This is a genomic window from Micromonospora thermarum (genome assembly GCF_012034245.1).
Taxonomy (GTDB): Bacteria; Actinomycetota; Actinomycetes; order Mycobacteriales; family Micromonosporaceae; genus Micromonospora; species Micromonospora thermarum.
On record NZ_JAATEO010000023.1, the window covers coordinates 56,224 to 106,518 of the forward strand.

At 72.9% G+C, this 50,295-nt stretch carries 46 protein-coding genes and 2 pseudogenes (1 of these 48 only partly in view); 22 read left to right on the forward strand and 26 right to left on the reverse strand.

Annotation, left to right across the window (positions count from 1 at the left end; all coding sequences use genetic code 11):
* Positions 1-13: the 5' portion of a DUF6230 family protein gene (locus HCJ94_RS20600; protein ID WP_373684373.1), read on the reverse strand. The gene continues 635 nt to the left of window position 1, outside the view; the window shows 13 of its 648 coding nt (coding positions 1-13); it begins with the start codon at positions 11-13; its stop codon lies beyond the left edge, outside the window.
* Between the two features lie 149 nt (positions 14-162).
* Here HCJ94_RS20600 and HCJ94_RS20605 point away from each other — a divergent pair, with 149 nt between their 5' ends.
* From HCJ94_RS20605 to HCJ94_RS20625, 5 genes are all read left to right on the forward strand, one after another.
* Positions 163-477: a C39 family peptidase gene (locus tag HCJ94_RS20605; RefSeq protein ID WP_168002667.1), complete on the forward strand. Its 315-nt coding sequence runs from the start codon at positions 163-165 to the stop codon at positions 475-477.
* Positions 478-899: 422 nt separating this feature from the next.
* A complete protein-coding gene (locus HCJ94_RS20610) occupies positions 900-3,014 on the forward strand; it encodes a cache domain-containing protein (protein ID WP_309227357.1) in 2,115 nt (704 codons plus the stop codon).
* Between the two features lies 1 nt (position 3,015).
* Positions 3,016-4,254 (forward strand): poly-gamma-glutamate synthase PgsB, encoded by a 1,239-nt coding sequence (pgsB, locus tag HCJ94_RS20615; RefSeq protein WP_168002669.1) that lies wholly within the window; start codon positions 3,016-3,018, stop codon positions 4,252-4,254.
* A complete protein-coding gene (locus tag HCJ94_RS20620; RefSeq protein WP_168002670.1) occupies positions 4,254-4,739 on the forward strand; it encodes a poly-gamma-glutamate biosynthesis protein PgsC/CapC in 486 nt (161 codons plus the stop codon). Before pgsB ends, HCJ94_RS20620 begins: the two co-directional genes overlap by 1 nt.
* 36 nt (positions 4,740-4,775) lie before the next feature.
* Positions 4,776-5,828: an NlpC/P60 family protein gene (locus HCJ94_RS20625; RefSeq protein WP_240944372.1), complete on the forward strand. Its 1,053-nt coding sequence runs from the start codon at positions 4,776-4,778 to the stop codon at positions 5,826-5,828.
* Positions 5,829-5,936: 108 nt separating this feature from the next.
* Here the strand turns inward: HCJ94_RS20625 and HCJ94_RS20630 are convergent, their stop codons facing one another.
* From HCJ94_RS20630 to HCJ94_RS20645, 4 genes are all read right to left on the reverse strand, one after another.
* Positions 5,937-7,796: a gamma-glutamyltransferase family protein gene (locus HCJ94_RS20630; RefSeq protein ID WP_168002671.1), complete on the reverse strand. Its 1,860-nt coding sequence runs from the start codon at positions 7,794-7,796 to the stop codon at positions 5,937-5,939.
* A gap of 276 nt (positions 7,797-8,072) precedes the next feature.
* The gene (locus HCJ94_RS20635; RefSeq protein ID WP_168002672.1) at positions 8,073-8,903 is read right to left on the reverse strand and encodes a M15 family metallopeptidase; all 831 of its coding nucleotides are present in this window, start codon (positions 8,901-8,903) and stop codon (positions 8,073-8,075) included.
* Positions 8,904-8,943: 40 nt separating this feature from the next.
* Positions 8,944-9,405, reverse strand: a complete 462-nt coding sequence (locus tag HCJ94_RS20640; RefSeq protein ID WP_168002673.1) for an LLM class flavin-dependent oxidoreductase — start codon at positions 9,403-9,405, stop codon at positions 8,944-8,946.
* Between the two features lie 138 nt (positions 9,406-9,543).
* Positions 9,544-10,887: a glycoside hydrolase family 18 protein gene (locus tag HCJ94_RS20645; protein WP_168002674.1), complete on the reverse strand. Its 1,344-nt coding sequence runs from the start codon at positions 10,885-10,887 to the stop codon at positions 9,544-9,546.
* Positions 10,888-10,999: 112 nt separating this feature from the next.
* Here HCJ94_RS20645 and HCJ94_RS20650 point away from each other — a divergent pair.
* Positions 11,000-11,349, forward strand: a pseudogene (locus HCJ94_RS20650) (bile acid:sodium symporter family protein); the annotation flags it as partial.
* A 161-nt stretch (positions 11,350-11,510) separates the two neighbouring features.
* On the opposite strand, the gene HCJ94_RS20655 reads toward HCJ94_RS20650, so the two are convergent.
* Complete coding sequence (locus tag HCJ94_RS20655) at positions 11,511-12,269, reverse strand: FadR/GntR family transcriptional regulator (RefSeq protein ID WP_168002675.1); 759 nt, start codon at positions 12,267-12,269, stop codon at positions 11,511-11,513.
* Positions 12,270-12,402: 133 nt separating this feature from the next.
* Between HCJ94_RS20655 and HCJ94_RS20660 the strand changes: the two genes are divergently transcribed.
* The 8 genes from HCJ94_RS20660 to HCJ94_RS20695 all read left to right on the forward strand — a co-directional run bounded on the left by HCJ94_RS20660 (position 12,403) and on the right by HCJ94_RS20695 (position 20,073).
* Positions 12,403-13,692 (forward strand): ABC transporter substrate-binding protein, encoded by a 1,290-nt coding sequence (locus tag HCJ94_RS20660; protein ID WP_309227358.1) that lies wholly within the window; start codon positions 12,403-12,405, stop codon positions 13,690-13,692.
* A 196-nt stretch (positions 13,693-13,888) separates the two neighbouring features.
* On the forward strand, positions 13,889-14,719 hold the full coding sequence (locus HCJ94_RS20665) for a carbohydrate ABC transporter permease (protein WP_168002714.1): 831 nt from the start codon (positions 13,889-13,891) through the stop codon (positions 14,717-14,719).
* The gene (locus HCJ94_RS20670; protein WP_168002676.1) at positions 14,716-15,531 is read left to right on the forward strand and encodes a carbohydrate ABC transporter permease; all 816 of its coding nucleotides are present in this window, start codon (positions 14,716-14,718) and stop codon (positions 15,529-15,531) included. Before HCJ94_RS20665 ends, HCJ94_RS20670 begins: the two co-directional genes overlap by 4 nt.
* Positions 15,532-15,535: 4 nt before the next feature.
* On the forward strand, positions 15,536-16,684 hold the full coding sequence (dgoD, locus tag HCJ94_RS20675; protein WP_168002677.1) for a galactonate dehydratase: 1,149 nt from the start codon (positions 15,536-15,538) through the stop codon (positions 16,682-16,684).
* A gap of 5 nt (positions 16,685-16,689) precedes the next feature.
* Positions 16,690-17,328 (forward strand): bifunctional 4-hydroxy-2-oxoglutarate aldolase/2-dehydro-3-deoxy-phosphogluconate aldolase, encoded by a 639-nt coding sequence (locus HCJ94_RS20680; RefSeq protein ID WP_240944373.1) that lies wholly within the window; start codon positions 16,690-16,692, stop codon positions 17,326-17,328.
* On the forward strand, positions 17,325-18,278 hold the full coding sequence (locus tag HCJ94_RS20685; protein WP_168002679.1) for a sugar kinase: 954 nt from the start codon (positions 17,325-17,327) through the stop codon (positions 18,276-18,278). Before HCJ94_RS20680 ends, HCJ94_RS20685 begins: the two co-directional genes overlap by 4 nt.
* A 33-nt stretch (positions 18,279-18,311) precedes the next feature.
* The gene (manD, locus tag HCJ94_RS20690; RefSeq protein ID WP_168002680.1) at positions 18,312-19,541 is read left to right on the forward strand and encodes a D-mannonate dehydratase ManD; all 1,230 of its coding nucleotides are present in this window, start codon (positions 18,312-18,314) and stop codon (positions 19,539-19,541) included.
* Positions 19,531-20,073, forward strand: a complete 543-nt coding sequence (locus tag HCJ94_RS20695; protein WP_168002681.1) for a gluconokinase — start codon at positions 19,531-19,533, stop codon at positions 20,071-20,073. Before manD ends, HCJ94_RS20695 begins: the two co-directional genes overlap by 11 nt.
* Before the next feature lie 25 nt (positions 20,074-20,098).
* Here HCJ94_RS20695 and HCJ94_RS20700 read toward each other — a convergent pair whose 3' ends face one another.
* Positions 20,099-20,995 (reverse strand): LysR family transcriptional regulator, encoded by an 897-nt coding sequence (locus HCJ94_RS20700; protein WP_309227359.1) that lies wholly within the window; start codon positions 20,993-20,995, stop codon positions 20,099-20,101.
* Between the two features lie 383 nt (positions 20,996-21,378).
* Between HCJ94_RS20700 and HCJ94_RS20705 the strand changes: the two genes are divergently transcribed.
* Positions 21,379-21,774 carry a hypothetical protein gene (locus tag HCJ94_RS20705; protein ID WP_168002683.1) on the forward strand — a complete coding sequence of 132 codons (396 nt, stop codon included), beginning with the start codon at positions 21,379-21,381 and terminating at the stop codon, positions 21,772-21,774.
* Positions 21,775-21,792: 18 nt separating this feature from the next.
* Here the strand turns inward: HCJ94_RS20705 and HCJ94_RS20710 are convergent, their stop codons facing one another.
* Both HCJ94_RS20710 and HCJ94_RS20720 read right to left on the reverse strand, forming a co-directional pair.
* Positions 21,793-22,680 (reverse strand): helix-turn-helix domain-containing GNAT family N-acetyltransferase, encoded by an 888-nt coding sequence (locus HCJ94_RS20710; protein ID WP_168002684.1) that lies wholly within the window; start codon positions 22,678-22,680, stop codon positions 21,793-21,795.
* Between the two features lie 1,024 nt (positions 22,681-23,704).
* Positions 23,705-25,144 carry a nitroreductase family protein gene (locus HCJ94_RS20720; RefSeq protein ID WP_309227360.1) on the reverse strand — a complete coding sequence of 480 codons (1,440 nt, stop codon included), beginning with the start codon at positions 25,142-25,144 and terminating at the stop codon, positions 23,705-23,707.
* Between the two features lie 142 nt (positions 25,145-25,286).
* Here HCJ94_RS20720 and HCJ94_RS20725 point away from each other — a divergent pair, with 142 nt between their 5' ends.
* Positions 25,287-25,913: a CG0192-related protein gene (locus tag HCJ94_RS20725; RefSeq protein ID WP_168002685.1), complete on the forward strand. Its 627-nt coding sequence runs from the start codon at positions 25,287-25,289 to the stop codon at positions 25,911-25,913.
* Between the two features lie 124 nt (positions 25,914-26,037).
* Here the strand turns inward: HCJ94_RS20725 and HCJ94_RS20730 are convergent, their stop codons facing one another.
* The gene (locus HCJ94_RS20730; RefSeq protein ID WP_168002686.1) at positions 26,038-27,900 is read right to left on the reverse strand and encodes a pectate lyase-like domain-containing protein; all 1,863 of its coding nucleotides are present in this window, start codon (positions 27,898-27,900) and stop codon (positions 26,038-26,040) included.
* Positions 27,901-28,094: 194 nt separating this feature from the next.
* Here HCJ94_RS20730 and HCJ94_RS20735 point away from each other — a divergent pair, with 194 nt between their 5' ends.
* Entirely contained in the window at positions 28,095-28,577 is a 483-nt protein-coding gene (locus HCJ94_RS20735; protein WP_168002687.1) for a hypothetical protein, read from the forward strand.
* Between the two features lie 114 nt (positions 28,578-28,691).
* Here HCJ94_RS20735 and HCJ94_RS20740 read toward each other — a convergent pair whose 3' ends face one another.
* Positions 28,692-29,756 (reverse strand): Gfo/Idh/MocA family protein, encoded by a 1,065-nt coding sequence (locus HCJ94_RS20740; protein ID WP_168002688.1) that lies wholly within the window; start codon positions 29,754-29,756, stop codon positions 28,692-28,694.
* Between the two features lie 148 nt (positions 29,757-29,904).
* On the opposite strand from HCJ94_RS20740, the pseudogene HCJ94_RS20745 reads away from it, so the two are divergent.
* Positions 29,905-30,294: pseudogene (locus HCJ94_RS20745) on the forward strand (cation:proton antiporter domain-containing protein); the annotation flags it as partial.
* Between the two features lie 114 nt (positions 30,295-30,408).
* Here HCJ94_RS20745 and HCJ94_RS31240 read toward each other — a convergent pair.
* Together HCJ94_RS31240 and HCJ94_RS20755 are read right to left on the reverse strand one after the other, a co-directional pair.
* Complete coding sequence (locus HCJ94_RS31240; protein WP_168002689.1) at positions 30,409-33,840, reverse strand: 3-keto-alpha-glucoside-1,2-lyase-like domain-containing protein; 3,432 nt, start codon at positions 33,838-33,840, stop codon at positions 30,409-30,411.
* Positions 33,841-34,123: 283 nt separating this feature from the next.
* Positions 34,124-34,639 (reverse strand): 2'-5' RNA ligase family protein, encoded by a 516-nt coding sequence (locus HCJ94_RS20755; protein WP_168002690.1) that lies wholly within the window; start codon positions 34,637-34,639, stop codon positions 34,124-34,126.
* A gap of 148 nt (positions 34,640-34,787) precedes the next feature.
* On the opposite strand from HCJ94_RS20755, the gene HCJ94_RS20760 reads away from it, so the two are divergent.
* Positions 34,788-35,168 carry an SCP2 sterol-binding domain-containing protein gene (locus HCJ94_RS20760; RefSeq protein ID WP_168002691.1) on the forward strand — a complete coding sequence of 127 codons (381 nt, stop codon included), beginning with the start codon at positions 34,788-34,790 and terminating at the stop codon, positions 35,166-35,168.
* The gene (locus HCJ94_RS20765; RefSeq protein ID WP_168002692.1) at positions 35,165-37,231 is read left to right on the forward strand and encodes an amylo-alpha-1,6-glucosidase; all 2,067 of its coding nucleotides are present in this window, start codon (positions 35,165-35,167) and stop codon (positions 37,229-37,231) included. The genes HCJ94_RS20760 and HCJ94_RS20765 overlap by 4 nt, the downstream gene beginning before the upstream one ends.
* Here the strand turns inward: HCJ94_RS20765 and HCJ94_RS20770 are convergent.
* From HCJ94_RS20770 to HCJ94_RS20780, 3 genes are all read right to left on the reverse strand, one after another.
* Positions 37,112-37,924, reverse strand: coding sequence for a Pr6Pr family membrane protein (locus HCJ94_RS20770; RefSeq protein WP_168002693.1), 813 nt, complete (start codon positions 37,922-37,924; stop codon positions 37,112-37,114). The genes HCJ94_RS20765 and HCJ94_RS20770 overlap by 120 nt on opposite strands.
* A 58-nt stretch (positions 37,925-37,982) precedes the next feature.
* Positions 37,983-38,729 carry a hypothetical protein gene (locus tag HCJ94_RS20775; RefSeq protein WP_168002694.1) on the reverse strand — a complete coding sequence of 249 codons (747 nt, stop codon included), beginning with the start codon at positions 38,727-38,729 and terminating at the stop codon, positions 37,983-37,985.
* A gap of 129 nt (positions 38,730-38,858) precedes the next feature.
* Positions 38,859-39,365, reverse strand: a complete 507-nt coding sequence (locus HCJ94_RS20780; RefSeq protein WP_168002695.1) for a DinB family protein — start codon at positions 39,363-39,365, stop codon at positions 38,859-38,861.
* 129 nt (positions 39,366-39,494) lie between these two features.
* On the opposite strand from HCJ94_RS20780, the gene HCJ94_RS20785 reads away from it, so the two are divergent.
* Entirely contained in the window at positions 39,495-40,400 is a 906-nt protein-coding gene (locus HCJ94_RS20785) for a DUF72 domain-containing protein (RefSeq protein WP_168002696.1), read from the forward strand.
* Between the two features lie 62 nt (positions 40,401-40,462).
* A complete protein-coding gene (locus tag HCJ94_RS30390; protein ID WP_168002626.1) occupies positions 40,463-40,645 on the forward strand; it encodes a hypothetical protein in 183 nt (60 codons plus the stop codon).
* A 38-nt stretch (positions 40,646-40,683) separates the two neighbouring features.
* Here HCJ94_RS30390 and HCJ94_RS20795 read toward each other — a convergent pair whose 3' ends face one another.
* The 10 genes from HCJ94_RS20795 to HCJ94_RS20840 form a co-directional block, all read right to left on the reverse strand.
* Entirely contained in the window at positions 40,684-41,046 is a 363-nt protein-coding gene (locus HCJ94_RS20795; RefSeq protein ID WP_168002697.1) for a hypothetical protein, read from the reverse strand.
* A 180-nt stretch (positions 41,047-41,226) separates the two neighbouring features.
* Entirely contained in the window at positions 41,227-41,853 is a 627-nt protein-coding gene (locus tag HCJ94_RS20800; protein WP_168002698.1) for a hypothetical protein, read from the reverse strand.
* Between the two features lie 119 nt (positions 41,854-41,972).
* Positions 41,973-42,827: an alpha/beta hydrolase family protein gene (locus HCJ94_RS20805; protein ID WP_168002699.1), complete on the reverse strand. Its 855-nt coding sequence runs from the start codon at positions 42,825-42,827 to the stop codon at positions 41,973-41,975.
* Positions 42,828-42,880: 53 nt separating this feature from the next.
* The gene (locus tag HCJ94_RS20810) at positions 42,881-43,852 is read right to left on the reverse strand and encodes a glycosyltransferase family 9 protein (RefSeq protein ID WP_168002700.1); all 972 of its coding nucleotides are present in this window, start codon (positions 43,850-43,852) and stop codon (positions 42,881-42,883) included.
* Positions 43,849-44,544 carry an SDR family oxidoreductase gene (locus HCJ94_RS20815; protein ID WP_168002701.1) on the reverse strand — a complete coding sequence of 232 codons (696 nt, stop codon included), beginning with the start codon at positions 44,542-44,544 and terminating at the stop codon, positions 43,849-43,851. Before HCJ94_RS20815 ends, HCJ94_RS20810 begins: the two co-directional genes overlap by 4 nt.
* A gap of 64 nt (positions 44,545-44,608) precedes the next feature.
* The gene (locus HCJ94_RS20820) at positions 44,609-46,018 is read right to left on the reverse strand and encodes a PfkB family carbohydrate kinase (protein ID WP_168002702.1); all 1,410 of its coding nucleotides are present in this window, start codon (positions 46,016-46,018) and stop codon (positions 44,609-44,611) included.
* On the reverse strand, positions 46,015-46,824 hold the full coding sequence (locus HCJ94_RS20825) for a D-sedoheptulose-7-phosphate isomerase (protein WP_168002703.1): 810 nt from the start codon (positions 46,822-46,824) through the stop codon (positions 46,015-46,017). The genes HCJ94_RS20820 and HCJ94_RS20825 overlap by 4 nt, the downstream gene beginning before the upstream one ends.
* Positions 46,824-48,041 carry a glycosyltransferase gene (locus HCJ94_RS20830; protein ID WP_168002704.1) on the reverse strand — a complete coding sequence of 406 codons (1,218 nt, stop codon included), beginning with the start codon at positions 48,039-48,041 and terminating at the stop codon, positions 46,824-46,826. Before HCJ94_RS20830 ends, HCJ94_RS20825 begins: the two co-directional genes overlap by 1 nt.
* Positions 48,026-49,009, reverse strand: a complete 984-nt coding sequence (locus tag HCJ94_RS20835) for a glycosyltransferase (protein WP_168002705.1) — start codon at positions 49,007-49,009, stop codon at positions 48,026-48,028. Before HCJ94_RS20835 ends, HCJ94_RS20830 begins: the two co-directional genes overlap by 16 nt.
* 27 nt (positions 49,010-49,036) lie before the next feature.
* The coding region (locus tag HCJ94_RS20840) for a glycosyltransferase family 9 protein (protein WP_168002706.1) at positions 49,037-50,295 on the reverse strand (1,259 nt) is incomplete at its 5' end.

The following is a 50,295-nucleotide window of genomic DNA, read 5'->3' on the forward strand; positions in this document are numbered from 1 at the left end:
CTCGGGCGACCAATGGACGCGATAGTCCCGCGTCCGGCCGCGCCGCCGGTTACCGGCGAATGACGTGCGCTCGTGACGGCGCACGGGTCGGGCGCAGGTGATGAAACCCTGGCTGCCTCACGCTAACACGGGCGGAAACCGTGAGTGACTGCCATGTCACGGATGGTTGCGGTGATGTGGGCCCGGACGGAGAGCGGCAGCGCGACCGCCAATCCCCAGCAGACCGACAAGCTTCGGACCGACGTCGTCGAGGCGATCGACACCCAGCGCGGCGTCGTAGCGAACACCCTGGGCACGGCGGTCGACACCGAGGGTGAACGGCACTCGTTCCCGGGTGGGCACTACGTGAGCATCGTCGGGTACCGGGACGGTGGACAGACCCTGAAGATCGCCGACCCGTACGACCCGGAGAAGCACTACTGGATGCACGGCGAGAAGGTGGCCGACTGGATCGCACAGCGCGGCTACTCCAGCTGACGCTGACCGACGACAGGCCGCTGGCTGGCTCCGGAGACGGGGCCGGCCAGCGGTATCTCCGGCCCGGGGCGACCGAGCCCCGGTCCGAGCAGCCGGCGGGTGGACGCCCGCGAGAACCGCTGCGCCGGATTCATCCGGGCGGGGTGAAGTCGGATCACCCAGCCGCGTTCCAAGATCGAGATAACCGTGCACACTCCCATGCGCTCGGAAGGGATTGGGTGGCCATGACGCGAGAAGGCCGAGGGGACCATGCTGCCCCCAACCGTCCCAGCGACCGGAAGGGGTTCCAGGGACGCGCTCCGGTGGGAGCGCGGGAACCGGGCGCGGTACGCCAGGACCATGTCGTCGAATGGCGGCGACGCGCACTGACGCAACAGCTGCCGGCCGCCGGTTTTCCGGCCGGGTCCGGTGTGCCGTCGCTCGTGTATCTGTGGGCGAGCATGTTCCTGGCGGCTGCCATCATCCTCGGATTCGCGATCAACCACGAGCGGGGCGTCCCGCCGGCGATCGTCGACTCGCAGCGGGACAACGTGTCGAAGGTCGCCACGAGTACACGCATGACCATTCAGCACTCGGTGGAGGACCTCGACCAGCGGGTCGCCGGGCGGGCACCCGGGACGCCGGACGCCGAACTGCTCAAACAGGTCGTCGGCGACGGGGCGACCTGGAACGGTGCGGTGATCATGGAGAACGCCACCCGCCGCCCGCTGGCGAAGCAGGGCCCCGAGCTGCCCATGGAGCTGCTGCCGCCGACGCTGCCCACGAACGTCTTCCCGATCAGCACACCGGAGGGGCCGGTACTGGTCCGCAGCATCGCCCTGGACGGCACGCGGACGCTGCTGGCGATCCAACAGTTGACCGTGGACGAGCTGCGGCTCAATCCGGAAGCGCGACAGGGAGTCTTCGCCCTCACCCCGGACGGCAAGAGCACGCTCGTGCAGGGAGTCAGCGCGGTCGACGCCGCCCACCATCCGACGGTCTTCCAGGGGCTGGCCGGCTCCGACTCCAGCGAGGGCCACCCGATCCGGGTGACCGAGTGGACGGGCCGGCAGCTGGTGGTGTCCTCGGCGCCGGTGGGCAACACCGGGGTGACCCTGGCGACCCTGATCGTCGCCGACGAGACGGGCGGCACGTCCGCCACCCGGGGCATCCTCATCGGCCTGACGCTGCTGGCGGCGGCCGTGCCCAGCTTCCTGCTGATGCGGACCTCGCTGGTCCGCCCCGTGCGATCGCTGCTCAAGCAGGCCAAGGCGAACGCCTGTGGGGAGCCCTGCACCAAGCGCCGCCCGCTGCGGGTCGCGGAGGCACACCGCATCGCCCGGGCATTGGCCTCGACCTCCGCGGACCCCTCGACTCCCATCGCCGCCCGGAGGTGGTGGCGGTGGCGGTGGCGCCCGACCGTCACCCAGGGCCTGGCCCTCGCCACCGTGCTGGCGCTGCTCTGGCCGGCGGCGGCCGTGGCCGCCACGCTCCGCGCGCCCGAGCCGTCGATCCCGGATCAGCTCGTCCGGGACGAGGAGAGCCGGGCCGAGGCGGCGAGCAACCTGATGGGCAAGGCGCTGAACAACGGCCTGCAGACGGTGCTACGCGTCTCTCAGGCTGCCGAGGCGGGCGACCCCGCCCAGATGACTCCTCTGCTCAAGCAGGAACTGGCCGACAAGCAGCGGTTCCGGAGCCTGTACCTGGTCGACCCCAACGGCACGGTGGTGAGCTCGGTCGGACGCGAGCCGCTCCGGAACGAGCCGCTGCGGGGCGAGGCGGGCATCGACCTGGACAACGACACCTCCCGCGTCCCGGTGGTGTACGCCTTCCGGGTGGGCGCCAACGGCGTCGCCGCCGTCGGCGAGTACAGCATCGACTACCTGCTCGACATGCTCCGCGCGGTGGACGGGCAGGCCCGGATCGTCGACGAGAACCTGCGGACGATCTTCGACTCGGAGGGCTTCCGCGCCTTCGAGGAACTGCGGGGGAGTGCCCGTGGAGCCGCGGCCGAGGCTCTCAAGGGTGGCACGGTCGGACGGGCGACGGCGCCGGACGGCAGGCCGACCCTGATCGCGGCCGCCGGTCTCAGCAAGCCGCACACCGTCACCCCCCTGAAGTGGTCCCTGGTGGTGGAGCAGGACCTCAACGGACTCCGCCTGCCGGCGAGCGACGGTCGACGGTGGACGGTGCTCGTCGCCAGCCTGACGGCGGGTGCGGTGCTGCTCACCGCGGTGTGGCAGTACTACGTCTTCGCGCGGCCGCTGCGGCGGCTGGCCGGGGAGGCGGACAAGATCAGCAGCGGCGCGGTCGACGTGCCGATTCCGCCCCAGCGGCACGACGACGTCGGTGCCCTGGCGATGTGCCTGGAGGTCTGCCGTCAGGCCCGCCACGCGGGGTCCAGCCGACTCGGTGGCGCGAGTCGACTGCGCGGCAGCGAGGAGAACCCGACCGCCGTGCTGCCCGCGGCAACCGGCGGAGCCGCCACCGATCAGGCCGCGGCGAAGCGCGGCGGCCGGATCTACCGCTCCGGCGCCGACCGAGAGGAAAGGGGTTGACGTGGGATACCTCTACATCGTCTACGTCCTCTGCTGCGCCGCTCTGCTGGTCGCCGGCGTGCGTGAACAGCGCAACCACTTTCGCAACCTGCGCAAGATCCCGGACCGGGTGCTCGTCAACGGCATCCGGGGGAAGAGCTCCATCACGCGGCTCTGCGCCGGGGCGCTGCGGGGAGGTGGTCGAGTGGTGGTCGCCAAGACCACCGGCACGGCGGCCCGGTTCATCTTCCCCGACGCCAGCGAGGAGCCGGTCTACCGCAAGTTCGGCATCCCGAACGTGGTGGAACAGATCGGCATCGTGCGGCGAGGTGCGACGTACCACCCGGACGCGCTGGTCATCGAGTGCATGGCCGTGATGCCGGCACTGCAGGAGTGCAACCAGAGCAAGCTGATCCAGTCGAACATCGGGGTGCTCTGCAACGTACGCGAGGACCACCTCGCCGAGATGGGTCCCACCCTGGACGACGTCGCCCGCTCCCTGAGCCGGTCGATGCCCGAGGGCGGCGTCTGCATCACCGCGGAGCGGGACCGGCTGGCGATTCTGCGGGAAGAGGCGGAACGGCGTAACTGCCGGCTCATCCCGGTCGACCCGGATTCGGTCACCGACAAGGAGATGGACGGCTTCGGCTGGATCACGTTCAAGGAGAACGTGGCCATCGCGCTCGCGGTGGCCGAGCAGTTGGGTGTCGACCGGCACAGCGCGCTCAAGGGCATGTGGGAGGCGCCGCCCGACCCTGGTGCGTTGTCGGTGGCGCGAGTGCTGCAGGGCGACAAGCGGCTCCGGTTCGCCAACATCTTCGCCGCGAACGACCCGGAGTCCACGCTGATGAACATCAAGCAGCTGGAGGAGCAGCGCCTGATCACCCGTCCGCTGACCATGGTGATCAACTGTCGGCCGGACCGGATCGAGCGGAACGGCCAGATGGGCGAGCTGACCGCACGGGTGCAACCGGAGAGTCTCGTCCTGATCGGCGAGCCGACCAAGAGCGCACGGTCGACCGTGCCGGCGGATCTTCAGGACCGGGTCGTCGACCTGGGGGGCAAGCTTCCCTCCGAACAACTACTGGAAGGCGTGACGGCGGCGGCACCCGACGACTCGTCGATCGTCGCGGTCGGGAACATCCACGGGCAGGGCGAGGTGCTGCTCCACGAGCTGGCGACACTGCCCAGTTGGACCTGCGAGGACGGGTCCGAGGGCGGCTCGATGCTCCGTACGCCGACCGGAGAAAGGATCCGATGATGAATTTCGGCGGGGAACTCAGCGCACAGCTGGCCACGGCGAGCCTCGGCATCGGGCTGGTGTTCGCGCTGCTGTGCTATCTGACCACCAACCTCTCACCCGGCGGGATGATCACACCCGGGTGGATCGCGCTGACGTTGATCGAGGACCAGCTCCAGGCGCTGATCATCGCGGGGATGACCGTGTTGACGTACGTGCTCACCCGGCTGATGCAACGGGTGGTCATCCTCTACGGCAAGCGGCTGTTCGCCGCGATCGTGCTGCTCAGCGTGCTGCTGCAGCTGACCCTCTTCGTGATCGTCCAGCGAGACCTTCCGCTGCTGTTCGCCCACCAGACCCTGGGCTTCGTCATCCCCGGTCTGATCGCGTACCAGCTGGTGCGTCAGCCGCCGAAGGCCACGATCCTGGCGACCGTCGTCGTCACCGGGATCACCTTCGGAGTCGCGTACAGCGGCGTCGTCGCCGGTTTCGTGCCGGTCACCTGACCGGCCGGGACCGAGTCGCGAAAGGAGATCACGGGCATGATCAACGGGACGTACCTTCGCAGGCCGACCGTCCTGCTGACCATGGTGGGGTTCGCCATGCTGATCGTGGCGAGCACCGTCGCCTACGTCGTGCTCCGGCCGTCCGCCGGGGACCAGCCGGAGTTGACCCTGGGCGGGGCGCAGGCGGCCGACGACACGGCACTCGGCGCGTCGGGCTACACCTACCAGCGCTCGACCTCGCCGGATCGTACGGAGATCATCGACTCCTCCGGCGAACCGGTCGCGATCATGACCGACGGCGCCCGGACGGTGCAGATGTACGGGCCGTCGCGGACCTTCGAGGAGTCCGGGAACACGCCATCCAAGGTCGAGTCGAAGGTCTGGGTGCGGTTGGCGCCGCGGCCCTACTACGCCGGCGCGGAGAAGGAGCAGTGGTTCAGCGACTGGCTCTCGGCCGCCCGCCACGACCGCTCTCCGGACGTGTTGGCGATCTCGATGGAATACATCGAAGGCGCCCCGGTCAAGAAGGACAATCAGGGACAGCAGTACTCGGGTGACGCCTCGTTCGGGCCGCTGGACCCGCTGGACCCGGATGGTCGGGCGGAGAAGTCCGACTTCTACGACTACCTGGGGATGGCCTGGACGTTCCTGGACGGAAAGGCCGGGGTGCCGGAGCCGGAGCGCCTGCTCGCGCTCGACTGCTCGGGATACCTGCGGATGGTCTACGGGCACCGGCTCGGCTATCCGCTGCGCGGCACGAACACGCCGGGTGATGGTCTGCCGCGGCGCGCGTACGCGATGGCGGAGATCGGCCCCGGGGTGCAACTGATGCCCAACTCCGGGCACCGGGCCCGCGGCCTCGACCGCCTGCTCCCCGGCGACCTGCTGTTCTTCAACGCGGGGCCGGTCGTCGACGGCCACATCGAGCACTCGGGCATCTATCTCGGCATCGACGACAGCGGCCACCACCGGTTCATCTCCAGCCGGGCGGTGGCGGACGGGCCGACCATGGGCGACACCGGTGGCGAGTCGATCCTGGACGGCGCCGGCTACTGGGCGGAGCGCTGGCGCACCGCCCGCCGGATCTGACCGGCGCCCGTCGTCCCCATCCGCGACGGACGGTGCGGGACGTCAGGCACGCACGGAAACGTCGGCTGGGCTCACTGCCCAGCCGACGTTCCGGCTGCGGTGGGACGCTCAGCGCCCCGCGGCGGCGCCGTCCCGGCGGGTGTCCGCCGCGCCGCGCATCCGGTCCCCACGGACCTCGATCGCGGTGAGGCCGCTGTCCAGGGCGATGACCCGCGGACACGGGTGTTCCCGGGCCACCAGGTCGGCCACCTGGGTGGCGATCCGCCGGCCGGCCTCGACCTCGGAGGGTGCGTCCCGCTCCCCGTCGCACCGGCGGGTGATGTCCTGGCCGCTGTAGTGGCCCTGGTCGAGGGACTGGGCCGGGCTCATGCCGTCGACGACGATCCCCACCAGTGCCTGGACGACGTAGTCCGGGATGTGGGAGCCGCCGGCAGCGCCGATCACGAGCCGCAGTTCCCGCGCTTGGGTGTCGAGCACCAGGGTCGGCGCCATCGAGGCCGTGGGCCGCTTCTTCGGTTGCATGACGTTCACCGGCTTGCCCGGGGAGACCGAGTTCGTGTCGGTGAAGTTGTTCATCGCGTTGTTGAGGATGATCCCCCGCGCTTCCAGGTGCGACCCGAAGTGGCTGTTGTTGGTGGTGGTCATGGACACCGCGTTCTTCTCGGCGTCGACGATGCTCACGTTGCTGGTCGGATCGCCGACGTCGACGGTGGCGGGCTCGTCGGAGATCGAGGGCCCGGGCGGGGGAACACCTTGCGGGTCACCCGGCTCGACCGGGTGGATCGCCCGATCAGGCTTGTAGAGCGAGAAGCGCTGGTCGAGGTAGGGGCCCTGGAGCAACCCCTCGACCGGCACACCGTGAAAATCCGGGTCGCCGATGTAGGCGCGGCGGTCGAGGTTCGCCAGGCGGCTGGCTTCGATCGAGAGGTGGGTACGGTCGGTCGAGTTCGGTCTCGTCCTCCCGACCTGGCCACGTTCGAGTATCCCGAGCATCTCCAGGACCGCCACACCGCCGAAGGCCGGCGGCGGCGAGGTGCAGATGTTGACGCTGAACATCCTCCGGCACACCTCGGTGCGTTCGATGGCGCTGTAGTCGGCGAAGTCCTGCGGGGTCATCAGACTCGGGATCACCACCGGGCCGGCGGTGTTGCCCTTCAGCTTGATCGGACCCTTCGCCGCGTGCTGGGTGATCGCCGGGGCGATCGTCCCGTTCGGGTCGTAGAAGGCGTCCGCGCCGCCGTCCCGGACCTCCCGCAACACCTGGGCGATGTCCGGGTTGCGAATCGTCGTCCCTACCGGTTTCGGCTCGTCACCGTTGCAGTACCGGGGGCGCAGATCCGGATAGTTGCAGCGTTTCCGTCCGTTGAAGCGCTCCTCGAAACCCTCGTGCAGATTCGCGGACATCGGAAAGCCGTCGGCGGCGAGCCGGATCGCGTCCTCGAACAGTTCGTCCCAGGGAAGCTCGCCGTACAGTTCGTGCACATCCGCGAGCACCCGCAGTGTCCCCGGTACGCCGAAGGACCGTCCGGTGGCCGAGGCGGCGTTCGGGAAGCGCTCCGTGTTGAGGTCCTTCTTCTCCTGCTCGGTGGGCGTCCGGAGGTTCTCGGTGACGTTCTGCGGAGCCCTGGCCATGCCGTCGAAGAAGCGGACGTCGTTCGAATCGGCATTCCAGTAGTTGATGAGGGTGCCGCCGGCGAGGCCGGAGGCGTGCGGTTCCACGACCGCGAGAACAGCTTGCACCGCTACCGCCGCGTCCGCCGCCCGGCCGCCCCTGGCGAGGATCTTGCAGCCGGCCTCCGTGGCGAGTGGGTGGGCGGACGCGACCATGAAGCTCGTACCGTGCGCGTCCTCCTCCCGGCCGGTCCGGGGATTGATGCAGACATCGTCGTTCTCGGCGGGCGCCACGGCTGCCGAGCAGAGCGTCAGCACCAGTGCGCCGAACACGTAGCGCAGCTTGCGAACGGACATGCGACCAGACCCTTCCGGATGCCCTGCAAACGGAGTATTCGAATCGCCTGTGCGGTAGCGGCCGTCCCGCTGACGGCGGAACGGCGTCGACATCGGCATCATGGTCGCCGATTGAGTGCCCGCGCAGGGCATCGGAGGAAAGTCGTGGCCGGTGTGAAGAAAGCGCAGGTCGGGACGGCCCGGAATTCGTCCTGTGCAGTACAGGGGATTGTTCCCCGCACATTTGGGCCTGGACGTGTCACACCGCCGAGGAGGTGACGGGGCGCGCGGTTGGGGTCAGCCGACCGAGGAGCGGGCGACCGGCGCGTCGAAGTACGTGTCCGGGTGCGGCTCGTCGCGGTAGCTGTAGTGCCACCACTCGTTGTCGTAGCCCACGAACCCCTCGCGCGTCATCAACTCGCTCAGCAGGTCCCGGTTGGCGCGCGCCTCTCGGCCGACCCGGGGGCTGTCCGTGTGGGCGAGCGGGTCGAAGCAGTCGGAACCCGTGCCCATGTCCACGCTGTCGTCGGCGAACCGCTGGCCGGGCGGGGCGGTGCAGGGGACGAGCCGCTGCCCGGGCCGGTACGGGGCCTGGCTCGGCGCGTTCACGTCCACCAGAGTCAGATCCACGGTGCTGCCGCTGCTGTGCGTGGTCGGCGCACCCACATAACCCTTGTCGAACAGGTCCGACTTCGGCACCCGAGGGTAGAACTCGCCCTTCGTCTGCTCCTGACCGGGTTGGCGCGCCCACGCCACGATGTCGTCGACCGCCGGCTGCGGGCGGTAGCAGTCGTACACCTTGAGGGTGCGGCCCTCGGCGAGCGCGGCGTCCTGCACCTTGCGCAGCGCCTCAGCGGCCGGGCGGGTGAGCAGGCAGAGCGGCTCGAGGTAGCCGGCCAGTGGGCGACCGACGAAGTTGTGCGCGGTGGCGTACCGGATGTCGGTGCGGATGCGGTCGTCGACGTCGGAGAGCACCACGAACCCCGGCAGGGGCGGCGCGGCGGCCCGGGAGGGCGCCGGCGGCGAGGGCGACAGCGAGGGCGACGGCGAGGGTGTGCGGCACGCGGCGGTCACCAGCCCGACCGCGAGCAGTACGGCAGAGGCACACGTCGCCCGTCGTCCCCACACCGACCCTGTCTACCACTTACCGGGACCTACCGGACGGTGTTCAGGGCCGGCCCCGTGGGTCAGGCGGGAGGGCCCTGCTGGATGCGCTGCCACGCGGCGTCGACCCCACCCCGCCACCGTCCAGCCGTCTGCCGCGGCTTCGCAGGTCGGGATCCTCGCCGAAGGCGGCGTACTCGCTGTCCATCGAGCCGATGCCCGCCCCGAAGACCAGCCGGCCACCGGAGAGGGTGTCCAGAGTGACCGTCTCCCGAGCCACCGTCTGCACCCGACGTCTGGGAAGAGCCGTCACCAGGACGCCGAGCCTGATCCGCGAGGTCCGGGCCGCGATCGCGGAGGCGACGACGACCGAGTTGGTGACGGGCCAGTCGTCCTGGTAGAGCACGTGGTCCCAGAGGAAGACGGCGTCCCACCCCCGCTCCCCGGCCGCGACGGCCATGTCGACGAGCTGCCGGGCCTCAGCGAAGGGTCCGACATTCGGCAGACCGACGGCGTAGCGGGGCATCCGGTAACCCTAGTCAGCCATCGATCCCACCGACAGGCCGTCGTGGTCCGGTGCAGCGCGCTCTTGATGCTCTCCGGCGGGCCGGCCGGCGCGGCCGGCACCGGGTCACCCCGAGTGCCGGCCGGCTGCCGGGCGCGGCTACCGCGTCGCGAGCCCGAGGCTGATCATCCTGGTCAACGTGGCGTTGTCGTCGTCGCCGTCCAACGACCAGACCATCGCTCCGCCCAGACCCGCCCGTCGGATGTAGAGCGTCTTCTGGAGCACGACCGCCGGGTCGTCGTACGTCCAGAAGGTCGTACCGTCGAACAGCCAGGCGTGCCCGGCCCGGAGATCGCGGTGGACGGCGAAGCCCTTGCCCGGCAGGTTCTTGAGCTGCCGGTAGTCCTCGGACCCGGCGGCGAAGGTGCCCGGCGCCGGCCCGGCCGCCGGCTGGAAGAGCCCGTCCCCACCACCGGTCACGCCGGTCCAGCCCTGACCGTAGTACGGGATGCCGAGGACGAGCTTGTGGCGCGGCGCGCCCCGCGTGATCCAGCCGTCGATCGCGACCTCGACCGAGAAGTCCGGGCTGTCCGGGGCTCCCGCCGGCACGCGCAGCGCCGACTGCTGGTTGGTCACCGCTTCCCAGGTGCCGTGGAAGTCGTACCCCTGCACCGTGGCGAAGTCCAGGTACCGGAAGATCTTGCGGCCCTCGTACCCGGCGTCCATGGCCGCCGGGTTGGCCGGCAGGAACGCGGTCAGCTGGTAGTGCCGGCGGGTCTGCCGACCGTACGCGTCGAGCTGCCGGCGGAACTCGGCGAGCAGCGCGGTGAAGTTCTCCCGGTCCTCCGGCCGGATCACGTTGCCGGGCTCACCCGGCCAGTTCGGCCACTCCCAGTCCAGGTCGATGCCGTCGAAGACGCCGGCGGCGGCACCCGGTCCGCCGCTGCCGCCGTCCAGGACCGGCAGGTTGCCCTTGAGGTAGAGGTCGATGCAGGAGGCGACGAAGGCCTTGCGGGAGGCGTCGGTGCGGGCGGCGTTCGAGAAGTACGTCGACCAGGACCAGCCACCCAGCGAGATCATCACCTTCAAGCCGGGGTGCCGGGCCTTGAGCTCGGCCAGTTGACCGAAGTTGCCGTTGAGCGGCTCGCCCCAGGCGTCGGCGACGCCGTCGACGCTCTCCTCGGCCGGGACCGGGCGCTGGTAGTCGGCCCAGGGGTCACCCTCACCCGGCCCACCGTCCACATAGCAGCGCCCGTCCTCGCTCACGTTGCCGAAGGCGTAGTTGACGTGGGTGAGGCGGCTCGCCGCTCCGGAGGTGTCGAGCTTCTTGACGGGGAAGGCCCGGCCGTAGATGCCCCACTGGGTGAAGTAGCCGACCCGGTGGTAGCCGGAACGGTCTCTCCCGCTGTCACCCGCGCTCGCGGCGGTCGGTGGGGCGGCGGTGACCAGCACGGTCGCCAGGGCGACGAGGGCGGTGAGGCGGCGGTGACGGAATGGTCGCATCGGCACTCCCATCGAGGGATGGAGCGAAAATAGTAAAGACACCTTTCTGATTGATGAAGCTAAGCCGACCACATCCGCCGGTCAAGAGCCGCACCCGGCCGCACGGGGGATTGCGGTGCTCGCCGTGTTCACCCTGCCGATCGTGGTCAACCTGTCGGCGGCGTACTTCCTCGCCGACGGTCGGAGCATCGGCCTGCAGTTCGACAAGGTGCTGCAGGTGTTCGCCAGCGTGCTCGTCCCGGTCGCGACCGGAGCGCCGCGACGGCGGCCGGGTTCGAGATCGGAATCCACAACAGCACCCTGGCCATCACGGTCGCGCTCAGCCCGGCGTTGCTGGACAACACCCGGATGGCGGTCCCGGCGGCCGTCTACGGCATCGTCATGTTCTTCACGGCGGCGGCCTTCGGCTACCTGGTGACCCGCGTCCGCGTCCGGCCCGACAGGATCCCCACCGCCCGGTAGCCCCGCACGCCGTCCGGCCGCATGGCCGGAGCGGGCCACCGATGTACCGGTGGTCAGCCGGGCACGGAGGGGTCTTTCGGCCGGTCGGCGCCGATCATGAGAAAGATCGGGTATTCGATCAACCAGGCGTCACAGACTACGTCGGCCGGGACGGGGCACCGTCAGGGAGCGGGGGTGCCGGCCTGCTCCCAGATCGCCGTCATCTCGTCGAAGGCCTGTTCCATGATCTGCACCATGGCGCTGCGGGCGCGGTCGCCGTCGCGGCGCTGGATCGCCTGGGCCACGTCGGCGTGCAGTTGGAGCGCCTGCTCGTGCGGATGGTGCGGCATCAGGTGGTAGTGGTGCCGACCGCTGAGCACCTCGGCCACCAGGTCCTGGAGCTTGACGAACATCTCGTTGCCGGAGGCGGCCAGCACCCGGCGGTGGAACTCGATGTCGAGGCGGAGGAACCGCTCCTCGTCGCCGGCCTTGCCGGCGGCCCACATCTTGGCGGCGAGGCCGACGAGCTCACTCGCCTCGTCGTGGCCGACCCGGGCGGCGGCGAGCCAGGCGGCGTGGGGCTCCACCGCCGTCCGTAGCTCGGTGATCGAGCGGATCTGGGCGATGCGGCCGGCCGAGGCGAGCCGCCAGCGGATCACCTGCGGGTCGAAGACGTTCCAGGCGTCCGGCGTGCGGATCATGACCCCGACCCGGCGGCGGGTCTCGATGAACCCCATCGAGGCGAGCACCCGCAGCACCTCGCGGACGACGGAGCGGGACACCGCGTACCGCTCGACCAGCTCGTCGATGTTCAGGATCGCCCCGGGCGCCAGCTCACCTCCGCAGATGGCCGTGCCGAGGTCTTCGAGGACGCGTGCGTGCAGCCCGGCCTCAGCAGGGGCGTTCTGGGCGGCTGCGCCCCTCGAGGAGTACCGTTCCACGCCTGGATCGTATCAGTTAGATCAACCTCTTGAATAAGTCTGCTTTTTCGGCCTAGCATCCGGACGTTAAGCGGATGTAAACACCGAGGTAGCGCCCTACCGGGCAGCGACCAGGACAGAAGGAGAGACAAGCGTGCGACGTCGAGCAATGATCGGCACTTCTCTGGCCGTGGTCGCCGCCATGGGCCTGTCCGCCTGCGGCGGTGGCGACGACGGCGGCAGCGGGTCGAACACCCTCCGCGTGACGCTGGTCAACCACGTCTGGACGGAGAACATCAAGAAGGCCCTGCCGGAGTTCGAGAAGCAGAGCGGGCTCAAGGTCGAGGTCACGCAGCTCGGTGAGGACCAGCTGTCGGACCAGTACAACGTCAAGCTGAACGCCGGGTCCCGCGACCTGGACGTGATGATGTACCGGCCGCTGCAGGAGGGGAAGCTGTTCGCCAAGAACAAGTACCTCGCCGACCTGAGCGACAAGGCCAGGTCGGACAGCGCGTTCGAGCTCGGCGACTTCCAGGCCGGACCGGTGCAGGCGACCACGTACGAGGACAAGCTGGTCGGCGTACCGATCATCACCGAGCAGGAGGTCCTCTACTACCGCAAGGACCTGCTGGAGAAGTCCGGCTTCACCGCCCCGCCGAAGACCCTCGACGAGCTCAAGGCGCAGGCGGCGAAGGTCGAGGCGGACAACCCCGGTGTCGCGGGCTTCGTGGCCCGGACCGGCAAGGCCGCCGCGGTCACCCAGTTCTCCAGCTTCCTGTACAGCTTCGGCGGTGACTTCGTCGACGGCAGCGGCAAGGCCTCCGTCAACACCGAGCAGGCCAAGCAGGCGTACGCCTACTACGGCGGCCTGCTGCGCGAGCACGGCCCCGAGAACATCAGCACCGACATGAGCTGGTCCGAGGCGATGGCGATCTTCACCCAGGGCAAGGCCGCCTTCTACACCGAGGCGAACTCGCTCTACAAGAACGCCACCGACCCGGCCAAGTCGAAGGTCTCCGAGACCGTCGGTTTCGCCACCTTCCCGGCCGGCCCGGCCGGCTCGAAGCCGTACAACATCCCGTCCTGGGCGCTCGGCGTGAACGACGCGTCCGAGAACAAGGACAACGCCTGGAAGTTCATCCAGTGGGCGGCCGGCAAGGAGCAGTCGCTGGCGCAGCAGAAGGCCGGTGTCCCCGGCGCCCGCACCTCCGTCTGGGCCAACCCGGAGGGCACCGCGACCTACCCGAAGGACCTCGCCGAGGCCACCAAGGTCAGCACCGCCAACGGCATCGGCCACGACCGCCCGCTGGTCGAGAAGGTCGCCCGGGCCCGGGAGATCGTCGGCCAGCCGATCGTCGACGCGATCACCGGCAAGGACGCGGCCGCCTCGGCGGACGCCGCCAACGAGGCGTTCCAGAAGTTCCTCGACGACGAGGCGAAGTAGTCCGACCGCGGGGTGGCGGGGCCGACCGGCTCCGCCACCCCGCGCCGGGACCCCTGGCCCCCTCGAACCCGGAGACCTCATGTCAGCCGTCACCACACCAGTCACCAGATCGCCTGAGGCCCGTACGGCCCCGGTCGAATCGGCCTGGTCGCGTTGGGCCAACACGCACCGCAAGTGGCTCTTCGCGGCACCCGCCATGGCGTTCGTCGCCGTGCTGATCATCTTTCCGGTGGCCTGGACCGGGTACCTCAGCCTGACCGACGCCGAGGGTTCGGTACGCGCCGAGAGCGAGTTCATCGGCTTCCAGAACTACCTGGACGTGCTCTCCGACACCGACCGCTTCTGGCCGGCGGTGTGGCGCACGGTCCTCTTCACCGGCGTCGTGCTCCTCGTCGAGGTCGTGCTCGGAATGGCGATCGCCCTGCTGCTGTGGCGGCCCTTCCGTGGCGAGAAGTGGGTCCGGGTCGCCATCCTGCTGCCGCTGGTGGCCACTCCGGTGGCGGTCGGCATGATGTGGCGGCTGATCTTCGACCCCAACATCGGCATGGCGAACCAGCTGCTCAGCTGGGTCGGCATCGGCCCGCAGCCGTGGCTGTCCGGGCAGAGTTCGGCCCTGCCGACGACGATGTTCATCGACATCTGGCAGTGGACTCCGATGGTCGTGCTGATCCTGCTCGCCGGCCTGACCTCGCTCTCCGACGAGCCCCAGGAGGCGGCGCTGATCGACGGCGCCAGCACCTGGCAGCGGTTCCGGCACGTCACGCTGCCGCTGCTGATGCCCACCGTGATCGTCGCGATCCTGCTGCGCGGCATCGACGCGCTGAAGACGTTCGACATCCTGTACGCCACGAAGGGGCGCGGCGGCGGGTCGTTCCACGAGGTGGAGACCCTCAACGTCTACGCCTACGGCCTCAGCTTCGACTACAACGACTACGGCGTCTCATCGACGGTCCTCATCATCTTCTTCCTGATCATCATCGGGGTGATGTGGGCCCTGACCTACCGCAAGAAGGGGCTGGAGCGATGAAGCCGAGCAAGCCGTTCAAGGCGTTCCGGGCGGTCGCCCTCGTCCTGGTGGTGTTCTCGCTGATCGCGCCGCTGCTCTGGATGGTGGCCGCGTCGTTCAAGACCAACGTCGACATCTACGACACGGGCAAGGCGTTCGTCTTCACGCCCACCCTGGACAACTACGACACCGTTCTCCAGCGGGCGAACTACGTCCAGTTCATCGGCAACAGCCTCTGGGTGGCGCTCGCCGCCACCGTGTTCTCGCTGATCCTCGGGGTGCCGGCCGCGTACTCGATGAGTCGCTTCAACATGAAGAAGTCCGCGCTCGTCGTGCTGATGGCCCGCGTGATCCCCGGCGTCTCGCTGCTGGTGCCCTGGTACTACGTCTTCTCGAACCTGCAGATGGTCGGCGGCTACACGGTGCTGATCCTCAGCCACATGTTCGTGTCGCTGCCGCTGATCGTCTACATCATGATGGGCTACTTCGACGGCCTGCCCACCGAGCTCGAAGAGGCGGCACTGGTCGACGGCCTGACCCACATCGGCGCGTTCCGGCGGATCACCCTGCCGCTGTCGGTGCCCGGCGTCGCCACGGCCGGCATCCTGTCGTTCATCTTCTCCTGGAACAACTTCATGTTCGCCCTGGTGCTCTCCGGCGCCGACACCAAGACGCTGCCCGTGGCGATCTTCGACTTCGTCGGCTACGCCAGCATCGACTGGGGCGGCCTGATGGCGGCGGCCACCGTGGTCACCCTCCCGATCATGCTGATCGCCCTGTTCGTGCAGAAGTACATCGTCTCCGGCCTCACCGCCGGCGCCACGAAGGGCTGAGGCCATGACGACGATCGCGCGGGTGGAGACCTTCCTCGTCGCACCACGCTGGCTGTTCGTCCGGGTCGAGACCACCTCCGGGATCGTCGGCTGGGGCGAGGCGACCTGCGAGGGCCGCTCGGAGACGGTCCGCACCGCCGTCGAGCAGCTCAGCGAGCTGCTGATCGGGCGGGACGCGCTGCGCATCGAGGACCACTGGCAGGTGATGACGAAGGGCTCGTTCTACCGGGGCGGGCCGATCCTGGCCAGCGCCGTCGCCGGGCTCGACCAGGCGCTGTGGGACATCGCCGGCAAGCACTTCGGCGCGCCGGTGCACCAGCTGCTCGGCGGCCCCGTCCGGGACCGGATCCGGGTCTACGGCTGGGTCGGCGGCGACGAGCCGGCCGAGGTGCGCGACCAGATCAGCGCCGCCGTCGCGTCCGGCCTGACCGCGGTGAAGATGAACGCCTCCGGGAAGATGAGCCCCGTCGCCTCGGTCCGCGAACTCGACGGCGTCGTCGAGCGGGTGGCCGCCGCCCGCGAGGTGCTCGGCGACGAGCGGGACGTCGCGGTCGACTTCCACGGTCGGTTCACCCTCGCCACCGCCCGCCGGGTCGCCCCGCTGCTCGAGGAGTTCCGGCCGTTCTTCCTCGAGGAGCCGGTGGTGCCGGAGAACTCCCACCTGATCGGCGAGTTCGTGCGTTCCACCACGACCCCGGTGTCCACGGGGGAGCGGCTCTACAACCGGCAGGAGTTCCTGCCGGTGCTCCAGGCCGGCATCGCGGTCGCCCAGCCGGACCTCTCGCACGCCGGCGGCATCACCGAGGTACGCAAGATCGCCGCGCTGGCCGAGACGTACGACGTGCAGCTCGCCCCGCACTGCCCGCTCGGGCCGATCGCGCTCGCGGCCTGCCTCCAGGTCGGCTTCGCCACGCCGAACTACCTGATCCAGGAACAGAGCATCGGCATCCACTACAACCTCGGCGCCGAGGTGCTCGACTACTGCCTCGACAAGACCCCGCTGACGTTCGTCGACGGGTACGTCGAGCGGCTCACCGCACCCGGCCTGGGCATCGAGATCGACGAACAGGCGGTGCGGGCGGCGGACAAGCGCGGCCACGCCTGGCGCAGCCCGACCTGGCGGCACCGCGACGGCTCCTACGCGGAATGGTGATCAACATGACCGTCAACCTCACCGCCGAACTCGCCGACGCCCGCATCCTGGCGGTCATCCGCGGCACCGACACGGCCGGCGCGATCGCCGCCGGCACCGCCCTGCTGGAAGAGGGCGTACGCATCGTCGAGGTCGCCCTCACCACGCCGGACGCCCCGCGCGCGGTCGAGGCGCTGCGTGCGGTGGCACCCGCCGGGTCCCTGGTCGGCGCCGGCACGGTGCTCACCACCGCGGACGTGGCCGACGTCGCCGCCGCCGGCGCGCAGTTCGTGGTGACGCCGGCCGTGGTCGAGTCGATCCCCGAGGCGGCGCGCCGCGGCATCCCGGTCGCCGCCGGGGCGTTCACCCCCACCGAGGCGTACACCGCGATGCGGATGGGGGCGTCGGCGATCAAGGTGTTCCCGGTGTCGGTCGGGGGGCCGGCGTACCTGAGGGCGGTGCGCGACCCGTTCCCGGACATCCCGTTCGTCGCGGTCGGCGGCGTGGGCCTGGACGACGTGCCGGGCTACCTCCGGGCCGGCGCGATCGCGGTCGGCGTCGGCGGGCCGCTGGTCGGCGACGCCGCCTCCGGCGGCGACCTGGCCGCCCTGCGGGCCCGGGCCCGCACCTACCTCGCCGCGGTCGGGGAGTGGACGCGCCGATGACCGCACCGGACCTGCTCACCTTCGGCGAGACGATGGTGTCGCTGCGCTCGGCCGGTCCGCTCGCGGCCGGGGGGTCGCTGACCATGCACCTGGCCGGCGCCGAGTCCAACGTGGCCGTGGGAGTGGCCCGGCTGGGCCACCGCGCCGCCTGGGTCGGCCGGGTGAGCGGCGACGAGTTCGGCGAGTACACGCTGCGGCAGCTTCGCGCGGAGGGCATCGGTGTCGACGGCGTGACCCGGGACGCCGAGCGGCCGACCGGCCTGATGTTCCTGGAACAGCGCACCGCCGACCTGACCCGGGTGCAGTACCACCGGGCCGGATCGGCCGGGTCCGCGCTGGACGTCGACGACCTGCGGGCGCCGCTGGCCGCCGGCGCGCGGATGCTGCACCTGACCGGGATCACCCCGGCGCTGTCCGACACCGCCCGGGAGGCCACCCGGTGGGCGGCCCAGGCCGCCGCCGAAGCCGGCATCCCGGTGTGCCTCGACGTCAACTACCGCGCGCGGCTCTGGTCCCGGGACAGCGCCCGCGAGGTGCTCACCCCGCTGGCGGGGTACGCCTCCGTCGTCATCGCCTCCGCCGACGAGCTGGACCTCGTCGGGGACCCGGAAGCCGACGAGTCCACCGTGGTGGCGGACCTGTTCCGGCGGGGCGTACGGACGGTCCTGGTCAAGCTGGGCTCGGACGGCGCCCGGGCGCACACCCCGGACGGGATCCAGCAGGTCGGGGCGCTGACCGTGACCGCCGTCGACCCCGTCGGCGCCGGGGACGCGTTCACCGCGGGCTACCTGTCCGGGTGGTTCGACGGGCTCGACCTGGCCGGTCGCCTGCGCCGCGCGGCCACCCTCGGCGCCTTCGCGGTCTCCAGCCGGGGTGACTGCGAAGGGCTGCCCCGCCGTGCCGAACTGTCCCTTCTCGAGGGCCACGAGACCGGAAGCGTCCTCCGTTAGCCGTCGCCACAACCGTGAAGAAAGGCACCACCCGTGAAGATCACCGCTGCCGACGTCATCGTCACCAGCCCGGACCGCAACTTCGTGACCCTCAAGATCACCACTGACGAGGGGATCATCGGCCTCGGTGACGGCACCCTGAACGGGCGGGAGCTCTCCGTCGCGTCGTACCTGCGCGACCACGTCGTGCCGCTGCTGATCGGGCGGGACCCGCACCGCATCGAGGACACCTGGCAGTTCCTGTACCGCTCGGCGTACTGGCGGCGCGGGCCGGTCACCATGGCCGCCATCGCCGCGGTCGACATCGCCCTGTGGGACATCAAGGCCAAGGCGGCCGGCATGCCCCTCTACCAGCTGCTCGGCGGCGCGTCGCGCACCGGCATCATGGCGTACGGGCACGCCTCCGGCCGTGACCTGCCCGAGCTGTTCGACTCGATCCGCCGGCACCTCGACCTCGGCTTCCGGTCGATCCGCGTGCAGACCTCCGTGCCCGGCATCAACGCCGTCTACGGGGTCGCCGCGCAGCCCAGCGTCGACGGCAAGCGGTACGACTACGAACCGGCCCAGCGCACGCCGCTGCCGGCCGAGGAGGACTGGGACACCCGCTCGTACATGCGGCACCTGCCCGGGGTGTTCGAGGCGGTCCGCAACGAGTTCGGCCCGGAGCTTCCGCTGCTGCACGACGGCCACCACCGGATGACCCCCATCCAGGCCGCCCGGCTCGGCAAGGACCTGGAGCCGTACGACCTGTTCTGGCTGGAGGACTGCACGCCGGCGGAGAACCAGGAGGCGCTGCGGCTGGTCCGCCAGCACACCACCACGCCACTGGCCATCGGCGAGGTCTTCAACACCGTGTGGGACTACCAGACCCTCATCCGGGAACAGCTGATCGACTACGTCCGCTCGGCCGTCACCCACACCGGCGGCATCACCGCGATGCGCAAGCTGCTCGACTTCGCGGCCCAGTACCAGATCAAGTCCGGCATCCACGGACCGACCGACATCTCACCGGTCGGCATGGCCGCCGCACTGCACCTGGACCTGGCCATCCACAACTTCGGCATCCAGGAGTACATGCAGCACGGGCCGCTCACCAACGAGGTGTTCCGGCAGTCGTTCACCTTCACCGAGGGCTACCTGCACCCGGGCGAGCAGCCCGGCATCGGGGTCGAGCTCGACGAGGAGGCCGCCGCGCGGTTCCCGTACCAGCCGGCGTACCTGCCGTTCAACCGCCTCAAGGACGGCACCGTCCATGACTGGTGACCGGCGGCCGCCCCGGCACATCGTCGTGATGGGCGTGTCCGGTTGCGGCAAGACGACGGTGGCGAGGCTCCTCGGCGAGCTGACCGGACTGACCTTCGCGGAGGCCGACGAGTTCCACTCCGAGGCCAACGTGGCGAGGATGCGCTCCGGCGTACCGCTGGACGACGCCGCCCGGTGGCCCTGGCTCCGTGACCTCGCCGGCTGGATGACCGCCCGCCACCGGGAGGGGGTCTCGACGGTGCTGACCTGCTCCGCGCTCAAGCGCTCCTACCGGGACGTCCTCCGGCAGGGACCGCCGAACGTGGAGTTCGTGCACCTGGACGGCCCGACCGAGGTGATCCGCGAGCGGATGGCGACGCGAGATCATCCGTACATGCCCGCGAGCCTGCTCGACTCCCAGGCGGCGATCCTGGAGCCGCTCGGGCCGGACGAGCACGGCGTGGTGCTCGACCTCCGGCTGCCCGCGGACGTCCTCGCCGCCCTGGCGGCGGACCGCCTGGGCCTGCCCGCCGTGGACACGTCCCCGCGCTGAGCGACGGCTGGGGGGCCGGGTGGAGTCAGGCCAGGCCGGCCGCCACCTCGTCGAGGTGGGCGAGGAACCGCTGGACGGCCGGTGGCCGGCTGCGACCGGCGACGGTGGCGGCGAAGACCCGGCGGACGCCGGCGTCGTCGGGGTGCAGGCGCAGCAGGGCGAGGTCGGGCGGCGTCGCCCGCACCGTGAGGGCGGGCACCAGGGCCACCCCCAGCCCGGCCGCCACGCAGCCCAGCTTGCCGGTCCACTCCGCGGCGACGATGTCGATCCGGGGCCGGAAACCCGCCGGCACGGTGGCGCGCAGCAGGGTCTGCTCGGCGGTCGCCGAGCCCGCGATGAACGCGTCGTCGGCGAGGTCGCGGAGCCGGACGGTGCGTCGGCGCGCGAGGCGGTGGGTCCGGGGCACCGCCACCAGCAGGATCTCGTCCAGCAGGTGGTGCAGGTCGAACCGGTCGGCGTCGAGGGGTTGGTCGGGCGCCGCGCTCACCACCACGACGTCGGCGTCCCCGGCGAGCAGGCGGTCCAGCAACCCCGGGGTGAGTCCTTCGACGAGGGACAGGGCGACGTCGGGGTGGGCGGACCGGAACGCGGCCAGGGCACGCGGCACGAGCGCGGCGACCGCCGTGGGGAACGCGCCGACCCGGAGCCGGCCGGCCGTCAGGTCGCGCAGGGCCGCGAGGTCGCGGCGGGCGGCGTCGAGCCGGTCGAGTACGGCCTCGGCGTGACCGAGCAGGCAGCGGCCCGGCTCGGTGAGGGCGACGCCCCGCGGTAGCCGGTCGAACAGGGGCGCCCCGAGGTCGGCCTCCAGCGCGGCGATCTGCCGCGACACCGCCGACTGCGTGTAGCGCAGCGTCCGCGCCGCCGCCGTGATGGAGCCGTGCGCGGCGACGACGCGGAAGACCTCCAGGGCGTGTGGCTGCACGCCGCCATCCTGCCATGCGTCTGCCGCATCGCAGCCATGCGTGACATTCGTTGGTCGCATGGCTGTGCCGCCTCTAGCGTTGCGGACCATGGACGTCGCACTGTTGGCGTACCGCTGGTGGACGCGCCCGTCGCCGGCAGCGCGGCGGCGGCGGTGGGCCGCGCCGGAGGGTATGGCAGCCGTGCCAGTGGGTAGAAGGACGTCACTGGACCCCGAGTGAGCGGCATCGTCGCCCCGACGGCGCCAGTGGCGCGACCCCCGCGCCGCCTCGGGGGCTGATCAACCGGAGGAAGGAGGCCGGTCATGCTGTTCCACAGTGGACCCGATCCCCGATGGACGGCCACCCCTGGGTCGGCCGTCGCGGAACGGGTCGGGTGATCGCCATGTCGCCGATTCCCGCGTCCCGCCCGGCGCCCGCCGCGTCACCGGTCCCCAGCACCTACGTGCGGTACCTGCGCGACCGGCTGCTGGAGGCCGAGGCCGGCCTGACCGCCATGACCGACAAGTACGAGCGGACCAAGGCCCGGTTCGACCGCTGCTACGCGCGACAGGGCATCACGCCCGAGGCTGACATCGTCAACTACATCAACGCCAAGGGGATGAACCCCGAGCTGAAGTTCTGGTACTCCAAGGTGGAGCACTTCCAGCGGGAGGTCACCGCCTACGGTGCCGCGCTGACCGGGCTGGAGGCGGCCGGCCGGATGCTGGCGGCGGAGAGCTACCGCGTCGACAGCCAGCGCGTCCGCACCGGCCGTCGGGGTCTGAACCGCGTCAGCTGAGCGGGGCCGTACGGTCCGTCACGGCACCAGGCGCTTCTCGAACCAGTGGTGGGCGTAGCGCTCGCTGTTGTACGGCTCGATCTCCCGGTACCCGGCGGCGCGGTACATCGCGATCGCCTCGGTGAGGTTCCGGTTGGTGTCCAGCCGTACGGCCGTCCAGCCCCGGTCGGCGGCGTACCGTTCCAGCTCGTCGAGCAGCCGTCGCCCGATCCCGAGGCCCCGTACGCTGTCCGCCACCCACACCCGCTTGATCTCGGCGGGTGCGTCCGGGTGGAGCTTGACGGCGCCGCAGCCGACAGGTTCGGCGTTGAGGGTGGCGAGGAGGAACACGCCGGCGGGCGGAACGAGTTCCTCGTCGTGGACCGGGCTGCTCAGTGCCGGGTCGAAACCGTCGTCGAACCGGCCCGCGACGTCCCGGGCGTACGCCCGCACGCAGGCACGCGCCCGGGGGTCGCCGGGCGGGCACGGCTCGACGACCACCATCGACCCGACGAGCAGTCGTTCCACCTCGGCCATCGCCGCGACGAGCCGCCCGCGCCGGCGCTCACTGAGCGGTTCGAGGATCGACCAGGCCAGGTCGTCGGAGCGCCTGTCCAGCTCGGCCCACTCCGCCCGGCTGGCGTCGGTGAGGGCGGCCATCCGGACCCGTCCGTCGCCGTCCGCCGGGCCGACCGTCACGAGCCCGTCGCTCTCCAGGGTGCGCAGGAGCCGGCTGAGGTATCCCGAATCCAGGCCGAGCCGTGCCCGTAGCGCCGCGACCTCGGCGCCGCCGGGGCCGATCTCCCACAGCAGCCGCGCCTGTGCGAGAGGCCGGCCGCGGGCCATGTACTCGTCGTCGAGCGCGCCGACCCGCTGGGTGACCGTCCGGTTGAACCGCCGCACGGCGGCAACGAGCTCCGATTCCATAAGCCTGACTTTAGTCAGGTATCCCGGCCGTCCGCCAGCCTGGGCGAGACCGGCCGGCGCGCAATAGACGCCGGGTCCGCCTGCCGCCGCGGTCGGATGTGTGCCGCACCGGCGTGCCGGCGCGCCGATGGCATTGACGTACTCCTATGTCGACGGCGGTCATCCGGCAAACCCGGCCGCGCCGGTCACGAGCCGGCGCCGCACCCAGAGGGGTCCGTATGAAGCCACGTTCCTTCCGACTCGCCGCGTCGTCGGTCTGTCTGGCGGCGACCACCCTGATCGCCGCCACGGCGGCACCGGCCCAGGCCGGTCCCGACGACGTACCGCGGCGTGCCCCGCCGGCGCCGTCCACCGGCGGTCCCGTCCTCGCCGCCACCGACCGGCTCGCCCGCGTGGTGGCCGGCGCACTCGCCGACCCCGGCACCCGCGGGCGGCTCGTCCCGGCCGTGGCCGCCGGCCCGGTGGACCTGCTGGCGGTACGGCTCGACGCGCGGACCGAGCGCGCCGCCCGGTCGGCCAACCAGGCGGTGCTGGCGGCCAAGGGCCTGCCGACGACGAGCGGCTCCGTGCTGCGCCTCCGGCTCGGGCACGAGCACATGGCGGCGGCGTTCGGCCCGTCGGCCGGGTTCAGGTCGGTGTCCGTGGGGCCGGGGTTCACCAGGTTGACGGTGATCGCCCGTGGGTCCAGCTCGCGGCGGAGCGCCACGGCGGCGCCGATCCCACGACCGCCACCGGTGACCAGAGCCACTCTGCCGTCAAGTGTGTCGTTCATGCCACCGAGCCTCGTCGTCGGCGGGGCTGCCGTCTGGCGGCGATCGGACGCCGCGTCTGCCCCGCCGCCGGCCCTGTGGGGTGCGGCACGCCCGACCGACGGGCTCGGGTCAGGTGCGCGCGGCCCCGGTATGTGTCATGGCTCCCGCGTCCCGGGCGGCCTCCACGGGGCGACCGCCTTTCGCCGATCAATCGCGGAGACGTGCCGTCCCAGGGACAGCTCAGACCGGGACCTCAGCGGTGAGGAGCGTCCTCAGGCGCCGCCCATGCGGGGCATGACCGGGCGGACCACCACCGGTGCGCCCGGTGCGCCGCCCGGCCGGGACGCGTACTCGGGCACGCCCACGCACGTGAAGAGCAGGGCGGCCAGGTCGTCGGGCTCGCCGAGCAGGCCCGGCACCTCCGAGTCGTTGAAGGTCATGCCGGAGGCACCGGCGCCCAGGGCGTACGCGGCGAGGTGGAGCCGGCCCTCGACGAGCCCGGCGGCCAGCTGCGCGTCGCGGTAGGAGCGGTCGTCCAGGTCGGACGCCCGGGAGGCGGCGACGACGACGTACGCGGCGTCGCCCGCGAGTGCCTGGTCGAGGCAGACACGGAGCAGTTCGTCGCGGAGGTCACCGGTCCGCAGCGGGGTCGACAGGTCCGGCCACCGGTAGAGGCCGGGCACCACCCCGTCGACGCCGTGGACGGCGACCCAGTGCGGCACGGCCACGCCGCGCAGGGCCGCCCGCATCGACCACTCCAGGGTGGGGCGGGGCAGCGTCCCGGACCGGTCCATCCGGCGCTGCGAGCCCCGCCGCCGGACGACCTCGTCCAGGGTGGCCGACGGTGGGGCGTCGGGAAGGGCCTCCCCGGTCGGCCAGGGGTCGCCGAGCACGTCGCGCTCGCCGGCCCGCTGTGCTGCCGTGCACAGCGGCAGCTCGACGGGCGGCAGGTCGCCCGGCGTCGCGGACCCGGTGGGGCCGACGGCCGGATCGCCGTCGCCGAGGGAGAGCAGGGCGAGCGGGTACTCGTGGACGCCGTCCGCGCCGACCAGCTCGCGCACCTGCGCGTCGGGGAAGAGCGACCGCAGGCGCGGCCCGAGACCGGCGCTCGCCGCCGCGGCCGTCAGCTGGGCCAGCAGCGTGCCGGCGTCCCAGTAGAGGTGCCGCCAGCCGCGCTCGGCGTACCGCCAGCCGGTCCGCCACGGCACCCCGGTCACCACGAGCGTGGTGGTCGTGCCAGCGGCGGCGGGCGCGACCTGGACGAGGGCGTGCCGGCGCCCGTCGTACCAGTGCACACCGTCGGGCACCCCGGCGACGCCGCGGGTGCTCGCGTACACCTCCAGGGGGAAGCGGGCACCCGCCGAGCCGGAGGCGCGGAACAGGACCGGGCGCCCGTTGCGCTCGGCGGTGCGCACCACGCCGGCGCCGAGGAACAGCACCCGGCCGAGCTGCGCCGCGTCGAGGGGGAACGCCGGGGCCGCGACACCGGCGAGGACGGCCGTCGCCGCCACGCCGGGGTCGGGCAGGTCGCGCGGCAGGTCCACGACGGGCAGATTCTCGGCGTACGCCTTCATCGGCGGTGGCAGCGTCGCCGGGTCGTTCGGGACGAGGTCCTGGCGGACCCGCGGGTCGTCGGCGGGCACGTCCCACTCGCGGGTCGGCACGTACGAGGTGAGCCGGTGCAGCAGGCCGGCACCCGAGTCGAGATCCACGCGGCCATCCTGCCAGCACCCCGCGCGCGGCGCGGGCCACTCACCCGCCGGCAGCACCTCGACGGCATCGGTGCCGCTGCCCGGCCGGGGACTCCGACCACCACGTCCCGTACGGGTGGGAGCCGCCGCTACGATGCCGATCATGGCGTTGCTGCACCGTGCGGATCTGAGACCCGGCAAGCTCGACCTGCTCGCGGCGTGGCTGCCCGGCCGGCCCTGGTTCGCCGGGGAGGCGGGCGCGGAGGTCACCCGCGTCGCCGCGTACCGCTTCGACGACCCGGCCGGCGAGGTGGGCATCGAGACCCTGCTCGTGCGGGCCGGTGCCGGGCCGGTCCTCCAGGTGCCGCTGACCTACCGCGCGGCCCCGCTCGACGGCGGCGACGAGTGGCTGGTCGGCACGACCGAGCACTCGGTGCTCGGCCGGCGCTGGGTCTACGACGGGTGCGGCGACCGGGTCCACGCCGCCGTGCTGGCGAGCGTCCTGCGTGGCGACGCCGGCCAGGCCGAGGAGTACTTCGAGGTCGACGGCGTCCGCGAGGTCCGCGAGCCGCTCATGACCGTCACCGCACGGCCGGGCACCGACGTTCCGGCCGTCGGCGCGGTCCGCCGGGTCGAGGACGGCGATCCGACCGTCGTCGTCACCGACACCGTCGACCTGGCCGTCGTCCGCCGGCCCGGTGTGGACGTCGCGAGCAGCACCGCCGTCCTGACCGGCACGTGGGCGGGCGGACCGGGCCCGGTGCCGCTCGCGTACGCCGTCGCTGACTGACCCCGACACGACGTGCGGCAGGTCGCGGTGCCCGTTGACCAGGACACGCGACCTGCCGCAGGTGGAGTGGATCATGCCCGGTCGGCGTGGGCGCGACCGTGCGCCGCGCCCACGCCGACCGGGGTCAGGGCAGCGGGTACTCGCTGACGTAGACCGGTGCGCCGACGCGGGTGGTGTCGGCCGCCTCGCCGACCCCGTTGACCACGTGGTCGATCGTGCCCGCGCTGAGGTTCACGGTCATGATGTGGTGCAGCCGCACGCCGGGCCGCTCCGGCACCTCGAAGCCGTTCTCGGTGTGGATCGACGGGTTGTTCTGGTTGAACACGTACACCCCGCCGCCGTGCAGCGTGTGGTTCCGAACCCGGTCACCGACCTTGTAGCCGGCCCAGCCCTCGACGTCGCCGTTCATCCAGTCGGCCTGCGTCGGCGGGTCGTACGGCAGTTCGTTCTGGTAGAGGATCGTCGTCCCGTGCTCGCCGTTCCACACGGTGTTGTACCGCTGGAAGTGCTCGACGAACAGGCCGGTCGCCGTCACGTGGTCGCCGTTGACGACGGCCCCGTAGCGGCCGGTGTTGGTGCGCCAGCGGTCGGTGTCGCCGTTGACGCCCTCGGTGAAGCCCTCGACGCCGTGGTCACCGCGCCACACCCACGTGTGGTCGATGAGGACGTGGTCGCTGTTCACCTCGAGCGCCGTGTGCGTGCGGCCGATGTGCGGCCCGCCGACCCGGAAGTACACGTCGGACAGGGTGATGGGGTTGTGCGGGGTGCTGTGGTCGCGCCCGTGCCGGCTGCCGACCCGCAGCAGTACCGGCGATTCGCGGAGCCCGGCGTCGATCGTCACCCCGGCCACGACCACGCCGGGAACGCCGGCGACGTCGAGCGGAACGGCGCCGTTCACGGCGGTGAGCGTGGCGTGGCCCAGGCCGAGGACGACCGTGTCGGGGCGCCGGACCTCGATGCTGCGGGCGACGTCGTACACGCCGGGGGTGAGCAGCAGGTGCTTGCCGAGCGCCAACTGGCGGTTGATGACGTGCACCGGGTCGCCCGGACGGGCGATGAAGAAGTCACGGATCGGGATGGTCCGGCCCGGGGTCGGACCCGTACCCCAGGAGATGCCGCGGGTGTCGCGGCGCGCGGCCGGCACGCGGACCTGGTAGCGGCCCCGGTCGTCGACGAACAGGTACGGCTTCTCCCGGCTGAGCGGCGTGGTGTCGAGCGTCGTGTACGGCGGGGCGGGGAAGCCCGCGTCGTCCGGTGCGCCGACGACGCCGGCGAAGACCTGGTTCCACACCGCGTTGGACCAGCCGCCGATCTCGCTGTTGCGGGTGAGCCACTGCTGCTGGGAGCCGTTGACGACGTTGGGCAGCCGCGAGTCGGCGATGAAGCCGCCGCTGGCGTACTGGGGGCCGGCGGTGCAGTAGTCCATCAGCGACAGCGTGCCGCCGCTGACGTCGAGGCGGCGCATCGACACGGCCTGGGAGACGGCCCAGAAGTTCGCCGAGGAGCGGCAGCCGTCCTGGCCGGCGGCGTTGATCGCGAGGGAGAGGTTGGACAGCGTACGCCAGAAGTTGACCAGGGCGATGCAGTTGCCGGTCCCGCCGTCGGCCAGGCAGCGGTTGTAGACCTCGATCTTGCCGTTGACCTGGACGTCGGTGGGGGAGGCGCCGAGGCCGGAGACCTCGGTGTAGTAGCCGACCTTCACCTGCAACGGCTGCTCCGCGTTGCCGTAGCTGCCGGGCAGGAAGAGGTACGCGTGCCGGGCGGTGGCCATCTCGGCGTCGACCTGCGCGGCGTGCCGGGCGTCCAGGGTGGCCTGGATCTCGCTGAGCGGCGTGTCCGGCCCGAAGATCGTGACGTTGGGGCCGAAGTCGGGGGTTGGCGGGGGACCGGCGGTGGCGGCCGGGCCGGTGGTGGTGACGGCGGTCGCCAGCACGAGGCCGAGCACCAGGGCCCGGCGCGCGCGCCGTCGTGTGCCGTGGGTGGTCATGCGGTGGTCCTCTCGGGAGGCGTCGGTGGCGGTGGGAGAGCGCTCTCTTGAGTAAGTCGTGATGGTCGTCGGCGGTGACGAAGGGATGGGAATGTTTCTACCGGGTGAACCGGCCCGGTGGAAGAGCCGCCCGGGACGTCCTGGGTGGACGGAGCCGGCGCGCCGCGTCGACCCTGTCAACGTACCGTTGACACATGACGTCCGAGCTGGACCAGCTCGCCGAGGTGACCGCGGCCCGCGCGCGACTGGACGAGCAGGAGCTGACCCTCATCGACCGGGCGCGCCAGGCCGGCGCGACCTGGGCGCAGATCGCCGCCGCGCTGGGGCTCGCCAGCCGGCAGGCGGCCGAGCAGCGGCGCCAGCGCCTCGCGACGGCCGCCCGGGCCCGCCGGGTCGCCGCCGACCGTCCCTTCGGGCCGCAGCTCACCGCCCTCCGCGCCGCCGTGGCGGAGCTGGACCGGTGGATCGCGGCGGACCGCCGGTGGGACGAGCGGTTCCCCCGCGCTCCACTGGTGCGGCGGACCGTCACGGCCGCCCTGGACGCGCCGCCCGGCCCGCTGCACTCGCTGGCCCGGCACGTCGTCGCCGACGTGGACACCGCCGGCCCGGACCGGGTGCCCGCGCGGGCGCGGACGGTGGCGGCGGCGATCGGGGCGGCGCTGTCAACAGCGCGTTGACACAGCCCGGCCGCCGTTCGTCCTGGCCGCCGTGTTGTGCCTCGCCGCCGCCGCGGTCGTCACCCGGCGGCCGCCGCGCCGGCATCCTGCCGCCGCGTCCGGGTCGGCGACGGATCAGGACGGGACGCTCAGCACCGCGCCATCCGTCGCCGACCGGTGCGCCAGCTCGATCAGTTCGACGGTGTCGACCGCGTCGCGCGGGTCGACCGGCATCGGGGTGCCGTCGCGCAGCGACGCCGCGACCTCGGCGTAGAAGCTCTGGTACCGGCCGGGTTCGGTCGGCACCGGACGCAGCGCGCCGTCGACGCCGAGCCGTCCGTACCGCTCCGGCGGCACCGCGCCCCACCCGGCCGTGCCGGGCCGGCCGCCGTCGCGCAGCGCGGCCTCCTGCACGTCCAGACCCCACGTCGTGTACGCGGCACGGTCGCCGAGGATCCGCAGGCGCGGCCCGAGCTGCGCGGCCAGCGCGCCCATCCAGAGATGCGAACGCACGCCCCCGGTGTGGGTGAGCGCCACGAACGCGTCGTCGTCGACCTGGGCACCCGGCCGGCGGCGGTCCACCTCGGCGTACACGCTGCGGACCGGGCCGAACAACTGCACCGCCTGGTCGATCAGGTGAGCACCGAGGTCGTAGAGGACTCCCCCCGCCTCGTCGGCGGTGCCGCTCTCCCGCCAGCCCGGCTTGATCGCCGGCCGCCAGCGTTCGAAGCGCGACTCGAACCGGATGACCGCGCCGAGGGCGCCCCCGGTCACCAGTCGCCGGGCGGTCAGGAAGTCGCCGTCCCACCGCCGGTTCTGGAACACCGTCAGCGGTACGCCCCGCCGCCGCGCCTCCGCCAGCAGTTCGCGCGCCTCGGCGGCGGTCGCGGCGAGCGGCTTGTCGACCACCACGGGCAGGCCGGCGGCCACCGCCGCCCGGGCCATCGGGACGTGCAGGCGGTTCGGCGTCGCCACCACCACCAGGTCCAGCGCGTCCGCCTGCCGCCACAGCAGGTCGGGATCGTCGACGAGGCGCGCGTTCGGGTGGTCGTGGCGGACCTGCTCGCGACGCTGCGGATCACGGGTCACCACGGCGTGCAGGCGCAACCCGGGCGTCGCGGCGATCAGCGGGGCGTGGAACACCCGGCCGGCCGCCCCGTACCCCAGCAGCCCCACCCGCAGGGGCTTCCTGTCCGCCATGCCGTCCCCGCTTCCCGTACGCCCGGTCGTACCGAATCTACGCGGCGGCGCGGGTCGCCATCCGCGGGCTCCGGCGTTCGCCGGTCCACCGGCGGCGGTCCGTACGACCATGGGTGCGACCGGACACCGGACGACGGAACGGAGTGGCATGGACGTCCTGGTGCTGCCCGTGGTGCTGGGTGTCGTCGTGCTCGTCGGCACCACGCTCGGCGGCCGCTACCGGGTGGCGCCGCCCGTCCTGTTGATCTGCGCGGGTGCGCTGCTGGCCCTTCTCCCACCGTTCTCGCACGTGGTGCTTGACCCGGAAGTGGTGCTGCTGCTGTTCCTCCCGGCGATCCTCTACCGCGAGAGCATCACCACCAGCCTGCGGGAGATCCGCGCCAACCTCGCCGTCATCGCCCTGCTCGCCGTGGGGCTGGTGGTGGTCACCATGGTCACCGTCGCGCTGACCGCGCAGGCGTTGGGGGTCAGTCCGGGGGCCGCCTGGGTCCTCGGTGCCGTCCTCGCGCCGACCGACGCCGCCGCGGTCGCCGGGCTGGCCAAGCGGATGCCCCGCAAGATCCTCACCACCCTGCGCGTGGAGAGCCTGTTTGATCAACCGGGTGGGGCCGCCCGGGTCCGGGGGGTCGGGCGGCCCCGCTCCGGAGGGGGTTCAGGTGAGGGGTTCGATCCAGATGTTGCGGTAGCGGACGTTGGCGCCGGGGTCGCCGTGGTCCTGGAGCCGGATCGGGCCGCCGGCCGCGGTCTCCGCGGCGCCGCCCCCGGTCGGGCCGGTGATCTCGACGTCGTCGTGGACCAGGACGCCGTTCCAGCGGACCGTCACGCGGGCGTTGGCGGTCTTGTTGCCCGCCCCGTCGAAGCGCGCCGCCCGGAACGTGATGTCGTACGTCTGCCAGGTCTCGGGTGCGCCGGCCGCGTTGCTGTCGGCCGCCTTCCGGTCGTAGATCGAGCCGGCCTCGGTGTCGTCCAGCGACGTGTCGCCGTACGAGTCGAGCACCTGGATCTCGTACCGGTCCTGGAGGTAGACCCCGCTGTTGCCGCGCGCCTGCCCGGTCACCGTCGACGGGTACGTCGGCTCCCACCACTCCACGTGCAGGGTGAAGTCGCCGAAGCTCTGCCTCGTCCGGATGTCGCCGCCGAGCACCTCCATCGAGCCGTTCGCCAGCGGCCAGGTGGCGGCGCCGCCACCCGTGGTCTGCCAGGCGTCCAGGTCGTCGCCGTCGAAGAGCTGGATCCGGTTCGTTCCGCCGTTGACCACCCAGTGCTGGTGGGCGCCACCGGCGTACGTCCAGATCTGGATCTGGGTGCCGTCGGCGGTGGACCCGCCCGCGGCCTCCAGCACCTTGCCGGACTGCGGGTTGAGGATCGAACCGTTGGCCTGCGGCCGCCACACCTGTGAACCGGTGTCGTTGCAGGTCCACAACTGCACCTTGGTGCCGTTCGCGGTGCCGCCGTTCGAGACGTCCAGGCACTTGCCGAGGGCCTGGAACGTCTCACCGACCCGGGTCCACCTCTGGGCGTTGGTGCCGTTGCAGGTCCAGAGCTGGATCTTCGTGCCGTCAGCGGTCGCCGAGTTGCTGACGTCCAGGCACTTGCCGCCGGTCCCGGTGATGGTGCCGGACCCGCCGCCGGTGCCGCCCGTGCCGTACACCTCGAACTCGTAGATCCGGGCGGCGGTGTCGGTGGTGCTGGTCGGGGCGGTGACGTTGAGACGGACGTAGCGGGCCGCGACCGCCGTGACGTCGTGCGTGGTGGTGCTGGCGGTATTGCCCGTCACCGTCGTGCGGGTCGTCCAGGCCGACCCGTCGGTGCTGGTGGCGATCGTGAAGTCCCGCGTGTTCCAGGCCGTGTTCTCCCCGCCCGCACCGGCGTGCTTCACCACGAACCGGTTCACGTCGCGGTTGGCGCCGAGGTCGACCTGGAGGTACTTGGTGGCACCCGTCGAGCACCACTTGTCACCGTTGCCGCCGGAGACGCTGCCGTTGACCGCCTTCGCGGGGCCCTCGGTCGCCGCGCAGGAACTGTCCGCCGTGGCCGGTCGGTTGAGCGCCAGGTTGGTGCCGCCGGTGGGTGGCGGGGTGTTGCCGGGGATGGCGTTCAGGGTGTACCACGCCTCGGTGCTCCACAGCGACTGGCCGGTGGACGACGTGAACGGCCGGGGCGAGCGGACGTACACCACGTGTCCGGCCTTGCGGCCCGGCACGGTCAGCGTGACCGTCCGGCGATCGGCCGACAGGGTCGCCGCCGAGACGACCAACGTCTCCTCGCCGATCTTGGGGCCGCCGTAGCTGGCCGTGGGTTGGTACCGCCACTGCTTGACCCGGTAGCGCGCCGCGAGGTCGGTCGCGGTCTCGGTGGACAGCGGCTGGGTGTACTCCAGTTCGAAGCCTCCGGACGTGGCGCGCATGGCGAGGATGTCGAAGGTGCTGGTGCCGTTCGGGGTGAGTTTCTGCAGGCCGTACGCCAGCTTCCCGGTCTGGCCCCAGTTGCCGCCGGCGCCGAGCCCGCCGACGTAGATGGCGCCGTCCGGCCCCAGGTGCACCTCCGACACGCCGGCCTCCAGGCCCTGGGTCATCCGGAACAGCGCGCCCTGGTACTCGCCGTTGACCTTCTCCAGGTACGCCCGCTGGAGCCCCCCGTACGTGACGTCACCGATCAGCAGTTGCCCGGCGAAGGTGCCGCTGGGCAGCAGCAGAGGGGCGCTGGGGGAGTTGGCGATCTCGTTCTGCGGCATCCACAGCACGGGTGGCGTGACCGGGTTGGCGTCGAAGGGCCCGGCCGGGTTCATGTAGTGGTTGAAGAACCGGTCCTGCTTGACGTGCAGCAGTTTGGACGAGGGCAGCCAGCCGCCCTGGTTGTCGGTGACGAAGATGCCGTTCTCCGGCCCCCAACCGATGCCGTGCGGCGTCCGCAGGCCGCCGGCGACGTACGAGACCGCGCCGGTGTCCTTGTGCACCTTGATCGTGGTGCCCCGGTTCGGTGCCGGCTGCGGGTCGGTGGTCGCCCCGCCGTAGTTGATCGACACGGAGAGGTTCAGGTAGAAGTACGGCGCCTGGTAGAGCAGGCCGAACGCGAACTCGTGGAAGTTCCCGCCGTACGGCCAGGTGGCGACGGTCTGGTACTGGTCGGCGACCTCGTCGCCGCTCGTGTCCACCAGCCGGGTGAGCCGCTGCTTCTCCGACACGTAGACGACACCGTCGACGATCTTCAGGCCCATCGGCTCCTTGAGGTTGTCGGCGATCTTCTTGGTGGTGACGCTCCCGGGCCCGGTGGTTCCGCCCGTGTTGCCCAGGATGTACACCTCGCCGTCCTGGGAGGTGCCGGACTGGTCGTTGCCACCCCAGGTGGAGATGACCAGCCTGCCGTCGGCGAGCCAGTCCATGCCGGTGACCTTCGGCTGGAAGCCGCTCGGCCGCAGGTTGGTCAGGCTGTAGCTGGGGTGGACGCCCGCCAGTGGCAGGCCGTCGCCGGGAGAGTCGAAGACTCCCTCGCACTCCTTGCGGCCCGGCGACGTCACCCGCACCACACCGGCGTCGGTGCTCAACGCCGAGTTGGGCACGAGGGTGAACGTCGACGAGCCCGGGGTCCTCCACTCCAGGGTGATCTGCTGGCCGCCGTCGCGCTCGAAATGGTCGAGGCGCAGCGGATGCAGCCCGGCCGCGAGGGTGACCGTCCCCTCCTTCGGCGTCGGGCCGTGCAGGCCGTCGTGGTCGACGACGACGGTGGTGCCGACGGTCAACTTCGAGCCGTCGTCGCTGGTGAGCCGGAACGTGTAGGTGCCGGCCTGGGTGACGTTCAGGTTGCCGAGCACCTGTGTCACGAAGCGGTCCTCGAACCCGAAGTCGGCGCTCGACGTCCAGTTGATCGTCGGCATCAGCTTGTCCACGTTCGGGGTCTGACCGGGCTTCAGGGTGCAGAGTTCGTCGAGCGGCACCTGCACGTCGTACACGCGCAGGGTGACGCCCGGCTCCTGGGCGGGTGGCGCCGCCACTGCCGGGGTGGCCGGCAGGCCGGTGGCGGCAAGGACGAGTGCGGCCGACGCCAGGACGGGGCTGCGGAATCGGCGCAGCAGCCAGGTGCCCATCGTTCCTCCTGGGACGCAGTAGGGGTGAGGCGACGGCCGACCGCGCGGAGCTGTGGTGGGGGAGCGGCGACCGCCGATCCCGGGCCGGGTGGTGACCGACGCCGACGATGCCGCCACCTGGAACGGGGTGATGAGCCGAGACATTAGGCCGGACGTCGACACCTTTCGATGAAGCCAGCGAAAGTTCTAGCGGGCTGAGCGAAAGGCGATGTCGTCCTTTATGGACGAATGCCGCGTTCGGTTCAGACGACCCGGCCACCACGGGCGCCGGCTCCGGCACCGGTCACGGCAGCGGGCGGGTGATGCCCCGCGCGTGGTCGGCGACGCCCGCGCCCACCACCGTCGCGCTGAGCGGAAGCATCTCCAGGCAGCGGCGGACGGCCGCCGCCATCAACGCGTTCGGCACCCGCATGGACAGGGTGCAGTGCGGCACCCAGCGACCCGGGCGGTAGTGCTCGGCCAGCGTCACCCCGGCGCCGGCCAGCCGGTCGTGCACCCGCCGGTGGTGCGCCAGCAGTTCGGCGGTCGGCGTCACGCCCAGCCACAGCACCCGGCCGACGAACTGCCCGGCGTACTGGAACTCCAGGCGCAGCGGCTCCGCCACCACGCACCCGGTGAGGGCCTCGGCCACCTGCTCCGGATCCAGGCGCGGCGCCACCGCCAGCGAGACGTGCGGCCGGTGCCGCTGCTCCAGCAGCGAGCGCATGCTCTGCACGCCCTCGGCCTCCAACGCGTCCCAGAGCACCCGGATCCGCCGGGTGGCGTCGGTGTCCAGGTAGAGCTCCAGGGCCGCGACCACGCGATCATCGTAGAAGGCCGACCCCGCGTGACCACCGGGCCTCAGGGCACGACGACGGCGCGGCCCTCGACCCCGAGTTCACCCGCTACGGGTGAACCGGCCTCACCCCGGACGGTGTGAGCCTGCCAGGGACAGGAAGGGGGAGTGGATGACGACGCCCGCGGCGGACCTGCTGCGGCGGCTGGGGGAGGAGGACATCCACCCGGACCTGCCCGAGACGACCGCCGGCACGGTACGCCTGGACGCCCGCGCGGACGGCCGGACGGAACACTGGTACCTGACCATCGCCGACCAGCGGGTCGCGGTGACCCGGAGCACCGCTGAGGCCGACCTGGTCGTGCGCGCCGACCGGGCGGTGCTCGACCGGATCGCCGCCGGGACGCTGCACCCCGCCGCCGCACTGGGCCGCAACGACCTGACCGTGCGGGGTGACATCCGGCTGTTCATGATGCTCCGCCGGCTGTTTCCCGGCCCGCCCGGCGCGCGCCACCCCCGTGACGTGGCGGCCGCTACACGGAGGCGCCCGTGAGGCAGGAGCGGGTGCAGGTGATGGCGGGCAACGCTTTCGCCATCAGCGACGCCCAGGGCGACATGGAGGTCGACCCGCGCGCGCCGGTCGGGTTGTTCTCCTTCGACACCCGGTTCCTCGCGCACTGGGTGCTCCGGGTCGACGGGGAGCGGTTGAACGCCCTGTCCCGGGACGACATGACGTACTTCGAGACCCGGTTCTTCCTCGTCCCCGGCACCGCCAGCCACTACGTCGACGCCGACGTGTCGGTGATCCGGCACCGGTCCCTCGACGACAGCTTCAACGAGAAGATCATCGTGCTCAACCACTCCGCGGACCCGGCTGACATGACGGTCCGGATGGACATCGGCAGCGACTTCGGCGACGCCGCCGACATCGGCCGGCCGCGCGAGCGGCGGGTCGAGGTCACCGCGGTGCCGGAGCACCGGCAGCTGCGGCTCCGGTACCGCCGGGAGCGCTTCGACCGGGAGACGATCGTGAGCAGCACCGCGCCCGTCGAGGTCGATGAGCGGGGGATGACGTTCCGGATCCGGGTGCCGCCGCGCGGGCAGTGGGAGACCGATCTGCACATCTGCATGATCGTGCGGGGCGAGGCCGGTCACGACATGCGTGCCGACCTGGAGACCCACCAGCTGCACGTCCGCCGGGACATGCGGGACGACCTGCGCGCCTGGCTCGACCGGGCACCCACGCTGGTGGCCGAGAACGGCGCGCTGGCGGGGGCGTACGAGCGGTGCCTGACGGACCTCGCCGCCCTGCGCTACGAGCCGCTGTCGTCCACCCGGCGGGTCACGGTCGGCGGTCTGCCGTGGGCGATGACGCTGTACGGGCGGGACATCCTGGTGACCTGCCTCCAGACACTGCCGTTCACGCCGGAGCTGGCGCCGGTGGCGCTGCGCCTGCTGGCCCTGCTCCAGGGTGGCCGGCTGGACGACATCCACGAGGAGGAACCCGGCAAGATCCTCACCCAGTTGCGCTACGGGGAGGCCGCCGCGTTCGGCGAGGAGCCGACCACCCTCTACTACGGGGCGGCCGACACCACCCCGCTGTTCGTGGTGCTGCTCGACGAGTACGAGCGCTGGTCCGGCGACGTCGCGCTGGTGCGGGAGCTGCGCCACCCGGCGCGCATGGCGCTGGACTGGATCGACGAGTACGGCGCGTCGACCGGTGACGGGTACGTCCGCTACCAGCGCCGCAACGCTCATCAGGGTCGGCTCAACCAGTGCTGGAAGGACTCGCCGGACGCGATCACCGACCGGAACGGGTGGCAACCCGGCTTCCCGCGCGCGACCTGCGAGGTGCAGGGCTACGCGTACGACGCGAAGCTGCGCGGCGCCCGCCTCGCCCGGGAGTTCTGGGGCGACCCCGCGTACGCGGACCGGCTGGAGCGGGAGGCGGCGGAGCTGAAGCGGCGCTTCAACGAGGATTTCTGGCTGCCCGAGCGCGGCTACTACGCGCTCGCCCTCGGCCCCGACGGCGAGCCGGTCGACGCGCTCACCTCCAACGTCGGTCACCTGCTGTGGAGCGGGATCGTCCCCGAGGACCGGGCCGGTACGGTGGCCGACCACCTGGTCGGCCCGGATCTCTTCTCCGGCTGGGGTGTGCGCACCCTCGCCGCCGGGCAGCGCGTCTACAACCCGGTCGGTTCGCACCTGGGCGCGGTGTGGCCGTGGGACAACGCCGTGATCGCCGCCGGTCTGCGCCGGTACCGGTGCGACCGGGCGGCGGCGCGGATCGCGCAGGGGATGTTCGACATGGCCGAGCGGGTCGGCGGGGCGGTGCCCGAGGTCATCGCCGGCTACCCCCGCACCCTGACGAAGTACCCGGTCCAGCTCCCGACCGCCGGCCGCCCGCAGGCGTGGTCCTCCGGCGGCTTGCTGATGCTGCTCGCCACCGTCCTCGGGCTGGTCCCGTGCGGCGAGAACCTGCTGGTGAACCCCGCGCTACCGGAGGGCTTCGGGCGGATCGAGCTGCTGGACGTCCCCGGCCGGTGGGGTCACGCCGACGCCTACGGCCGGGACCGCGCCGCCGGGGTGCGCGGGCACCGGCCCCGCCTGCGGTGACCCGGCCGCCGGGTCCGCCGTCCCGCCGGTGGGCGGCCCGGAAACCGCCGGGCCGTCCGCCGGTCCGCGTCGCCGGGCCAGCCCCCGGTCCACGCCGACGAACACGAGCCCGAGCAGCCAGAACGCGAAGGCGAAGAAGGTCGCGCTGACCCCGACGCCGCCGTAGCCCAGCTCGCCGGCGTCGATGAACGGGTACGGGTACCGCTCGACGAGCAGGCCGCGGACCAGTGCGAATCCGAGGTAGCCGAGCGGGAACGCCAGCCACCACACCGCGTACCGCGGGCGCAGGCGGCCGCGCCGGTCGAACAGCGCCCAGTCCGCCACGGCGAGCAGCGGCACCACCGTGTGCAGGAACTGGTTGCCCAGCGCCTCGCCGAAGGCCCGGTCCGGCTGGGGCATCGCGAACGGGCTGGCCGGGTTGGCCAGCACCAGGTGGTAGACGACGCCGGTGATGGTGACGTAGAGCGTCACCGCGCCCTTGACCGCCGGCCGGGGCTCCGGCCGGCCCTGGTGGGCCCGCCAGGCCGCGTACCCGCCGAAGAGCCCGACGGCGAGGTTGCTCTGGATGGTGAAGTACGGCAGCAGGCCGGTGACCGTCGCCGGGCCGAGGGCCGTGAGCACGATCCCGGCGAGCACGCTGAACACGATCGCCACGCGGAGGGCCACCGCCGCGCGTCGACGCCGCAGGTTCATCGGGGCACGCTACCAGCCGCCCGCACCGGGATCGCCGGTCGAGGACGGCCGGGCCGCCTCACTTCGGGCCGGTGGTCCGTGACGGCGTCGTGGGCACGTCACCGGGCGCCGTGGGCTGCCCGGTCCCCGGGGTGGGTGGTTGCGTCGCCCGGCCGGTGGGTCGGACGGTCGGCTGGTTGCTGTGCCGCTCGGTCGGGGTCGCGCCCGGGCCGTCGGCGGGCTTCCCGGCCAGCACCCGGTCGCAGTAACCGGGCACCTCGTCCCGGCCGCCGGCCGCGCCGATCAGCTCAGCGAAGGCCGGGTTGTCCAGGGCTCGGCCGGGGTTGTCGCCGGCGTCGACCCGGTACGCGCGGCACAGGCCCACCACCGACTCGTCGGGATCGGGCCGCGCCGTCCCACCGGTGGGAGGACCGGGCCGCGGGTCCGTGCCGGTGCTGGGGGAGCCCGGCGTCGCCGATGCCGACGTGGACGGCACCGCCGGCGGCGCGGACGGGCGCAGCGGATTCGGCAGGACGCCCCCGGCGGCGGCCAGTGCCGCCCCGCCGGTGCCCGCCAGCAGCAGCCCGACCAGGGCCGCGCGCACGCCGAAGCCGGCGAGCGCGAAGCCCCGCCGGCGCTCCGGCACGGTCACGGGGGTGCCGAGGAGCGCCAGGTGGTACGCCCGCACCGCCGCGGCCTCCCCGCCCAGCTCACCGGGCGCCGGTGCGGCGCGGACCGCCGACAGGAGCGACACGAGGGGGTGCCACCCGTCCGTAGGGTCGACGGCGGTGCCGTCGAGCAGTCGCTCGACGGTGTCAGAGTCCATCCGGTGTGCAGTCATGTCGGTTCACTCAGCGCCCGCGAGCGGCTGGGCGTCACACGGGGGGAGAGTGACCTGGGACAACAACGGCTCGCGCCGGGTGCGCGAGGCCGGAACGGTGGCCCGGCGGCGGACTCAGCCCATCGTCTTGGCGCCGTCGATCGCCTCGCGGAGGATGTCGGCGTGCCCCGCGTGCTGGGCCGTCTCCGCGATGACGTGCAGCAGGACCCGGCGGACGCTCCAACTCGCGCCGGGCTCGAACCACGGGGCCGAGGGCAGCGGGTGGGACCGGTCCAGGTCGAGCGTGGTGACCAGCTCGTCCGTCCGGGCGGCCACCTCGGCGTACGCGTCGAGCAGGACGGCGAGCGTCTCGCCCTCGGTCATCCGGAACTGGCCGAGCCAGTCCACCGGTTCGCTGGCCATCGCGTCGGCGCCGCCGACCGCGAACCGCAGCCAGGCGGCCTCCGTGGTCGCCACGTGCTTGATGAGGCCGCCGAGGCACAGCTCGCTGACCGTGCTGCGGAGGGCAGCCTGCTCGTCGCTGAGCCCCTCCACGGTCTGCCGCAGGAAGCCACGGTGGCGGCGCAGGCTCGCCAGCAGATCGGCGCGCTCACCCGTGATGGACGGAGCGGAAGCGGTCATGGCGGTCACCCTTCGCCGTTGTCGGGAACAGCCCTGACGATAGGTGCGACCACCGACAGAATCGGCCACCACGCTGCCGGATTTAGCCCTGCGGTTGCCGATTCGTCCGACCCGCGCTCCACTAACTACATGGGTGTCATCAAGGTGGGCACGGCGTCCTGGGCGGACCAGATGCTGCTGAAGTCCGGCTGGTATCCCCGGTCCGCCAGCACCCCCGCCGCCCGGCTCGCCCACTACGCCGGCCGCTTCCCCCTGGTGGAGGTGGACACGTCGTACTACGCCGTGCCCGCACCGGAGACGACCCACGGCTGGGCGGCCGCGACGCCGGCCGGCTTCACCTTCGACGTCAAGGCGTTCCGCCTGTTCACGGGCCACCCGACACCGGTCGACGCGCTCCCGGCGGACCTGCGCCCGGCGGACGGCCCGACCCGCGTCCGCCGCCGGGACCTGGCGCCCGAGGCGTACGACGAGCTGTGGCGCCGGTTCCGGGCGGCGCTGGACCCGCTCGCGGCGGCCGGGCGGCTCGGAGCCGTGCTGTTGCAGTTCCCGCCCTGGCTGGCCCGCGGCGACGCCGCCCGGCGCAGGATCGTCGAGCTGGCCGGGCGGTGCCGGCCCTGGCCGGTCGCGGTGGAGCTGCGGCACGGCTCCTGGTTCGACGGCGCCGCCGCGCTCGACACCCTCGCCTTCCTGCGCGAGCACGACCTCGCGCACGTCACCGTCGACATGCCGCAGGGCCACCCCTCGTCGGTGCCGCCGATCCCGGTCGCCACGGCCGATCTCGCGGTGGTCCGCTTCCACGGGCACGGCACCGCCTGGGAGTCCGGCGACAAGCAGGAGAAGTTCCGCTACGCGTACGGCGAGCGGGAGCTGCGCCACTGGGCGGAGCTGCTCGCCGAGCTGGCCGGGCAGTGCGTCGAGCTGCACGCGCTGTTCAACAACTGCTGCGGTGACCAGGCGCAGCGCGACGCCGCCCGCCTCGCCGACCTGCTCGGCGTCGAGCCGGTCCGCCCACCCGAGCCGGCCCGCACCGGATGACCGGTTTCCCCACCCGCCGCCCGGGTACCGGCGAGCACATGAGCGACGGGAGGAACGAGCCGATGACCGAGCAGCGCCAGGAGTGGAACCCGGACCGGGCACCATCGGTGCCGGAGGACGCGGCGGCACGGGCGACCCGGGAGGCGCAGAAGGCGCACGGCGGCAGCATGGCTCCCGGCATCGTCGACGACACGGGCCGGCCGGTGGCGTCCGACCCCGCCGGGGAGAACACCCCCGGCGCCTGAGGGCAGGTCGTGCTGCCCAGGGCTGGCGGCGCGAGTCGTCAGGAGCGCCGGCCACGAGTGCGCAGCGCATCCTCCGAGCGGACGTCGATGTCCGCGTCGTCGGGGAACGGCCGGCGTGCCGGCGCCGGGTCCGGCGGCGCGCCGGGCCCCGCCATCGGCGTACGGGTGGGCTCGACCTGCCCGAGCCCGTGCCGACCGGCCCGGCCCGACGGCCCGGCCGGCGCACCGGCGCGGCGGTCGCCGCGCCGCCCCTCGGGTACGGCGGTCTCCTCGCTGCCCTCGTCCATCGGGTCGTGCTCACCCGCGCCCCAGGGCGGGTCCGCGTCGAAACCGTCCCGGGTGATCCACGGTGTGGCCGCCTCCGGCTGCCGCCCGTCGTCCCGCCCGCTGCTGCCCGTCATCGCACACCTCGCTGGTTGGTCCGGCTACCCGGGCCGATTGCCCACCCCGGTCGTCGTCATGCCTTCGGGAACGCCGCACCCCACCGGAAACCGGCCTTCGGGAACGCCGCACCCGGCGCAAACCAGCCTTCGGGTACGGCTGCGCCCCGCCCGGAAGCCGGCGGGGCGCAGCGTGCGGTGTCAGCGGCCGGACATCGCCATCTTGCGACCGGTCATGCCCGTCATCGCCATCTTGCCGATCCCCTTCATGGAACCCAGCGTGCCGGCCCGTCCGAGCATGCCCCGGAGGACCTGGCCGGGCTTCTGCTGCTCCCCCATGTACGCGGTGACCACGATCAGCGCCCCGGTCAGCGCCGGGACCGCCCACTGGAGCACCTTCATCTGCCGCTGGACCGACGCGACGTTCGAGGGCGTGGAGTGGTTCGGCTCGGTTGTGCCGTCGACCGGAGGATTGCCGGCCTTCTCCAGTTTCATCCCGAGCAGCCGGCTGTAGCCGGTCACCGCGAGCGCGCTCACCGTCAGCGCGGTCTTCACGCTGCTGGCCCGGCCCACCCCCGCCTGGGCCGCCACCCGTGGGCTCTCCGTCACCAGTTCGCCGACCGCGCCGGCGAGATGCGCGCCGATCGCCGCGGCGTTGACGGGGGTCCATTTGGCCCACCCGGCTGAGGCCACCGGCAACCGCTGGGTCGAGTCGTTGATTCGAGCCGCGCCGCCGTTGACCCCGAACGCTCCCATGAGGGAGCCCCCGAACCAGGCCGCCAGGCCCAGATCGTGCATCGAGCGCAGCGCGGTGTGCCGTTCGGACATCTGATCCCCTTCCACCGTGTCGGGCGGTGCGGCATACCCACCGCCCGAGCCGCTAACCCCGCCCGTCAACCGCCGATACCTCGCGGGGTCGCCGAAGCCGCCGCAGAAGGGGGCGGGGGTCAGCGCTGCGGCAGGTCGGCGGCGAACCGGGCCACCCGGCCCGCCAGCGGGGCCGCCGAGCGTACCCAGGTGAAGTGGTCCATCCGGGCCCCGGCCTGCGCCGCCGTGTAACGCTCGCGCACGACGGGCGCCGCGACGAGCTTGCCGCACAGGTGGTCGAGCGTCTCGTGCGGCGTGTACTGGTCGTCGTCGACGCTGACGGCCAGCACCGGCGTCCGGATCCCGCGGACGGCCGCCTCCGCATCCACCCCGTCCAGCCGGGGGAAGCGGCCGGTCCGGGCGGTGTACGCCCAGTCACGGATCACGCCGCGCGCCTGCCGGCCGCCGAACCCCCAGCCCGGCCACACCCCCAGCAACCGGGCGGTGGCGGCGATCCCCTGCGTGTACGGCAGGACGCCGTACCCACGCGGACCCGGGTAGCTGCGCCACCACGGCACGCCCACGGCGACCAGCGCCAGCCCGTCGACGTCGTGTCCCTCGTGCAGCGCGAGGTGCAGCAGGGCCGCCTGACCGCCGAGGGAGTGCCCGAGCAGGACCGTCCGCCGGCCGTCCCGGCGTTCCTTCAGTGCTGCCAGCACGGCGCCGACATCGGCGGCCAGTTCGGCGTACCCGTAGCGGCAGGCACGGCTCGGCGGTGGCGTGCTCGTGCCGGTGCCCCGCAGGTCGGCGACCGCGACGGCCAGTCCGGCGGCGCGCAGGGCCGTGGCGAACGGCCGGTAGTACCGCGCGGGGACCCCCATGGCGGGGGAGATCAGCACCAGGGCGTCGCCGCCGCCGTCCGGCTCCGGGTAGACCTGGAGGCCGAGGCGCGCCCCGTCGACGTCGACGAACTCCTGCTGGTACTCCGCGTTCACGGCCCCAATCTACGACCCTTGCCTACTGGCGGGTAACCAGCGGGTGACGGCCGTCACCCGACCGGGAGCCACTCCGGCGACCGGGCCGGCGCCGGGACCGGGGCGCGGCGTTCGACCCGTTCCACCGCCGCGAGCACGTCCGGCACGTCGAGCGCCGCCAGCGCCGGATGCGGTACGCCGTCCGCCCGCCCGCCGTCGCACGGGCCGCGCCAGAGCACGTCGTGGCAGGGCCGGTCGGGTGGTGGTCCCCACTGCGCGGGGGAGGCCGGGCCGAAGAGGACGACGGAGGGGGTGCGGTAGGCGGTGGCGAGGTGGGCGATGCCGGTGTCGCCGCTGACGAGGAGTCGGGCGTGGGCGACGAGGGTGGCGAGGTCGTGCAGGTCGGTGCGGCCGGCGAGGACCGCGCGCTCCGGGAGCCCGGCGAGACGCGCGACGTGTCGGGCGAGAGGCACCTCGGCGGCGTTGCCGGTGACGACGACGCGGTGGCCGGTGCTGGTGAGGTGACGGGCCACGGTGGCGAACCTCTCCGGGGGCCAGCGCCGGTGCGGCGCCTTGGCTCCCGGATGGACGATCGTCGCGCCGGCGGGCAGCGCACCGACCGGCGGTCGGGTCAGGGCGAGGTCGGTGCGGTCGGCCGGGATGCCGTACCAGGCCAGTAGCCGGCACCAGCGGTCGACTTCGTGTTCGTCGGGTCGCCAGGGTGGTCCGTCGTGGTGGCCGGCGTCGGTGTTGGCGAAGGCGAGCAGCCGGCCGGGTCGGGTGGCGGTGAGCGTGTGGTGCGACTGGGGGCCGCGTCCGTGCAGGTTCACCGCGAGGTCGGGGGCGGGGCCGCTCCAGTGCAGCGGGCCGAGGCCGGGGGCGTCGACCAGCCGGTCGACGCCCCCGATCAGCTCCACCAGCGGGGCCAGCCAGCCGGGGGCGGCCAGGGTGAGTTCCTGGTCGGGGTGGGCGGTGCGCAGGGCGCGTAGCGCCGGGACGGCGGTGGCGAGGTCGCCGACGCCGAGGGCCCGCAGGACGAGGATCACGGGTACGAGGACTCCTGCTCGGCGCAGACCACGATCTCGCGTACCGCGCAGCCGGCGGGCTGGGACAGGGCGAACAGGACCGCGGCGGCGGTGTCGGCGGGATCGTTGAGGATCGCGTCCGGTCCCGGCTTGTACTTCGCGTCGCGGTCGTCGAAGAACGCGGTGCGCATCCCGCCGGGGATGAGCAGGGTGACCCCGACCGTGCCGGCGAGTTCGGCGGCCAGGGCGCGGGTGAACCCGACCACCCCGAACTTCGCCGCGCAGTACGCGGTCGCGTCACCGACCGCCTTCACGCCCAGCGTGGACGCCACGGTCACCACCGTGCCGTGCGTGGCCTCCAGCGCGGGCAGGGCGGCGCGCACCACCGCCGCTGTGCCGAGCAGGTTGATCGCGACGATCCGGTCCCAGGTCTCGCCCGGCACGTCGGCCAGCCGGCCCGGCACGTCCATCCCGGCCGCGGTGACCAGACCGGTCAGCCCGCCGGCCTGCTCCACCACCCGCCGGGTGGCCGCCTCGGCGGCCCGGCTGTCGGCCAGGTCGCACTCCACCCACGGCACCCCGTCCGCCGGCGGTTGCCGGTCCAGCACGTACGGCCGCCCACCCGCCTTCGTCACCGCGGTGACGACCGCCGCGCCGAGTCCGCTCGACCCGCCAGTCACCAGGACCGCCGATCCGTTCAGATCCCTGCTCATGCGCGGGCCTCCCGGCGGTCGGCGCGATGCGGCTCCACTCCGTCGAGCCTGATGATTCGCTCGCTCATGCTGCTCCCTTGATGAGTCGGTCGCCGCGCTGCCGCGCGGCGGTGATGGTGGCCGTGGTGGACCGGCCGGCCAGGTAGGGCACCGTGACGACCCGGCCGCCCCAGCCGCGCACCAGGTCCGCCTCCGGCAGCTCCGGCGCGCCGTCACCGGCGTAGTCGCCGCCCTTCACCCAGACGTCTGGCCGGAGCCGCGACAGCACGGCGTGCGGCGTGGGCTCGTCGAAGACCACCACCGCGTCCACGCAGTCCAGCGCGGACAGCAGCGCCGCCCGGTCGGCCTCCGTGTTCAACGGCCGTTCCGGGCCCTTCAGCCCCCGGACACTGCGGTCGGAGTTGACGCAGACGACCAGCACGTCGCCGAGCCGGCGGGCGGCCTGGAGGGTGGCGACGTGCCCGGCGTGCAGGATGTCGAAGCAGCCGCCGGTGGCGACGACGGTGCCGCCCTCGGCGCGTACCCGTGCCACCACCTGCTCGGCCGGGCCCGGCTCGGCCCGGGTGGCCCGCTCCGGTTCGCGGTGCAGGCCGGCGGCGCCACCCGCCGCCACGTACGCCGAGGCCGCGGCGACGGCCTCGCCGACCGCCTCGGAGACCAGCGCCCCGCCGGCGAGCGCGGCGGCGGCCGCCGCCGCGAACCGGTCCCCGGCCCCGCAGGTGTCCTCGACCTTCGCCACCGGCGACGGCGGCGGCACGACCAGCGGGGTGCTGCCGGAGTGGCAGAGCACCGCACCGGCCGCGCCGGTCGTCACGGCGACCGCACCGACGCGCCACCGCCGGCGCAGTTCGTGCCCGGCACGGGTGGCGGTGGACAGCGCCGAGCCGGCACCGGCGTCGCCGGTGAGCTGGCGCAGCTCGGCCAGGTTCGGTGTGACCAGCCGCGCCCCCGGCACCGCCGCCGGCCCCTTGGGATGCGGATCCCACACCACCGGGGCGGACGCCGCCGCCAGGGCGGACCGCAGCGCGGGCTGCCGCAGCAGACCGCGCCCGTAGTCGCTGGCGAGGACGGCACCGGCGGAGGCGATCACCTCCAGCGCCGCGTCCGGCGGTTCGGCCGGTGCCTGCGGCTCGCCGCCCCGGTCCAGCCGCAGCAGCGTCTGGCCGCCCGCCCGCAGCCGGATCTTCTCCGGCGTGGCGCCCGGCATCCGCAGCGGGTAGACGCGCACCCCGGCGGCCGTGAGCAGCTCGACCACGCGGGCCCCGGCCGGGTCGTCGGCGAGCGCGGTCACCAGGGCGACCTCGGTGCCCTGCGCGGCGGCGAGCAGCGCGGCGAGGCCCGCGCCGCCGGGCCGGTCGGTGGCCGACCGCTCGTCCAGCACCGGCACCGGGGCGTCCGGGCAGACCCGGCTGACCGTGCCGGCGACGTCGCGGTCCAGGAGCGCGTCACCGACGACCACCAGCGGCCCGCTCACCGGTCCGCCCCGTCCGTCCGGCCGGCACCGTCGTGCCCGTTGAACCCGTGCCGGTGCGGACCGTGCCCGTTCGGACCGTGACCGTTGACGCCGTGCCCGTTCGCGCCGTGCCCGTTCGCGCTGTGGCCGTTCGCCGTGCGGCCGGTCGGGAGGCCGGCGGTGGCGAGGGCGCGGCCGTCGAGGAGCCGCTCGGTACGCCCGCGCGGCGCCGGCACCCGCGGCAGGTCCCGCACCAGCGGCAGCGCCCGGTCCACGTGTTCGCAGAGCACGTGGCTGGAGACCAGGTGCAGTTCCTGCACCACCTGGCTGTCCGGCGACGGCACCGCGAGGACGTCGTCGCAGAGGTCGGCGAGGGGGTTGGGGGCGGGGCCGGTGAAGGCCCAGCAGCGCAGGCCGGTGTCGTGGGCGGCGTGGGCGGCGTGCAGGAGGTTGGGGCTGGTGCCGCTGGTGGACAGCAGCAGGAGGATGTCGCCGTCGCGGCCGTGGGCGCGGACCTGGCGGGCGAAGACCTCGTCGTAGCCGTAGTCGTTGCCGATGGCGGTCATGGCGGAGGTTTCGGCGTGCAGGGCGATGGCGGACAGGGGTTGGCGGTCGTCGCGGAGTTTCCCGACCAGTTCGGCGGTGAGGTGCTGCGCCTCGGCCGCGCTGCCACCGTTGCCCGCCACGAGGAGGCGCCCGCCCCGCGCGAGCGTCCACGCCAGTTCCGTTCCCCAGCCGGAGAGCCGCTCCGCCACCTGCCGGTACGGCAGCAGCGCGCCCGCCAGGTTCGCGAGGTGGCTGTCGAGGGTGGACAGGCCCGCCGTCATCAGGCCACCGCCGGGGTGGGACGGCCGGCGGCGGTCACCGCGGCGTAGACGGCGCTGAGCTGTTCGGCGCAGCGCTTCCAGGAGTACCGGCTGCGGATCCGGTCCAGCGCCGCCGTCGCGTACGCGAACCGGCGCACCTTGTCCGCGAGCAGGCGGCGGATCGCCGTGCCGAGCGCCCGGTGGTCCCGCGGCGGCACCAGGTCGCCGGTCAGGCCGGCGACGACGGTGTCGGAGATGCCGCCCACGTCGGTGCCCACCACCGGCACGCCGCAGGCCATGCCCTCCAGCGGGGTGAGCCCGAACGGCTCGTACCAGGGTGCGGCCACCAGCAGGTCGGCGGACCGGTACCAGCGCCCCATCTCCTCCCGGGGCACCGCGCCGACCAGCTTCACCCGGTCCGCCACCCCGCAGGACTCGGCGAGGGCACCGAGCCGGCGGGCGAACGCGTCGGCCGGGAGCTGGTCGGCGGGGGGCCCGCCGACCACCACGCACTCGGCGTCCGGCATCGCGGGCATCGCCCGGACCACGTCCAGGAAGCCCTTGCGCTCGACCATCCGCCCGACCGTGATGATCCGGGGGCGGGCCGGGTCGCGCGGGGCGACCGGCCCGTCCGGGCGGAACATCTCCTGGTTCACGCCGGAGGGGACCAGCGCCATCCGGGAACGCGGCACACCCAGCCGGACCAGCTCGCCGATCTCGTCCTGGCACTGCACGATCACCCGGTCGACGGCCCGCCCCAACGCCCGTTCGTAGCCGATCCGGCCCGGTGGGCTGGTGTCCTTGGCGCCCTGGTGCCGCTTCTTGACGACGCCGAGCGCGTGGTACGTCAGCACCACCGGCACCCGCGTCCGGCGGCCGGCGTGCAGGGTGGCCAGCCCGCTCATCCAGAAGTGCGCGTGCGCGACGTCCGGCGTCCAGTCGCCGTCGCGCCACTGGCCGGCGAGCCAGCGGCCGAACTCGCCCATGTACGGCAGCAGTTCGTCCTTCGGCACCCGCAGTGCCGGGCCGGCCGGCACGTGGCACACCTGGTAGCCGTCCGTGGTGGACACCGTGTCCGGCAGGTTGGTGGCGTCCCGGCGGGTGTAGACGCGCACGTCGTGCCCCTCGCCGACCAGCGCGGCGGCCAGTTCCGCCACGTGGGTGTTCTGCCCGCCCGCGTCCTCCTCGCCGAGAACAGCCAGCGGGCTCGCGTGCTCCGAGATCATCGCGATGCGCATGCTTCCTCCTCCATCAGCCGGTCCCAGTCGGCGAGGAACCGTTCGAGCCCGAACCGTTCCTTCGCCACCTCGCGCCCACGCGCGCCCAGCCGGGAGGCCGCGTCGCGGTCCGTCATCAACCACCGGGCCGCCTCGACGAGGGTGTCCACCCGCGTGGCGAGCACCCCCGCGTCGGCCGGCACCGCGTCCACGGCCTCCGTGGTGGCCAGGGCGATCACCGGCATCCCCATCGCCATCGCCTCGATCAGGCTGAGGCCCAGCGAGGTCCACCGGCACAGGTGCAGGTACGCCCGCCGCCGGGCCACCTCGGCGTGCATCCGGTCCTGCGGCAGGTCGTCGTACCCGGTCACCGGAAGGTCGGGAAAACCGGCCTGGGCCAGCGCGTCGGGCAGCCCGGCCACCCCCATGCCGAACACGTCCAGCGGGCCGACCCGGGCGAAGCGCGGCATCAGGTCGGCGCCGGTGACCCGCCAGCGGCGTACCGGTTCGTTCGTCACGACGGCGAGCCGGTCCAGTCCGCCGCTCCACTCGACGCGCGGCGGCACGATGCCGTGCTCGATCACCGTCGTGCGGGTGGCGCCGGTGTCCCAGAACAGCTCGTTGAAGTGGGTGACGTGGGCGATCAGCAGGTCGTCGCGGTCGGCCATCGGATGGCGGGTGTTCGGAACGTCGCCCTTGGGCGTGTTGTGTTCGACGTAGATCGCCGGCACGTCCCGCCCCGGTCGGCGGCGGAGCCACTGCGCCGCGAGGTCGTACTCCTCGGGGCGTTGCAGGATGACCAGGTCCACGCCGGCGGTGGTCAACTGCTGCGGGGTGACCTCGACGGCCCGGTCCGGCCAGGGGTAGGTGCGTGCCCGCCCGAGACCGTACGGGCCCCGGTCGGGCGTGACCGGCACCAGGTAGCGGTGCCGGCCGTGGACGAAGGACGTCGTCCACGAGCCGTGCACGTGCCAGAGCAGGATGTTCATGCCTCTCCTCAGCGGGTGTCTCGGGGTTCAGCGGGACGGCACGAGCATGCGGACCGCGTCCACCACCTCTCCGGGATCGAGGCCGGCAAGGCAGGGGTGGTCGGCTACCGGGCAGGACGACGCGCGGGTGTCGCGGCAGCCCGCCGTGGCGTCGCCGAGGCGTACCGTCGGCACCCCCCACGGCCCCCACTGTCCGAACGGGACGGTCGGGGCGAACAGGCTCACCACCGGCGTGCCGACCGCCGCCGCCAGGTGGGCCGGGCCGGTGTTGCCCACGACCACCGCGTGGGCGCCGGCGAGCACCCGCGCCAGGTCGGCCAGCGGCGTACGCCCGCCCAGGTCGACGGCGCGGCCCCCGGCGACGTACGCGGTCAGTTCCCGCTCGTGCGGTGCGCCGGTGACCACCACCCGGTGCCCGGCGTCGGTGAGCGCGCCGACGATCTCGGCGCAGCGCCACGGCGGGCAGGCCCGCGCGGGCACCGACGCGCCGGGATGCACGACCACGTACCCGGGCTCGGTGAGCGCCGGGTGCAGCGCCGCCACCGGGCCGTCGCACCGGCCGGCCCGCAGGCGGAGGACCGGTTCGTCGTCGTCGGCCAGCGCGAACCCGGCGGCGGCGGCCAGCGACAGGGCGCGCTCCGGTTCGGGTACGCCGACCGGGACGCGGTGGCGTACGTCGAGCAGGGCACCGGGGTAGTCGTCGCTGATCGCGGAGATCCGGCGGACCCCGACGGTGCGCAGCAGCAGCGCCAGCGGCAGCGGCGACTGGTGGAAGCTGGTGAAGACGACGGCCTCGTCGGCACCCACGCTCCGGAGGGTGGCGGTGAGCGCCGCGATGTCCTCGGGATCGACGGGCCCGGGGGCGGGGTCGATCCACGGCAGGCGGTGTTGCACGATCTCGTCGACGCCGGGCAGCAGTTCCGCGGCGGCGCGGCCCCGGGGTCCGCACAGCAGCACCACCCGCTGCGCGCCGGCGGCCACGGCGCGGATACCGGGCCCCGTGACCAGGACGTCTCCGGCCGAGTCGGACCGCACCACGAGCACCGTCCCGGCCCGGTGCGGCTCGCGCGGCACCACTGCGGCCTGCCGGCGCAGGATCTCCGCGACCGCGTCCGGAAGGTCGGTCGCCACCCAGCCGGCCGCGTCGATCTCTTCGGGACGGGTCACCGGGGTGGGCACCATGACCGCCTGCGCCCCGGCGGCGAGCGCGGCGGTGACGTCCCGGCCGATGTCGCCGACCAGCACGCAGCGGCGCGGCACCGTGCCCAGCTCCCGCGCCGCGGCGT

What these genes read in the sequence shown, in the direction of transcription:
- HCJ94_RS20645 (WP_168002674.1), bottom strand. Translation starts at nt 10,887, where the DNA reads ATGCGACCATTCCGTCACCGCCGCCTCACCGCCCTCGTCGCCCTGGCG.
- HCJ94_RS20760 (WP_168002691.1), top strand. Translation starts at nt 34,788, where the DNA reads ATGACGACGCCCGCGGCGGACCTGCTGCGGCGGCTGGGGGAGGAGGAC.
- HCJ94_RS20725 (WP_168002685.1), top strand. Translation starts at nt 25,287, where the DNA reads ATGGCGTTGCTGCACCGTGCGGATCTGAGACCCGGCAAGCTCGACCTG.
- HCJ94_RS30390 (WP_168002626.1), top strand. Translation starts at nt 40,463, where the DNA reads ATGACCGAGCAGCGCCAGGAGTGGAACCCGGACCGGGCACCATCGGTG.
- dgoD (WP_168002677.1), top strand. Translation starts at nt 15,536, where the DNA reads ATGACGACGATCGCGCGGGTGGAGACCTTCCTCGTCGCACCACGCTGG.
- HCJ94_RS31240 (WP_168002689.1), bottom strand. Translation starts at nt 33,840, where the DNA reads ATGGGCACCTGGCTGCTGCGCCGATTCCGCAGCCCCGTCCTGGCGTCG.
- HCJ94_RS20780 (WP_168002695.1), bottom strand. Translation starts at nt 39,365, where the DNA reads ATGACCGCTTCCGCTCCGTCCATCACGGGTGAGCGCGCCGATCTGCTG.
- HCJ94_RS20800 (WP_168002698.1), bottom strand. Translation starts at nt 41,853, where the DNA reads ATGTCCGAACGGCACACCGCGCTGCGCTCGATGCACGATCTGGGCCTG.
- HCJ94_RS20625 (WP_240944372.1), top strand. Translation starts at nt 4,776, where the DNA reads ATGATCAACGGGACGTACCTTCGCAGGCCGACCGTCCTGCTGACCATG.
- HCJ94_RS20665 (WP_168002714.1), top strand. Translation starts at nt 13,889, where the DNA reads ATGGCGTTCGTCGCCGTGCTGATCATCTTTCCGGTGGCCTGGACCGGG.
- HCJ94_RS20730 (WP_168002686.1), bottom strand. Translation starts at nt 27,900, where the DNA reads ATGACCACCCACGGCACACGACGGCGCGCGCGCCGGGCCCTGGTGCTC.
- HCJ94_RS20770 (WP_168002693.1), bottom strand. Translation starts at nt 37,924, where the DNA reads ATGAACCTGCGGCGTCGACGCGCGGCGGTGGCCCTCCGCGTGGCGATC.
- HCJ94_RS20680 (WP_240944373.1), top strand. Translation starts at nt 16,690, where the DNA reads ATGACCGTCAACCTCACCGCCGAACTCGCCGACGCCCGCATCCTGGCG.
- HCJ94_RS20785 (WP_168002696.1), top strand. Translation starts at nt 39,495, where the DNA reads ATGGGTGTCATCAAGGTGGGCACGGCGTCCTGGGCGGACCAGATGCTG.
- HCJ94_RS20705 (WP_168002683.1), top strand. Translation starts at nt 21,379, where the DNA reads ATGTCGCCGATTCCCGCGTCCCGCCCGGCGCCCGCCGCGTCACCGGTC.
- HCJ94_RS20710 (WP_168002684.1), bottom strand. Translation starts at nt 22,680, where the DNA reads ATGGAATCGGAGCTCGTTGCCGCCGTGCGGCGGTTCAACCGGACGGTC.
- HCJ94_RS20825 (WP_168002703.1), bottom strand. Translation starts at nt 46,824, where the DNA reads ATGACGGCGGGCCTGTCCACCCTCGACAGCCACCTCGCGAACCTGGCG.
- HCJ94_RS20685 (WP_168002679.1), top strand. Translation starts at nt 17,325, where the DNA reads ATGACCGCACCGGACCTGCTCACCTTCGGCGAGACGATGGTGTCGCTG.
- HCJ94_RS20735 (WP_168002687.1), top strand. Translation starts at nt 28,095, where the DNA reads ATGACGTCCGAGCTGGACCAGCTCGCCGAGGTGACCGCGGCCCGCGCG.
- HCJ94_RS20795 (WP_168002697.1), bottom strand. Translation starts at nt 41,046, where the DNA reads ATGACGGGCAGCAGCGGGCGGGACGACGGGCGGCAGCCGGAGGCGGCC.
- HCJ94_RS20640 (WP_168002673.1), bottom strand. Translation starts at nt 9,405, where the DNA reads ATGCCCCGCTACGCCGTCGGTCTGCCGAATGTCGGACCCTTCGCTGAG.
- HCJ94_RS20830 (WP_168002704.1), bottom strand. Translation starts at nt 48,041, where the DNA reads ATGCGCATCGCGATGATCTCGGAGCACGCGAGCCCGCTGGCTGTTCTC.
- HCJ94_RS20695 (WP_168002681.1), top strand. Translation starts at nt 19,531, where the DNA reads ATGACTGGTGACCGGCGGCCGCCCCGGCACATCGTCGTGATGGGCGTG.
- HCJ94_RS20775 (WP_168002694.1), bottom strand. Translation starts at nt 38,729, where the DNA reads ATGGACTCTGACACCGTCGAGCGACTGCTCGACGGCACCGCCGTCGAC.
- HCJ94_RS20620 (WP_168002670.1), top strand. Translation starts at nt 4,254, where the DNA reads ATGAATTTCGGCGGGGAACTCAGCGCACAGCTGGCCACGGCGAGCCTC.
- HCJ94_RS20670 (WP_168002676.1), top strand. Translation starts at nt 14,716, where the DNA reads ATGAAGCCGAGCAAGCCGTTCAAGGCGTTCCGGGCGGTCGCCCTCGTC.
- HCJ94_RS20835 (WP_168002705.1), bottom strand. Translation starts at nt 49,009, where the DNA reads ATGAACATCCTGCTCTGGCACGTGCACGGCTCGTGGACGACGTCCTTC.
- HCJ94_RS20815 (WP_168002701.1), bottom strand. Translation starts at nt 44,544, where the DNA reads ATGAGCAGGGATCTGAACGGATCGGCGGTCCTGGTGACTGGCGGGTCG.
- HCJ94_RS20740 (WP_168002688.1), bottom strand. Translation starts at nt 29,756, where the DNA reads ATGGCGGACAGGAAGCCCCTGCGGGTGGGGCTGCTGGGGTACGGGGCG.
- HCJ94_RS20630 (WP_168002671.1), bottom strand. Translation starts at nt 7,796, where the DNA reads ATGTCCGTTCGCAAGCTGCGCTACGTGTTCGGCGCACTGGTGCTGACG.
- HCJ94_RS20605 (WP_168002667.1), top strand. Translation starts at nt 163, where the DNA reads ATGGTTGCGGTGATGTGGGCCCGGACGGAGAGCGGCAGCGCGACCGCC.